The 56,609-nt window shown below is 71.1% G+C and carries 56 protein-coding genes, 3 pseudogenes and 1 CRISPR repeat array (1 of these 60 running past the window's edge); of the genes and pseudogenes, 47 read left to right on the top strand and 12 right to left on the bottom strand.

The features are described from left to right. On the top strand, positions 1–387 hold the final stretch of the coding sequence (locus IE326_RS19175; RefSeq protein WP_190042342.1) for an IS110 family RNA-guided transposase. It extends 834 nt beyond the left edge of the window; 387 of the gene's 1,221 nt are visible here — the last part of the coding sequence; its start codon lies off the left edge, out of view; its stop codon occupies positions 385–387. Here the strand turns inward: IE326_RS19175 and IE326_RS19170 are convergent. Continuing rightward, positions 374–849, bottom strand: a pseudogene (locus IE326_RS19170) (hypothetical protein). The gene IE326_RS19175 and the pseudogene IE326_RS19170 sit on opposite strands and share 14 nt — an antisense overlap. A gap of 274 nt (positions 850–1,123) precedes the next feature. On the opposite strand from IE326_RS19170, the pseudogene IE326_RS19165 reads away from it, so the two are divergent. Next, positions 1,124–1,559 (top strand): annotated as a pseudogene (locus IE326_RS19165) (transposase); the annotation flags it as partial. 32 nt (positions 1,560–1,591) lie between these two features. On the opposite strand, the gene IE326_RS19160 reads toward IE326_RS19165, so the two are convergent. Together IE326_RS19160 and IE326_RS19155 are read right to left on the bottom strand one after the other, a co-directional pair. Further along, on the bottom strand, positions 1,592–1,855 hold the full coding sequence (locus IE326_RS19160) for a hypothetical protein (protein WP_229915496.1): 264 nt from the start codon (positions 1,853–1,855) through the stop codon (positions 1,592–1,594). Positions 1,856–2,117: 262 nt separating this feature from the next. Then, a complete protein-coding gene (locus tag IE326_RS19155; protein WP_190042340.1) occupies positions 2,118–2,801 on the bottom strand; it encodes a phosphotransferase in 684 nt (227 codons plus the stop codon). A 1,457-nt stretch (positions 2,802–4,258) separates the two neighbouring features. On the opposite strand from IE326_RS19155, the gene IE326_RS19150 reads away from it, so the two are divergent. The 3 genes from IE326_RS19150 (at position 4,259) to IE326_RS19140 (ending at position 7,516) form a co-directional block, all read left to right on the top strand. Further along, positions 4,259–5,416: a bifunctional DNA primase/polymerase gene (locus tag IE326_RS19150; protein ID WP_308440325.1), complete on the top strand. Its 1,158-nt coding sequence runs from the start codon at positions 4,259–4,261 to the stop codon at positions 5,414–5,416. Next, entirely contained in the window at positions 5,413–6,960 is a 1,548-nt protein-coding gene (locus tag IE326_RS19145) for a DNA primase family protein (RefSeq protein ID WP_190042339.1), read from the top strand. Before IE326_RS19150 ends, IE326_RS19145 begins: the two co-directional genes overlap by 4 nt. A gap of 190 nt (positions 6,961–7,150) precedes the next feature. Beyond that, complete coding sequence (locus IE326_RS19140; protein ID WP_190042338.1) at positions 7,151–7,516, top strand: DUF6009 family protein; 366 nt, start codon at positions 7,151–7,153, stop codon at positions 7,514–7,516. 329 nt (positions 7,517–7,845) lie between these two features. Here IE326_RS19140 and IE326_RS19135 read toward each other — a convergent pair whose 3' ends face one another. Further along, positions 7,846–8,532: a hypothetical protein gene (locus tag IE326_RS19135; protein ID WP_229915495.1), complete on the bottom strand. Its 687-nt coding sequence runs from the start codon at positions 8,530–8,532 to the stop codon at positions 7,846–7,848. 749 nt (positions 8,533–9,281) lie between these two features. Further along, positions 9,282–9,773 (bottom strand): hypothetical protein, encoded by a 492-nt coding sequence (locus tag IE326_RS19130; protein WP_190042336.1) that lies wholly within the window; start codon positions 9,771–9,773, stop codon positions 9,282–9,284. Between the two features lie 503 nt (positions 9,774–10,276). On the opposite strand from IE326_RS19130, the gene IE326_RS19125 reads away from it, so the two are divergent. The 22 genes from IE326_RS19125 (at position 10,277) to IE326_RS41480 (ending at position 32,861) form a co-directional block, all read left to right on the top strand. Beyond that, the gene (locus IE326_RS19125; protein WP_190042335.1) at positions 10,277–10,714 is read left to right on the top strand and encodes a hypothetical protein; all 438 of its coding nucleotides are present in this window, start codon (positions 10,277–10,279) and stop codon (positions 10,712–10,714) included. A gap of 8 nt (positions 10,715–10,722) precedes the next feature. Then, positions 10,723–11,601: a hypothetical protein gene (locus tag IE326_RS19120; protein ID WP_190042334.1), complete on the top strand. Its 879-nt coding sequence runs from the start codon at positions 10,723–10,725 to the stop codon at positions 11,599–11,601. 203 nt (positions 11,602–11,804) lie between these two features. Continuing rightward, the gene (locus IE326_RS19115; protein WP_190042333.1) at positions 11,805–12,770 is read left to right on the top strand and encodes a conjugal transfer protein; all 966 of its coding nucleotides are present in this window, start codon (positions 11,805–11,807) and stop codon (positions 12,768–12,770) included. Positions 12,771–12,814: 44 nt separating this feature from the next. Further along, positions 12,815–13,111, top strand: a complete 297-nt coding sequence (locus IE326_RS19110) for a hypothetical protein (RefSeq protein ID WP_190042332.1) — start codon at positions 12,815–12,817, stop codon at positions 13,109–13,111. Between the two features lie 15 nt (positions 13,112–13,126). Further along, positions 13,127–13,726, top strand: coding sequence for a hypothetical protein (locus IE326_RS19105; RefSeq protein WP_190042331.1), 600 nt, complete (start codon positions 13,127–13,129; stop codon positions 13,724–13,726). Beyond that, entirely contained in the window at positions 13,723–16,386 is a 2,664-nt protein-coding gene (locus IE326_RS41490; RefSeq protein ID WP_190042330.1) for an ATP-binding protein, read from the top strand. The genes IE326_RS19105 and IE326_RS41490 overlap by 4 nt, the downstream gene beginning before the upstream one ends. Beyond that, positions 16,383–16,736, top strand: a complete 354-nt coding sequence (locus IE326_RS19095) for a hypothetical protein (RefSeq protein ID WP_190042329.1) — start codon at positions 16,383–16,385, stop codon at positions 16,734–16,736. Before IE326_RS41490 ends, IE326_RS19095 begins: the two co-directional genes overlap by 4 nt. Then, positions 16,733–19,309, top strand: a complete 2,577-nt coding sequence (locus tag IE326_RS19090) for a hypothetical protein (RefSeq protein ID WP_190042328.1) — start codon at positions 16,733–16,735, stop codon at positions 19,307–19,309. The genes IE326_RS19095 and IE326_RS19090 overlap by 4 nt, the downstream gene beginning before the upstream one ends. Next, positions 19,306–20,427, top strand: coding sequence for a C40 family peptidase (locus IE326_RS19085; protein ID WP_229915662.1), 1,122 nt, complete (start codon positions 19,306–19,308; stop codon positions 20,425–20,427). Before IE326_RS19090 ends, IE326_RS19085 begins: the two co-directional genes overlap by 4 nt. After that, the gene (locus IE326_RS19080; RefSeq protein WP_190042327.1) at positions 20,424–21,080 is read left to right on the top strand and encodes a hypothetical protein; all 657 of its coding nucleotides are present in this window, start codon (positions 20,424–20,426) and stop codon (positions 21,078–21,080) included. Before IE326_RS19085 ends, IE326_RS19080 begins: the two co-directional genes overlap by 4 nt. A 293-nt stretch (positions 21,081–21,373) precedes the next feature. Beyond that, the gene (locus IE326_RS19075; protein ID WP_229915494.1) at positions 21,374–21,910 is read left to right on the top strand and encodes a hypothetical protein; all 537 of its coding nucleotides are present in this window, start codon (positions 21,374–21,376) and stop codon (positions 21,908–21,910) included. A 350-nt stretch (positions 21,911–22,260) separates the two neighbouring features. Beyond that, on the top strand, positions 22,261–22,788 hold the full coding sequence (locus IE326_RS19070) for an ATP/GTP-binding protein (protein ID WP_190042325.1): 528 nt from the start codon (positions 22,261–22,263) through the stop codon (positions 22,786–22,788). 77 nt (positions 22,789–22,865) lie between these two features. Beyond that, the gene (locus tag IE326_RS19065) at positions 22,866–23,567 is read left to right on the top strand and encodes an SAF domain-containing protein (protein WP_229915493.1); all 702 of its coding nucleotides are present in this window, start codon (positions 22,866–22,868) and stop codon (positions 23,565–23,567) included. Next, the gene (locus tag IE326_RS19060) at positions 23,567–24,409 is read left to right on the top strand and encodes a CpaE/TadZ family protein (protein ID WP_190042324.1); all 843 of its coding nucleotides are present in this window, start codon (positions 23,567–23,569) and stop codon (positions 24,407–24,409) included. The genes IE326_RS19065 and IE326_RS19060 overlap by 1 nt, the downstream gene beginning before the upstream one ends. A 148-nt stretch (positions 24,410–24,557) precedes the next feature. Further along, positions 24,558–25,895 carry a TadA family conjugal transfer-associated ATPase gene (locus IE326_RS19055; RefSeq protein ID WP_229915492.1) on the top strand — a complete coding sequence of 446 codons (1,338 nt, stop codon included), beginning with the start codon at positions 24,558–24,560 and terminating at the stop codon, positions 25,893–25,895. After that, on the top strand, positions 25,895–26,806 hold the full coding sequence (locus IE326_RS19050; RefSeq protein WP_190042323.1) for a type II secretion system F family protein: 912 nt from the start codon (positions 25,895–25,897) through the stop codon (positions 26,804–26,806). The genes IE326_RS19055 and IE326_RS19050 overlap by 1 nt, the downstream gene beginning before the upstream one ends. Next, positions 26,803–27,684: a hypothetical protein gene (locus IE326_RS19045; protein ID WP_190042322.1), complete on the top strand. Its 882-nt coding sequence runs from the start codon at positions 26,803–26,805 to the stop codon at positions 27,682–27,684. Before IE326_RS19050 ends, IE326_RS19045 begins: the two co-directional genes overlap by 4 nt. Positions 27,685–27,737: 53 nt before the next feature. Continuing rightward, positions 27,738–27,974 carry a hypothetical protein gene (locus tag IE326_RS19040; protein ID WP_190042321.1) on the top strand — a complete coding sequence of 79 codons (237 nt, stop codon included), beginning with the start codon at positions 27,738–27,740 and terminating at the stop codon, positions 27,972–27,974. A gap of 24 nt (positions 27,975–27,998) precedes the next feature. Then, on the top strand, positions 27,999–28,418 hold the full coding sequence (locus IE326_RS19035) for a TadE family protein (protein WP_190042320.1): 420 nt from the start codon (positions 27,999–28,001) through the stop codon (positions 28,416–28,418). Beyond that, on the top strand, positions 28,415–28,897 hold the full coding sequence (locus IE326_RS41485) for a TadE/TadG family type IV pilus assembly protein (protein ID WP_190042319.1): 483 nt from the start codon (positions 28,415–28,417) through the stop codon (positions 28,895–28,897). Before IE326_RS19035 ends, IE326_RS41485 begins: the two co-directional genes overlap by 4 nt. Further along, positions 28,894–29,391, top strand: a complete 498-nt coding sequence (locus tag IE326_RS19025; protein WP_190042318.1) for a pilus assembly protein TadG-related protein — start codon at positions 28,894–28,896, stop codon at positions 29,389–29,391. The genes IE326_RS41485 and IE326_RS19025 overlap by 4 nt, the downstream gene beginning before the upstream one ends. A gap of 8 nt (positions 29,392–29,399) precedes the next feature. Continuing rightward, positions 29,400–32,861: a LysM peptidoglycan-binding domain-containing protein gene (locus tag IE326_RS41480; RefSeq protein WP_190042317.1), complete on the top strand. Its 3,462-nt coding sequence runs from the start codon at positions 29,400–29,402 to the stop codon at positions 32,859–32,861. A gap of 88 nt (positions 32,862–32,949) precedes the next feature. On the opposite strand, the gene IE326_RS19015 is transcribed toward IE326_RS41480, so the two are convergent. Both IE326_RS19015 and IE326_RS19005 read right to left on the bottom strand, forming a co-directional pair. Beyond that, entirely contained in the window at positions 32,950–33,564 is a 615-nt protein-coding gene (locus tag IE326_RS19015) for a hypothetical protein (RefSeq protein WP_190042316.1), read from the bottom strand. A gap of 163 nt (positions 33,565–33,727) precedes the next feature. Further along, positions 33,728–34,474: a hypothetical protein gene (locus IE326_RS19005; RefSeq protein WP_190043407.1), complete on the bottom strand. Its 747-nt coding sequence runs from the start codon at positions 34,472–34,474 to the stop codon at positions 33,728–33,730. A gap of 104 nt (positions 34,475–34,578) precedes the next feature. Here IE326_RS19005 and IE326_RS19000 point away from each other — a divergent pair, with 104 nt between their 5' ends. From IE326_RS19000 to IE326_RS18980, 5 genes are all read left to right on the top strand, one after another. Continuing rightward, positions 34,579–35,817 carry an IS701 family transposase gene (locus IE326_RS19000; RefSeq protein WP_190042315.1) on the top strand — a complete coding sequence of 413 codons (1,239 nt, stop codon included), beginning with the start codon at positions 34,579–34,581 and terminating at the stop codon, positions 35,815–35,817. Positions 35,818–36,097: 280 nt separating this feature from the next. Next, the gene (locus IE326_RS18995) at positions 36,098–36,325 is read left to right on the top strand and encodes a hypothetical protein (RefSeq protein ID WP_190042314.1); all 228 of its coding nucleotides are present in this window, start codon (positions 36,098–36,100) and stop codon (positions 36,323–36,325) included. A gap of 15 nt (positions 36,326–36,340) precedes the next feature. Then, positions 36,341–36,709 (top strand): fic family toxin-antitoxin system, toxin component, encoded by a 369-nt coding sequence (locus tag IE326_RS18990; protein ID WP_190042313.1) that lies wholly within the window; start codon positions 36,341–36,343, stop codon positions 36,707–36,709. 200 nt (positions 36,710–36,909) lie between these two features. After that, positions 36,910–38,667 (top strand): FtsK/SpoIIIE domain-containing protein, encoded by a 1,758-nt coding sequence (locus tag IE326_RS18985; RefSeq protein WP_190042312.1) that lies wholly within the window; start codon positions 36,910–36,912, stop codon positions 38,665–38,667. 340 nt (positions 38,668–39,007) lie between these two features. Beyond that, positions 39,008–39,235: a hypothetical protein gene (locus IE326_RS18980; RefSeq protein WP_190042311.1), complete on the top strand. Its 228-nt coding sequence runs from the start codon at positions 39,008–39,010 to the stop codon at positions 39,233–39,235. A gap of 86 nt (positions 39,236–39,321) precedes the next feature. On the opposite strand, the gene IE326_RS18975 is transcribed toward IE326_RS18980, so the two are convergent. Next, positions 39,322–39,861, bottom strand: a complete 540-nt coding sequence (locus IE326_RS18975) for a GNAT family N-acetyltransferase (RefSeq protein ID WP_190042310.1) — start codon at positions 39,859–39,861, stop codon at positions 39,322–39,324. Next, on the bottom strand, positions 39,858–41,141 hold the full coding sequence (locus IE326_RS18970) for an NsdA family TPR-like regulatory protein (protein WP_190042309.1): 1,284 nt from the start codon (positions 41,139–41,141) through the stop codon (positions 39,858–39,860). The genes IE326_RS18975 and IE326_RS18970 overlap by 4 nt, the downstream gene beginning before the upstream one ends. 91 nt (positions 41,142–41,232) lie before the next feature. Between IE326_RS18970 and IE326_RS18965 the strand changes: the two genes are divergently transcribed. The 8 genes and pseudogenes from IE326_RS18965 to IE326_RS18930 all read left to right on the top strand — a co-directional run. Next, entirely contained in the window at positions 41,233–41,784 is a 552-nt protein-coding gene (locus IE326_RS18965; RefSeq protein ID WP_190042308.1) for a DUF6415 family natural product biosynthesis protein, read from the top strand. After that, the gene (locus tag IE326_RS18960; protein ID WP_190042307.1) at positions 41,781–41,999 is read left to right on the top strand and encodes a hypothetical protein; all 219 of its coding nucleotides are present in this window, start codon (positions 41,781–41,783) and stop codon (positions 41,997–41,999) included. Before IE326_RS18965 ends, IE326_RS18960 begins: the two co-directional genes overlap by 4 nt. 204 nt (positions 42,000–42,203) lie before the next feature. After that, positions 42,204–42,668: direct repeats of the CRISPR family, unit length 29 nt; unit sequence GGGACCGTCCCTGCGCGCGAGGACCCCGG. A gap of 379 nt (positions 42,669–43,047) precedes the next feature. Next, positions 43,048–44,457: an RNA-guided endonuclease InsQ/TnpB family protein gene (locus IE326_RS18955; protein ID WP_190042306.1), complete on the top strand. Its 1,410-nt coding sequence runs from the start codon at positions 43,048–43,050 to the stop codon at positions 44,455–44,457. A gap of 86 nt (positions 44,458–44,543) precedes the next feature. After that, positions 44,544–44,903: a MazG nucleotide pyrophosphohydrolase domain-containing protein gene (locus tag IE326_RS18950; RefSeq protein WP_190042305.1), complete on the top strand. Its 360-nt coding sequence runs from the start codon at positions 44,544–44,546 to the stop codon at positions 44,901–44,903. 116 nt (positions 44,904–45,019) lie between these two features. Continuing rightward, entirely contained in the window at positions 45,020–45,406 is a 387-nt protein-coding gene (locus IE326_RS18945; protein ID WP_190042304.1) for a hypothetical protein, read from the top strand. After that, positions 45,403–45,744, top strand: a complete 342-nt coding sequence (locus IE326_RS18940) for a hypothetical protein (RefSeq protein WP_190042303.1) — start codon at positions 45,403–45,405, stop codon at positions 45,742–45,744. Before IE326_RS18945 ends, IE326_RS18940 begins: the two co-directional genes overlap by 4 nt. Before the next feature lie 169 nt (positions 45,745–45,913). Further along, positions 45,914–46,645, top strand: coding sequence for an HNH endonuclease family protein (locus IE326_RS18935; RefSeq protein WP_229915491.1), 732 nt, complete (start codon positions 45,914–45,916; stop codon positions 46,643–46,645). 635 nt (positions 46,646–47,280) lie between these two features. After that, positions 47,281–48,012, top strand: a pseudogene (locus IE326_RS18930) (bifunctional DNA primase/polymerase); the annotation flags it as partial. Positions 48,013–48,049: 37 nt separating this feature from the next. Here IE326_RS18930 and IE326_RS18925 read toward each other — a convergent pair. Then, entirely contained in the window at positions 48,050–48,481 is a 432-nt protein-coding gene (locus tag IE326_RS18925; protein ID WP_190042301.1) for a DUF4259 domain-containing protein, read from the bottom strand. A gap of 236 nt (positions 48,482–48,717) precedes the next feature. Between IE326_RS18925 and IE326_RS18915 the strand changes: the two genes are divergently transcribed. The 4 genes from IE326_RS18915 (at position 48,718) to IE326_RS18900 (ending at position 51,474) form a co-directional block, all read left to right on the top strand. Continuing rightward, a complete protein-coding gene (locus IE326_RS18915) occupies positions 48,718–48,972 on the top strand; it encodes a hypothetical protein (protein WP_190043535.1) in 255 nt (84 codons plus the stop codon). Between the two features lie 372 nt (positions 48,973–49,344). Next, a complete protein-coding gene (locus IE326_RS18910; RefSeq protein ID WP_190042300.1) occupies positions 49,345–49,836 on the top strand; it encodes a hypothetical protein in 492 nt (163 codons plus the stop codon). Between the two features lie 609 nt (positions 49,837–50,445). Next, a complete protein-coding gene (locus IE326_RS18905) occupies positions 50,446–50,964 on the top strand; it encodes a HEAT repeat domain-containing protein (protein ID WP_190042299.1) in 519 nt (172 codons plus the stop codon). A 291-nt stretch (positions 50,965–51,255) separates the two neighbouring features. After that, a complete protein-coding gene (locus IE326_RS18900; protein WP_190042298.1) occupies positions 51,256–51,474 on the top strand; it encodes a hypothetical protein in 219 nt (72 codons plus the stop codon). 661 nt (positions 51,475–52,135) lie between these two features. Here the strand turns inward: IE326_RS18900 and IE326_RS42080 are convergent. Next, positions 52,136–53,947, bottom strand: coding sequence for a peptidoglycan-binding protein (locus IE326_RS42080; RefSeq protein ID WP_506417384.1), 1,812 nt, complete (start codon positions 53,945–53,947; stop codon positions 52,136–52,138). A 237-nt stretch (positions 53,948–54,184) separates the two neighbouring features. Here IE326_RS42080 and IE326_RS18890 point away from each other — a divergent pair, with 237 nt between their 5' ends. The 3 genes from IE326_RS18890 (at position 54,185) to IE326_RS41870 (ending at position 56,234) form a co-directional block, all read left to right on the top strand. Continuing rightward, positions 54,185–55,240, top strand: coding sequence for a peptidoglycan-binding protein (locus IE326_RS18890; RefSeq protein WP_190042296.1), 1,056 nt, complete (start codon positions 54,185–54,187; stop codon positions 55,238–55,240). A 626-nt stretch (positions 55,241–55,866) separates the two neighbouring features. After that, a complete protein-coding gene (locus IE326_RS40705) occupies positions 55,867–56,016 on the top strand; it encodes a hypothetical protein (protein ID WP_229915490.1) in 150 nt (49 codons plus the stop codon). Further along, the gene (locus IE326_RS41870; protein WP_373310276.1) at positions 56,013–56,234 is read left to right on the top strand and encodes a peptidoglycan-binding domain-containing protein; all 222 of its coding nucleotides are present in this window, start codon (positions 56,013–56,015) and stop codon (positions 56,232–56,234) included. The genes IE326_RS40705 and IE326_RS41870 overlap by 4 nt, the downstream gene beginning before the upstream one ends. A gap of 192 nt (positions 56,235–56,426) precedes the next feature. Here the strand turns inward: IE326_RS41870 and IE326_RS40700 are convergent. Continuing rightward, on the bottom strand, positions 56,427–56,609 hold a 183-nt coding region (locus IE326_RS40700), incomplete at its 5' end, for a hypothetical protein (RefSeq protein WP_229915489.1).

The following is a 56,609-nucleotide window of genomic DNA, read 5'->3' as shown; positions in this document are numbered from 1 at the left end:
ATGCCGGGTGTCGGTGTCAGGACCGGAGCCCGGATCCTGATCGAGGTCGGCGACGGCAGCACCTTCCCGACCGCCAGCCACCTGGCCGCCTACGCCGGACTCGCCCCGGCTACCCGGAGCTCGGGCTCCTCGATCCGCGGCGAGCAGCCCTCCCGGAGAGGAAACAAGCAGCTCAAACGGGCTTTCTTCCTCTCCGCGTTCGCCGCCCTGGCCGACCCGGCGTCCCGGGCCTACTACGACAAGAAGATCACTCAGGGCAAGCACCACACCCAGGCTCTGCTCTGCCTCGCCCGACGCCGGGCCGACGTCCTCTTCGCCATGCTCCGCGACGGCACCTTCTACGAACCTCAGCAGTCGGGTTCAGCCGCCAGACCTACGGCTCCATGAGAAGGACGACTCGATCAGTCTCGACATCGAAGCCGAGGATCGGATGGCCATAGGCACCCTCCCCGTCCATCAGCACGGGTCTGCCCAACCGCTGCCCGATCTCCCGGAGAAAGCCGCACAACACATCGAGTCGTTCCTGCCCCTGCAACTCCCGCAGATCGACGTCGAAGTCAATGACCTCGTCGTCGAGGAAGCGGAAGATCGCCAGCACATCAGCAGTCGGCCAGACCCGCAGGTTCGGACACTCGGCATCCACCGGGCGGACAGCACGACCTCCGCCCGGGGCACGGGAAGCACCGTCTCTCCCTCGGAGTACTGGCACTTCCAGCCCTTCTCCGCGACAAGATCAAGGACCGACTGCCAGCCCTCCACCGAGACATCCGGGACACGCACGTCCGGCAGCGACCCCATCGAGTCCGGGTCGAAGAAAGAACTCACGTCATCCCACAGCAGATCAGCCACCCCGACATGCTGCCTGGCTCTCCGACCTAACGCACCCTCGTTTCCCTTGACCAAAGGGATAGGGCCCCCCCGAGTTTCGCGGTGATCACGGAGGCGCCGGGCTGCGCCGCTCTTGACAGAGGCCTCAGGGGCCGAGAGAAACGGAGGCATCAACCCGGCGCCCGCGTCATCACCGCGAGCCCCGCAACGGACAGCGATGCCGCTCTTTGAGGAGGCCTTGACGGCCAGGGGGGATCCAGGCATTCGCTGTCCAGCGCAAGCAGTCGTCCCGGTCCGTTGCATGGTCCCGGGCCGTCTGCTTACGCACTGGATTAGGGGGGACCACGTTGGACCCTCGCCCGTTGACCGCGCCCGCCCCGGCTTCAAGCACCGCCTGATCGTCGACCTCTACGGAACCCCGACGTCTGTATGCCGGCCGGGGCTATGACTTCGACAAGTACCGCCGCCTGCTGGGGAGGCGCGGCATCAAGCCGATGATCGCCCGACGCGGCGTCGCTCACGGTTCAGGACTGGGCAAGGTGCGCTGGGTGGTCGAGCGCACCTTCGCCTGGCTGCACCAGTTCAAACAGCTCCGCACCCGCTACGAGCAACGCGCCGATCTCCACCAGGGCCTTCTCGACCTTGACTGCAGCCTCATATACCTGCGCCGCCTCCGAACTCATTCTGAAAGATCAGTAAGGGGTGACACGCCGGAGTCGGTGGCAGGGTAGCGAAGACGATCTCCTGCCCTTACGAGCTGTCCTCAGGCGAGGTCGAAGGTGACGTTCCCAGAGCCGTCCCAGTCCGGCGCTTCCGTGAGCGTGAGGGTTCCATCCCCTGCCTCGACGACTCGCACCATGATCCCTCCGCGGTCCTCGCCGGGAAACGCAATGGAGAAGTGGGGATCCATCTCCATGAGAAAGTCCCAGCCCTCGCGCTGGATCGTGTCAAGAGCGTTGGTATGCCGCCCGGTTGCCCGCCACTGGCCGACCGCGTCGACAGCGACGGTGAAGTCGATGTCGTACATCTCAAGGCAAGTCGACTGGTTAGCCCACCATTCAAGGCGGCCCTGACCCACGAAACGATCCATGAGCACACTATGAGACTGCGCAGGCTGATCGGGCGAGCCTGCGCGGCTGCTGGCCGTCATGGTGCAGGCTCCGATACAGAACTACATGGGGCAGACCGGACAGGCCCTCGCCTCATCGCCTGATCCGCCGGGCTTGGTACACCCACCACTGGGACACCCGACCGACCAGCCCCCGCATCCGATAGCCCCAGCTCACCTGCTACTGGAGGACGCCGTCATGGGCATCGGCTCCTGCCGCCAGGATCAGGGCGACCGCCTCGTCGAGGGCAGCAATCTCCTCCTGGGTGAGGGTCGGATTGGCGGCCCGCCGGGCCCGGGCCTCAGGCAGCAGCATGCCGTCGGTGCCACCGAGTCGACGCACCAGGGAGGGGAGGACAGTCCGGGCGATCCCGGCAGCGGCCGGCATGGTGAGCGCTACCTGCGCGAGGATCAGCGCGGCCATCGCGGTGTCCAGGCCGGGAGGTCCCTCCTGGGCAGTGGCCCAGTCGATCACCACGGGGCCGTCGGGGGTGAGGAAGACGTTCTCCGGGTGCAGGTCGAGGTGGACGATGCGGTGGGCGGGGTCGGCCCCGGCCCGGGGCGGGATGGCGTGCAGTCGCAGCAGCAGATCGGCCAGCAACTCGCCGGCCTGCTCGCCGCTGAGCATGCCTGCAACCAGCGCCTCACGCATCGTCGGCCCCGACAGCCGCTGCATCACCAACTCATCGGCCGCCGCGCCCGGCCATACCGTCGGCACCGGATACCCGTGCTCGGCCAGGTACGCCATCACGACTGCTTCACCGGTGGCGTCCTCACCGTCGCGGTAGCGCCGCACGACCCGGTCGTCGTCGAGGACGAACACATCCGCTGTCCGCCCCGCCCCAATCAACTCCCCGATCTCCACCCGGCAGAACTTACACCGAGCACCGCCGGAGCTGCGTCGAGTTCTTCATCGCTCTGGCCACCGGCATCGTCACCGTCCGCAGCCTGGTACACCCACCGCTGGCGCACCCGACCCACAAGCCCTCACATCCGATGACCTACTGGCGGTCGCAGTTGTGTAGTGCCATGAACTTTGGCCGCCCGGGCCAGCCCGTATGCAGGCTGGTGGGAGCTGCTCAGGGTCTGGCCTCTCTGGGCGTGAAGGATTACTCGGACCCAGGCACTCAGGGATGTTGCTCTGTCTGAAGCCGTCATGCCGGTCCGGTGCCAGCTTGTCAGCCAAGCAAAGCACTGGGCCCCTGGATGCCGCGGCAAAACTGCGCCGGAGAGATGCAGAGCAGGGGCTCCCGCTGCCTCATGGTGAGGTTCATGCTGCGGTGCACGGCCGTCAGGCAGGGCGCAGTCCATCGGCAAGGAGGCAGTGACGGGCAGCAGCGCCAGGCGGCGTGTTCCTGCTGTGTCTCCGGTTTGTCTTCACCACTTCGTGAACGGATGCGGCCACAAGTCTGTGCATGCTTTGGCCTTATCAACTCAGTCTTCCGTGGCTCACCTATACAACGAAAATGTTCAGAAATAAGTGGATATGACTTCTTGGCCCGACCTGGGCTACTGAGGGCAGAGCGTTGGTAGCCCCGGGTCCGAGGTGCGCCAGGGACTGAAGGGACTGAACTTGGAAAGAGTCCGCACGTAGATGTTTCGCTGGTTGTTCTGGTCCCTTGCCGGGGGAGTGCTGGCATCGGTGAGTCCCTGAGAGCCCCTGGGGCTGCACCGAGGGACTGAAGGCATATGCCTCAACTGGAGAGTGCCAGCTCCCAATTGCCTGTTTGTTTACTCGGGGGCTGGCCTGTGTTTCAGTCCCTGCAGGTTCAGTCCCTGAGTAAAAGTGCTGGTCAGAGGGATGATCCTCTCAAGGGAGGGACTGAAGGGACTCAAGTTCGGTACTTCCGTGCTTAGTGCGTGCGCGTATGCGCGGGGGCGAGACAGCTGTATGTATCTGTGTAGCTCATAACTAGAAAATTGAGTCCCTTCAGTCCCTGGAGAACCGAAGAGGTGCCCCCCCCCCAGCAGGTTTGTGTAGTGACCGAAGCGAGAGGGACCGAAAGCTACGGAACGCTGCCCAGCCCCTAGCTAGGGGGAGAGGGGCTCGGGAGAGGGGGAGGGGTCCTGAGGAGGGACTGAGTGTTTGCGCGGGGAGGGCGGAGGGGCTGAAGGCGAGACCCAGTCAGGGGGTGAGGGGCGAACGGGGGACTCGAGCCTTCCCTGATAGGGGACGTTTGGGGTAAATCGCCACAGAACAACTGGACTGAGGGACCAAAGGGACTCAACTTGTAAAGAGAGCTCACGCAATGGGCGAGTCGTGCACGGTCTGCGCTAGTCTCCGGCATAGTAGATCTTCAGTCCCTTCAGTCCCTTGTGAAGATGCCAGGAAGCTCCCGGCTGAAGACCAAGAGCCCCACACTTACCCCGACCCATTGCCAAGGAAGACCAGTGCCCGTCCCACCCGCGGATCAGCCGTCGACGGCGATGACCGGAAGGACCTCACTGGAGGCTGCTTTGTGGCTGGCACGACAGGGGTACCCCGTCCATCCGCTGGTCCCCCAGGCCAAAACCCCCGCACCCAACTGCACCGAGTGCAGCCGAGTTCAGCACGCTCCACAGAACTGCCCCTGTCACTCCAGGGGAGGCTGGTGCCACGGATTCCACGCAGCAACCACCCACCCCGAGACCATCAGAAAGTGGTGGACGACCGAGCCCCGCTTCGGCACCGGCGTCGCCTGCGGCCCGGCTGGCCTCGTCGTCATAGACATCGACACTCACAGCTCTGAGATCCCCGGACGAGAGCGCCTCCTCCCAGGCATCTCCATTCACGAGGCGGTCGACCTGACAGGCCTGTGCAGCGGATTCGATACGCTCGCTCTGCTGGCCGCCTACCGCAAGCGCCTCAACCCTGCCGACGACACAGCCACCCTCCGCGTACGTACTCCCTCAGGAGGCATGCACATCTGGTACCGGACCCTGCGCAGCGGCCCTCAGTTCAGGTCCTCCAGCGGCTCCGGTACTAAAGCAGCGCTCGCCTGGCAGGTCGACATCCGCGCCGCCAGCGGTTACATCGTCGCCCCCGGCACACGGACGCGGGCCGGCCAGTACCAGGCCCTGCCCGGTGCCCGTAAACCAGCGCTCCTGCCTCTCTGGCTCGTCGCCGAACTCACTCGCACCGGCCACAGCCTTCACACCGCCGCCACGCCGCCGCAGCCACCCATGCCCTCCACACGGCCGCGGCCTTCCCTGCGATCAGCAGGCGACGGACGGCGCGTCCTCGACAAGCTGCTGGACGAAGTCCGTGCCTGCGGGACCAGCCCCGCTGGCATGGCATTCACCGAGAAGCTCAACCGGGCAGCCTTCACCGCAGGAGGACTGGCGCAGGCAGGCCACCTCGACCAGACCGAATGCAGAAACCTCCTCCTTGCGGCAGCCACCCAGGCAAGGCCACACCAAAACCGCAGGAACACCCGCATCGTTGACACCGGCCTGCGAGCCGGCACTGCCCGACCGATCCACCCCAAGGAACGCACATGAGCATCGCCGGAAGCTCCGGGTTCAACGCCCAAGCAGCAGCCGAACAGCTCGCCGCGTTCGCCCCCGAGGCTGCTGCACCTGCATCCCCCCTTCCCGCCCAGTCCAAGACCCTCCCTGCCACCGGAGCCATGGACTTCATCCAGGCCGGCCTTCTGAACAACCTCAGCGACCGCGGCAACGCAAAGCTCTTCGCCCACCTCCACCACGACCGCTTCCGCCACGTCGAAGGACTGGGCTGGTACGTGTGGGACGAGTACCGCTGGAAGAGGACAGGCGGAGAGAAGGCAGCCATCTGGGCAGCGGGAGACATGGCCGAGGAAATCCCCGCCCACGACCCCCGAGGCGTTTTCACCGACCGGGAGCTGGCCCAGCACCGCAAGCGCACCATGTCCACCTCCGGCGTAAAGGCCATGCTCACCCAGGCGAAGGCCTCACCCGAACTCGCCCTCGACCCCGACACCCTCGACGGCGACAAGTACGCCCTGTGCACCCCGGCGGGAGTCGTCGACCTGCGCACAGGACAGCTGCACAAGCCCGACCCCACGCGCGACCTCCACTCGCGTGCCACCTACCTCGCCCCCGAGGCGATGCCCACCCCGCGGTTCCAAAGCTTCCTCACCCAGACCTTCGGCGAGGACGACAAGGGCAAGGAGATGATCAACTTCCTTCATCTCCTTCTCGGCTACTCCATCACCGGCGACGTCGGCGGCCAGGTCCTTCCCTTCCTCTACGGAGTCGGTGCCAACGGAAAGTCCGCGCTGCTCGACGTCGTGATCAAGATCCTCGGCGACTACGCCGACGTCGCCCCGCCCGGCTTCCTCATGGAACGGGGCAAATTCAACGAACACTCGACCGAGCTGACCGAGCTTCACGGACGCCGGCTATTCGTCTGCAGTGAGCTCAAGCCCCACGACAAGTTCGACGAAGCCCGCGTGAAACTCCTGACCGGCGGAGACCGGCTCAAAGCCCGCCGCATGCGCCAGGACTTCTTCAGCTTCGAACCCACCCACAAGCTGTGGCTGCTGGGCAACCACCGCCCTGAGGTCGGCACCGGCGGCCACGCCTTCTGGCGCCGCATCCGCCTCATCCCGTTCGAGAAGGTCGTCCCCGACCACCGCAAGATCGACAACCTGGCAGAGATCCTCGTCCACGAAGAAGGCCCCGGCATCCTTCACTGGATGATCCAAGGAGCCACCGCCTACCTCACGACGAAACCACCGCTCACCGGTCCCAGCGTGGTCCGCAGCGCCACCCAGGCCTACGCCACCACCGAGGACCACATCGGCCGCTTCCTCGCCGAGTGCTGCACCACAGGCGCCGAACTCGACGAGCCCCGCGATCTCAGAGTCGAGCAGGGCGCCCTATACCGCGCCTACAGCGCCTGGTGCCAAGACGGCGAAGGCCTGCGCCCCGCCACGACCCGCGCCTTCGCAACCCGCATCCGCGCCGAGGTAGGCGTCGCATCGCCCAGCGAAATGCTCCGCTCGAACGGACAGAAGTTTTACCCCGGGCTCGCGCTGCTGGCCGAGGAGACAGTCTCATGACGAGAACCCTCCGGCGGGAGTCGCGACCGATGCCAGTACGCGTCGCCCCCACCCGACGACCGACCCGCCTACGATGGACAGCAAGTATGAGTCGAGTAAGCAAGCCGCAGCCTGTGACGGCCGGCCCGATACGGAGGCCGGACGTGGTACTGGGCCTGCTGATGAATGACATGAAGAAGGGACTGAAGCCATGAGTTCGCTACTGACACCAAGCGATCTCACCCACGAGGACAAAGTGGTGTGGCTGGAAGACCCCTCACAACTCGACTACGTACGCCAGGCCCTCGACAAAACACCGAGGCGCCGCGGAAAGCCCCGCTACCACCGTGACGGCCGCATGATCGGGTTCACCGAACTCAGCGACACCGCCGAAGCCGATCCTGACAGCGGACTGCAGAAGCGGCGCGTCTTCTACCTGCTCCCTCATGACCGGGATGCCGAACCAAACGGCCTCTACCGCGAAGGAGCACCCGGAGAAGCAGTAGACCCTCGCACCATCGAGCCCCGACAGGTCGGCAGAAAGACAGTCCGCTCCCAGGGCGGCGCTCTCGCCTGAGGCCGCCCCAGCGCATCCCCGTGTGTACACATCCGGCCCTGAGCAGACCTACGCCCAACCGCGACACCACACCCTCCGCGCCCGGCGGCCCGTCCAGGACGGTGACTCTGGCCACACCACGCCCGGCCCGGATCTCCACCCTGTGGTGATGTCACCGGCCCGTATGCGCGAAGCCGACTGGCTATATAGGCCGCTTGCAGGAACGGTTGCAGCCGAATTCCGGGAATGCTCACGGCTGGTTGTCGCGGGGGGACATCGGCGAGATCTAGGAACAGTGTCGACGGCTCGCAGCAGTGCGCGCCGGCCGGACCTGTCGTCCTTGGAGCGGATCAGGAGAGCACCCATTGGGGCGGGTGTCCCGGGTCGGCCGGGCAGGTGAAGACGTGCAGGTCTCGGTCACGGCCGAAGCGGAGCCGGGTGGGCTGGGCGACGGACTGGCCGCCCCGGATCGAGGCCATCCCCTGCAGCGACGGATCGCGGTCTTCCAGTGGCATCCAGCTGTGCGAGTCGGGGTCCATCTCGTCGCCCCCGGCCGTCAGCAGGAGCCGCATCGGGGCCGCGCAGGACGCGCAGGTGATGTCCATCGGGCCCGTGGACGCCCAGCTGGGAAAGCCGCCGACGCGCCAGCCCGGCGGGATCGACAGAGCGCCCTGGTAGCTCGGTGCGTCGCGGCCGCCTTCCGCCGTCTGCGCATCGTCCCAGGCGTCGATGCGGGCGATCAGAGCCGCGGGCAGCGTGTCGTCCTCCGCCCACGGATAGGTGTCCACCTCCTCGGGGTGCACGACACAGGGCTCGGGAAGTTCGTCCTCCCACCGCAGCAGCGGCACTTCGGGCGCGGCGTCGAGGAAGCGGTCTGCTCGCTCCGCCTGCGCGGCCAGCCTCCACCGCAGGAGGTACCGGCGCTCCAGGTACGGGCCGTGGGTGCGCGGGCAGCGCAAGAGCTGCACCAGGTCAGCGCCGCCGGGACCGGCGGCCAGACCGGGGACGTCCCGGCCGAAGAACTGGGCGAGCCCCACGAAAGGGGCCGGCCCTCCCTCCCCGGGGCTGCCGGCACCGGGCCACGGGCTGCTCCGAGGCCACGCGTTCGCGGCCCGGGCGGCGCGGATCTCCTTTGGTGCGTACCCCTCGGTCTCGGGCTCGTGCGGCTCGTGGCAGACCGGCCACGGCTCGTCGCCGGGCCACAACAGCGGCCCGCCGACATGGCTGTCGTGCCGCCCGGGCTGCCCCGGCCGCGGATGCAGGCGGGTCGTCCGCCCCCGGTATGCCGCCAGTTCCGGGAACACAGCCTCCACTGCGACCGGCCTGGCCGGCGTCGTCCTGGTCATAGGCGGAACGTACGCGGCCGGGAGCATGCCACGCGAACGGGTTAGCACGCCCCCTCCCGCGAGGACACCATGTCCGGCCAGATCAGCGCGCCCCGGGCCGAGCACAACCACGGTCCTGACACCAGCACGCAGGCGTTCCCGAATCTCGGCAACATCACTTCCAGGAGGAAAAGAGCGTTCCTGCCACTGAGCAACAGACGTTCTCGAAACCAAGGCTCTGGCATAACTTCTGTGGAGCTACGCCGGCCGGGCCTGTGTCTGTCGTCGGCCAAGCCGCTGACCTGCTGGTCCCAGACGAGCTCCGGCCTCAGCCATCCAGATTCGGCTCGCCACCACAGAAGTTGTGCCAGAACCGAAACCAACCAACAGAGCCAACCGTGACAAGTGCCAGCGTCTGACCTGGGCTGTCGGCGTACAGGTGAACGTGCCCGGCTGGGCCGTCAGGCGATCCGCCGGGGAGGTAGTCCCTCTTGGGCGCGCCAATGGTCGGCGTCGTGTGGATCGGCCAGCCAGCCGGTCAGACGTTCAGCGCCGGCACGGAATGCATTGGGCAACGAAGTCGTCTCGCCGACCGCGAGCCTGAGGGCGTCGACGTCATGCGTGGCGTGATCGGTCTCGCACCAGCAAGCCACGTTCACCGCCGCGTCAACCACAAGCTGGCCCGGGCCGGTCCTCACCACCTGCAACAAGAACTCCAGCTGGTCGCCCCCAGCAGCGTGCTCGATCACCACCAACCCAAGGACGACCGGCATCCCGGGCTGCGAGTCTGCGAAGGCAGCATGCTCCAGTACCCACTCCCAATCCGCCGTGGTTCTGCCTGCACGAGCCGCATCGACCGTGCTGGCTGTCTGGTTCAAGGAGTCCACATCCGCGGGCGTCAGGAAAGGAAAGAGCGCGGCCAGAGGGACGTCGTCGAAGGCACCTCGCATCATGAGGCGATCATCCCTGTCCCCAGCTCATGCCACTGCTCTCCCGCGAAGAAGACCCACGGCTGAATGGCTGTCCACCTGGGCACGTTCATCCGTACCTGGGTGCGTACTCCGACGTGCACACCGACATGGGCCCTGGGAGTGAAACCCTTCATCGCCGGACGCGGTGTTTCTCACCTATCCGGCCTCGGCACCGCCCGATGGGTTGTCGAGCGAACCTTCGCCCATCTCCACTGGGTCCGCCTGCTGCGGACCCACTGGGAAGTACGTGACGACATCCACGAAGCCGTCCTCAGCCTTGCTCGCTCACTCATCTACGCCGACCTCAAGGCCTGGGGCATCGCCCCCGCGGACCGACCGAAGAGAACCGCCATGACGCTCGCCACCATCGCCAGAATGACCGGCATTGACGAGGAGGCCGAAGCCCGCGTTCTTGAGGAGGTGAGAAGCACTACCTCCAGGAGCACCCCGACGGCACCGGCACTGGCATCGGCGCGGCGACGGACTTGTATCTCGCCGCATGCCTCACCGCCTACGCCTACAACACCCTCGCCACCACCCAGGTCGCCGAGCAGGCCGGCCGCCGGGACCGGGACCGGGCCCGGCACCTGGTGGAGGTCCGCTGGGAGGCGCTGAGCACGGCCACCGCCTGGCACGCTGCCCACCACGCCTACGTCGTCGCGGTCGACGCCGCCCGGACCGCGATCACCGCATGGTCCGAAGCCGCCCGTGCCGCCGCTCGCGTCGGCTGGTTCCCCATCGAGTCGATGGAACAGCTTTACCAGGAGCGGATCCTGACCGCCGGTCACCCGCCGGTCGAGCTGTACCAACTCGACGCGGACGCCGTCGACGCGGAGGCCGCCCGCCTGCGCGACGCCCTCGACCAGACCCACGAGCACCGCGCCCGCCTCGCCAGCCAGACCCCCACCACCGCCCCGGCCTGAGACGCGCGATGACGGTTTCCCCGCACCTGCACCGGTTCCCCGACCTGATGACCGCCACCGCCGACCTCCTGGACCACCTCGGCGACGCTCCGGGGCTGCGCGTCGGATTCCACCCCACCCTCACCCCGGGCGTCCGGCTCCTGGACCAGATCGGCCGCCCCTACGGCGAAGCCATCGGCCCGCTCGACCGGATCGGCGCCGCACTCGGCCAGCAGCTCGTACACACCAGCCACCACGGCATCCTCCAGGAGGTCACGGTGAGCGGGTCGTGGCTCGGCACGCAGCTCTACGCTAGCCACGCCTACACCGACGGCCCCAGCAGCGCGTACCCGGCCAAGCCGTGCACCCGCCCGGCCGACGACCTCGCCCGCCGTGTCCGCGACCTCATCGGGTGGGCCGGCCAGGACTGGACCCGGGACGCCGAGAGCCTCCACGTCTACGACGAGAACGGCTCGCCCTGCGTCCACGTCGCCCTGCGCACCGAGGCTGTGGTCGACGACGCTCTCGCCGCCCTCCTCGACAGCGCGGGCCCCCTTCAGTACCACCACCCGCGCACGCACCCGGACCTCGCGAACGGCTCCGTCCTCCTCGACGACGGCACCGTCGTCACCGCCTCCGCGTTCAACCCGGCTACCCCAGCACCACCCGCGGGTGACGCAGCGGACGTCCCGGAGTCAGGACTAGTGACTCCGGGACGCCCGCCGCCACCTTACGACCCTCCACAGGCAGAGAGCCGGCTCAGAAGAAGAGACCGGCCGCACAGGCATGATCGGTCCGAGGCATCAGGCTGCGCCGGCGGCAAGCTCCCGCTCTCGTCCGTAGCGCCTTGCCGTCGGCGCAGCCGTGTTCTGAGAAGGCCCCGCCCCGCCTTCCCCAGAGGGATCTGACCAGCCGTGGTAAGTGAGGAAACCCCAGGCCAGGTCGCTTACCACGCTGCTGACCACCAGGCCGACGGCCACTTACCACGGGGCTCACCATGCGGAGTTATGGCCTTGTGACGGCCCGGGGGGTCTGGTGGTCAGCGGGGTGGTGAGGTGGTCGTCGAAGAGTGAGGCATCAGCTTCGCCGACCTCTTCAAGGAGCCTCTCGGATGCCTCCGCCCTCCTGGCTTTGGGCCCCCCGCGACCCCCGCCCGGCAGACCGCCCTCGTGTCGCGCCGCTGCGCGGGCGCCGCGCCTTCCTCGTACGGGCCGGGGTGTGGGCGGCGCTCGCCGCCGGCCCCGCGGCCCTTCTGATCGCCTCCGCCCGCACCGCCCCGGTGGCGGTCAGCCAGGCCGCCGCCACCCGTCCCGCAGCCGTCCGGCCCGCCGACAGCGGCAGCGCCGACAGCGGGCCGGCGGGGTTCGCGGAGATGGTCCTCGGCCTGTGGCTGGAGTCCGGCACGGCCGCCGAGTCCTCCCCGGAGCTCACCCAGCTGCGGCTCCTGGCGCCCGGTGTGCAGACCCCCAGGTGGGGGAGCAGGCCCGTCGCGGTCATGCAGACCGCTACCGTCCGCACCACCCGGCAGAACAGCGGGGCGTGGGCGGTGACGGTCGCCGCCCGGCTCGCGGACACCGCCCCGGACGTACCCGACGAGGAGTCGGTGCGGGGCCTGCGGTACTTCACCGTCCCCGTCACCGAAACCGGCACCAATGCCGGCCGGGGGTACGTGGCCGGTGCGCCGCGGGAGACCGCCGGGCCGAAGCCGGGGCAGCCCCCGGCTTCGCCGTACACGGCCCGGATCGAGGACACCGCGCTCACCGACACCGTCGGCGGGTTCCTGGCCGCGTTCCTCGGTGCCGACAACGGCGTCGAGCGCTACCTCGCCCCGGGCACGCTCCTGGCCCGCCCCGGCAGCCCGTTCGCGGTCGTCGACATCGTCCAGGTCCTCTCCCAGGGCCGCACCCCGCCCGTGGGGCAGGCCGGGGCGAGTGCGCGGGTGCGCGCGGAGGTCAGTGCCACCGACTCCGCAGGCCGCATCTGGCCGATGGCGTACGCGCTCACGCTCACCGCCCGCGACGGCCGCTGGGAGATCGCCTCCCTCGACCCCGCCCCCGAGTCCGCGCCCCGCGCCTGACTCTCCCTTCCCCACCCACCCCTGTTTCCCGGAGGAACCCCGTCATGGACACCACCCCCGTCGTTCTCGCCGTCCCGATCGAGGAGATCGGCGACCACCTGCTCACCGTGGGCGGGACCTGGGCCGAGAAGGGCCTGATGGTCGCCATCCTCTTCGCCGTGCTGGTCGCCGTCTGCACCAAGATGAGCCTCAAGGCCGGCATCGGCGCTCTGATCGGCCTGGTCGTCTGCCTGGGCATCTACCAGTCCAAGGACGTGCTGGCCAACGCGTTCAAGGAGACGATCAGCAACGTCTCCACGCAGACGCCTGCGCCGTCGGCGCCGCCGGCGTCGGGCAGCTGACGCGGTCCCGCGGCGATGAGTGCGACTTCCGCCGGGCCCACGCCCCGGATCGGCCGCAACTACACCCGGGCCCGCACCTACCCGTGGGTCCTGGGCAAGCTCGGCGACTTCGTCCTGTGGTTCGGCCCCTACAACGCCGGCCAGCTCGTCATCGCGGCCCTCGGCGTCCTGGTCCTGGTCAAGACCTTCGCCTGGTGGTCCGGCCTCGGCCCGATCCCGCCGATCGCCCTGTGCGTTCTGGTGTGGGCGGCCCGCGCCCAGCGGATCGGCGGCCGCGCGCCTTTGTGGGTGCTCTACGGCCTGGCCCGGCGGGCGCTCCAGCCCAGACATGGCCGGATCGGCGGGAAGACCGCCCGCCCGCTCAAGGCCCGCCACCTGACCGGGACCGTCCTGATCGAGCACACCACCAGCTCCTCCCGCTCCGCTCCCCGTCCGGCGGCCGCTTCCCGGCGAACCGCCCGGCCTACGTCTTCGCGCCGTCCGAGCGGCGCGGCCTCCGTGTCCCGTCCGCTTCGCTCCCGCTCCGTCCCGGCTCCGGCCGGGGCGGGCGGGGGCCCGGCCCGGACTCCCTTGCAGCAGATGCTCCATGACCGATCGAAGGCAGCAGTCCGATGAAGCTCTCCCTGCGGCACATCGTCGACCACCTGGTGTGGTCGGCCAGCGGCACCGTCTGGGCCGTGTGGTCCCTGACCCCGGCAGGCTCGCGCTACATGCCCGACCGCACCCGCGAGCAGATCACCGCCCATGTCACCTCCCTGGTCCGCTCCCTGCCCGGCCGGGCCCGCCTGTTCGGGCTGTGTGCCCGCATCGACGCCGGCGAGGTGGTCCAGGCGACCCTCGACGGCGTCGACTACCGGCGGCACGGGGCGTGGGCGGAGGTCGCCGAGGCGCAGCTGCGGCTGCTGGCGGGTGAAGACCTCGACGAGCCCGTCGACATGTACCGCAGGACCCTGTGGCTGGCCGTGCCGCTCCCGGCGGTCGGCGGGCGCGGGCAGTGGCAGGCGACGGCCGGCACCGCCTGGTCGGAGCTCGCCGGCCTGCTCGGCCTGCCGCCGGCCCCGGTCGGCACCGGCGAGGTGGCTGAGTACCGTGAGCGGGCCGGGCAGGTCGAGGCCGAGCTCGGTGGCGGGGTCGGGCTGCGGCGGGCGACGCCGGCGGAGATCGTGTGGATGCACCAGCACGCCGTCGGCCGCGGTCTGGACGGCGAACTTCTCGGCGAGGCCGAACGCTCCCCGCTGCGCGGCAGCCGGATGACGGGCGGGAGGCTGCGGTCCCCGTCCCACGCCGACCTCGGCCAGGTCCGCCTCCTCGAAGGCGGCCGCCCCGAGACCGCCGCCGGTCCCAGCAGCGCCCGGCGCCCGGCCCGGACCGGTCAGGGCCGGGGGAGCGGCGGGGTGTGGGGGAGCGTGGCGGGACGGCGCTGGCTCCAGGTCGACTCCGAGGCCGGCACCTCCTACCAGGCGCACCTCGCGCTGGCGGAGATGCCCGCCCGGTTCACGGCCGTGGGCGGGGAGTTCTTCGCGGAGCTGGACCGGATGCCGTTCGCGGTCGACTGGACCGTCGACCTGACCACCATCGCGTCGGAGAAGGTCGTGGAGGCGGTGACGAAGAAGAAGCGGGACCTGGTCGACCAGGCCGACCAGTACGCCGCCCGCCGCGCGACCGGTCTGCCGGACGCCCTGCACGACGCCGCCGACGACCTCGGCGACCTCAGTGCCCGCGCCTCCAGGTCCAGCGTCGAGGTCGAGGTGCAGTCGGTGACCGCCCTCACCGTCTGGGGCGCCACCCCCGCCGAGTGCGACCAGCGCGCCGCCGCGGTCCAGGCCCGCCTCAAGGGTGCGAACTACCGCCTCGTGCGCCCCGTCGGCGGGCAGGAGGAACTCTTCACGCTCGGCCTGCCCGCCACGGTGACGCCGCCGGCGGTACGCCAGTACGTGCAGCACGAACTGGGGGAGGACTGGGCGATGCACGGCGCCCTGCACGGGCAGTCCTTCGGCGACCCTACGGGCGCGATGGTCGGCTACTCCCAGGACCTGGGGACGATCTCCCCGGTCCTTTTGAACATCGCTGACGCCCCCGCCCGCAACGCCTCCGCGTCGTTCGCGCTCGCCGGCGATCTCGGCGGCGGCAAGTCCACGCTCCTGAAGCTGATCACCTCCTCGGTCGTCGACCGCGGCGGCCGCGCCATCGCGATCGACCGCACCAAGTCCCGTGAGTGGGCCCGCTTCGCCCGCTCCGCCGCCCCGGGCCGCTGCCAGGTCGTCGACGCCGCCACCGCCGACATGTCCATCGACCCCCTCAGGGTGTTCGCCGACCCCGAGGCCGGCGCCCGCTACGCCCTGTCCTACCTGACCGTGCAGCTCGGCGTCGGCGCCATGACCGAGCACGGCGCCCTGCTGAAGACCGCGGTCAAGCGGGCCGCGGCCGCCCCCGGCCGATCGATGGCGCTCGTCCTGGACGCCCTGGAGGACATGGCTCGCGAGGACAGCGCCCGCGGACAGCGCGCCGCCGCGCTGGTGGAGTGGCTGCGGGTCGCGGCCGACGAACCGCTCGCCGCCGCCGTGTTCGACCCCGCCCTGCCCCCGCTGGACCTGGCCGGCGACCTGACCTCCGACTTCGTCGTCATCACCACCACCGGCCTGACCCTGCCCCCGCGCGAGGCCGCGACCAACCCCGAACTCCTGCGCGCCCAGCCCCTGGAGGCTCTCATCGGCCGCGCGGTCCTCTACCTGATCGCCGCGATCGCCCGCGAGACCGCGTTCACCGACCCCCGCTTCACCCTCCTCCCGCTGGACGAGGCGTACTGGCTGACCTCGTCCGCCGAAGGCCAGGCGCTGATCGACGAGATCGTCTACGACGGCCGCAAGCACGGCGCCGGCGTCGGACTGGGCTGCCACGACGTCCTCGAACTCGGCACCTCCACCACCCAGGGCTTGCTCGCCTACCGCTTCCTCGCCCGCACCGCCGACCCGGTCCTCGCCGCCCGCGGCCTGACCTGGCTCGGCCTGCCCGGCGACGACGAGGAACTCCTCCGCATGGTCACCACCGATCTCTCCCCCTACGGCCGGCCCGAACGCGCCGGCGAGTTCCTCGCCCGCGACCCCCGCATGAACACCGGCCGCTTCAAAGTCCTCGTCCCCGGCCTCACCCGTATCACCGACGGCATCTACACCACCCCCACCGGCCCGGACACCCAGACCGCCCCCGCCCCCTCCCGCTACGAACCCGCCGCCCCGGCCCTGACCGCGCCGGCCACCACCGGAGGCACCCGATGACCCCGCACGACACGTTCGCCCCGGCCTCCCGCACCGCCCGCGCCCGCCGCCTGCTCACCACCCTGCTGCTCACCGCCGTACTCTTCGCCGCGGTCGCCGCCGCCAACACCACCGCCACCGGCGCGTGGTGGCCCCGCACCGGCGACGCCTTCACCACCCCCGCCAGCGAGACCCACCGGGCCACCCCCGCCGACGCCGCCGGTTCCGGCCCGGGGCAGGGACCGGTGCCGGCCGGACCGGCCGCGCCGAGCGTGTGGACGACGGCGCTGCTCCTGCTCCCGGTCGCCGCCGGCCTGACCGTCGTCGCCCGCACCCGGACCGGTGCCCGGGCCCGGAAGGAGTACCGGTGAAGGCCAGCGGCCTGGGGCGCCTGGCGCGCCACCGTGGTCTCGTCACCGCTGCCCTCGTCCTGGTGCTGTGGGCGGCGGGGGAGGGGGTCGCCGCGGCCGCCGACACGCCTGACGGGGGTGGCGGGGTTCTCGGCCCGCTGAACGTCACCTCCTCCGAGGGCGTCCCCCTCGACCATTACGACCTCGACCCGATGGAACAGCAGCAGGCCGCCCAAGACGCCCCGGAGGACCAGGACCCCGCCTCCATGGGCGGCTACCTCGGTGTCGGCGACATCATCCGCAACTTCCTCGCCTCGGGCCTGTTCGCGCTCTCCCGCACGGTCACCGGGTTCTCCTGCTGGCTGATCGACCGGGTCTACCACTTCCCGATCATCGACAAGCTCACCAGCCCGGCCCAGCACGTCGCCGACGCCTACGAACGCGACATCATCGGCCCGCTCGGCATCGCCGGGATCACCCTGGCGTGGGCGTTCGTCTTCGGCCTCGTCATGATCATGCGCGGCCGGGTCGCCCGCGGCGCCGGTGAGCTGCTGCTGTCCCTGCTGATCTCCGCCGTCACCGCCACCACCCTGGTCCAGCCCGCGATCCTCCTCGGCTACGAAGGACCGGTCCAGCAGACCCAGCGCGTCGCGCTGGAAGCCGCGGTCATCACCACCAACGCCGGCAGCGCCGGCCCCCGGGTGGTGACCGGCCCCTGCGCGATGATGACCGGCGAGTTCCAGGAGTTCTGCCTGCGCCAGGAACGCGAGCGTGCCACCGCCGCCGACCAGAAGGCCCGGGCGGAGAAGTGCGAGCTGGTGATGGGCCAGGCCCGCGACATCTGCCTGAAGGGCGAGAAGCCAGTCAACCCCGCCGAGGTGTCCGTGCCGATCACCCAGACCCTCACCGACACCCTCGTCGTCCAGCCCTACATGCTCATCCAGTACGGCCGCGTGCTGAAGAAGGACGACCCTCTCTACAAGGCCCACACCACGCTCATCGGCTCCGCCTCCAAGCCCGGCCCCGAGACCGGCCCGTGCAGCAAGCTGGGAGAGATCGCCCGCAAGCACTGCGAGGACGCCTACAACTCCGTCAACAAGGGCCTCGCCGCACTGGAAGACGTCGGCCCGGAAGGCAAAGCGGCCGCGGACCGGATGATGACCCCCGACTGGGACAAGGTCCTCAGCGCGCTCCTGGTCCTCATCGCCGCCGTCATCATCGCGCTCGTCATCGTCGCGATGGCCCTGGCCCTGATCGCCGCCCAGTTCGGCTGCGTGATCGCCGCCGTCGGCGCCGTCGCCGTCTTCCCCCTCGCGATCCTGCCCGGCCCCGGCCGCGGCGTGCTGTGGAAGTGGCTGGGCTACTTCGCCGGCTGCATGCTCGTCCTCGTCGCCACCGCCGTCTTCATCCCCCTGTTCGGCATCGCCGCCAAGGCCGTCTTCACCGACAGCAGCAGCACCCTCCTCGAACGCCTCCTCATCCTCGACGGACTCGTCGTGACCGCCCTGGTCATGTACAAGCGGATCGTCCGCGGCAGCCGCGCCGCAGGCGCCCGCTTCGCCCGCCGCATGAGCCACGCCAAGATCGGCGGCAGCCACCTCATGGGCGGCCAGGCCGCCGAGACCGCCGCGGCGCTCTCCGCCCTCGGCGTCGGCCGCGCCGGCGGATCCCCCGCCCACGCCGCGCTCCTGGGCCGCACCGGCTTCGCAGCCGAAGCCACCGACGCCGCCCGCACCTCCCTCGTCCCCTTCCAGCTCGGCCTCAAGGCCGCACACACGGTCCTCATCGGCCCCCAGCGCCCCCGTACCAAGCCCGTCCCGGTCGGCCCGGACGGCAAGCCCCTCCCGCCCACCGACCCCAAAACTCCCGCTCTCGGTCCGGACGGCAAGCCCCTTCCGCCCGCCAAACGCACAGCTCCCGCCCTTGGTCCGGACGGCAAGCCGCTCCGGCCCACCACCCCTCCCATGCCTGGCACACCCGCCGCGCCGGGGGACCAGCCGGACGCCCCGGAGGACCAGGAGACTCCTGGGACACCGCAAGGTGTGGTTCCCGCCGGGGCACGGCTGGAGGCCGCGCTGCGCACCACCCGTGGCGGCCGTGCCCTGGTCTTCGCCTCGAAGGTCGCTTACCACTCCACGATCGGTCTGCCCGCCACCTGGAACCGCGCCGGCCATGCCGCCGGTACCCAGGCGGTGAACCTCGGAAGCGAACTCGGCCGCCAGCGCGACCACTACCTCGGCGCCGGACGCCGCTGGGCCGCCGACAGCCGCGCCGGCCTCGGCCTCGGCCGTCCCTCCGACCACACCCCCAGGACCACCGAACCGACCGGCCGCACCTACCCCGCCACCCACACCAACACCAACACCCCCTCCACGTCCCCCACCTCCTCCACGTCCCCCACCTCCTCCACGTCTCCCACCTCCTCCACGCCGCCCACCCCCTCTACGCCGCCCACTCCCTCTACGCCGCCCACGTCCCCCGTACCTGTGGTGCCGGGCCCGCCCCCCGCGGATCCGCCGCCGGCCAACCCCTTCCCGCCGGCCACCCCGCCCGTACCGCCGGCGCCGCCGGCTTCGCCTGGGGAGACGTCGTGAAGCGCGGTCTCGGGTGCGGCATGGTCCTGGTCGCGTTCTTCGGTGTCCTGCTGGTCGTGTTCGTTGCCGTCGCCGCCCGGTCCCTGCCCCGGGCGGCGGCCCCGCCGATCGAGACGGTCGGCGAAGTGTCGGGCATCCCGTCCCGGATGCTCGCCGCCTACCAGAACGCCGCCACCCGCCTCCCGGCAGAGGTCCCCGCCTGCCGGGGCCTGCGGTGGCCGGTCCTCGCGGGCATCGCCCGCATCGAGTCGAACCACGCCGAAGGCCGCACCGTCAGCGAGGCCGGCGACATCACCCCGCACATCCTCGGCCCCCGCCTCGACGGCTCCGGAGCGGGCGGCAACATCACGGCCTTCCCCGACACCGACAACGGCCGCTTCGACGGCGACCGCGTCTACGAACGCGCCGTCGGCCCCTTCCAGTTCCTGCCCTCCACCTGGAACGGCTCGGGCCGCGACGCCAACGACGACCGCGTCGCCGACCCCCACAACGCCGACGACGCCGCCCTCGGCGCCGCCGTCTACCTCTGCGGCAACGGCCGCAACCTCGCCGACCGCACCCAGCTCGAAGCCGCGATCTTCCAGTACAACCACTCCACCGCCTACGTCGAAGACGTCCTCGGCTGGATCGACCGCTACAGCCAGATGACCACCGGCACCATCCCCCTCGGCCAGCCCGCCACCGGCACCGCCCGCACCGTCATCGACGCCGCCCTCGCCCAGGAAGGCGTCCCCTACTCCTGGGGCGGCGGCAACGCCAACGGCCCCAGCACCGGCATCTGCTGTTCCCCCAGCGGCAAGAGCGGCGTCCACATCCGAGGCTTCGACTGCTCCGGCCTCGCCCTCTACGCCTACGCCCAGGTCGGCATCAACCTGCCCCGCACCGCCGCCGCCCAGGCCGGAGCCGGCCGCCGCATCCCCGCCTCCGCCGGCGTCGGCGCCCTCAAACCAGGCGACCTCGTCTTCTTCGCCTACAACCCCACCAATGACGCCACCATCCACCACGTCGGCATCTACCTCGGAAACGGAAAAATGATCAACGCCCCCCGCCCCGGCACCAACGTCCGCACCGAAGCCCTCTGGGACGACGGCTTCGCCGGAGGGACCCGCCTGCTGTGACCCGCCCCCACCCCTCCCACGCCCGCCCTCTCCTCCTCGGCCTCGCCCTCCTCCTCGCCGGCACCGCCGTCCTCCTGCACAGCGGCACGACCGCCCCCAGGCCCGGCTCCGCACGAGCAGGCGCCCCGTCCGCCGCCGCGCACCCTGCACCCCCGGCCGCCCCCGCCTCCCGCCCCGCCCCTCACGCGGACGGCCAGAGCACCGCGACACCGCGAGACCGGCCTACGCAGACAGGCCCCGCAGGCAGCCCGGCCGCGGACCTGGACCAGGTGCCGGGCGATCAGCCGGTCTCCGGCGACGGACCGGCCGGCGACTACGCCATCCAGCAGCTCCTCGACCGCACCACCCCCACCGACCTCCCGCCCGCCACCGCCCGCCGCCTCACCGAACTCGCCACCCGCATCTGGACCGCCGAGACCACCGGCACCGGCCGCACCCAGTGGCCCGGCTACTTCACCCCCGACCCCCTGCGCGCCCCCTACCACGACGTACGGGTCCAGGCCGCCGTCGCCCACCAGCACGGCCGAAGCGCCGGCTGCGCCGAAGTCCGCCTGGTGTGGGCGGGCGCGGACGCGGCGGGCGAGTTCCGCGACGGCCGCACCGCCCGTGTCCTGCTGGAGCTTCACCACAACGAGTGGAGGCCCATCCGATGACCCGAACCGCGCGGCCTCGTTATTCCACGAGTTTCCGTACCGATTCCCGCGGCCCCTTTCCGAAAGGATCCAGCCGCGATTGCCGAAAGTTTGTCAAGTCCCCTAACCAACTGTGTAGTTGGCCGTTCGTTTGCGTAATGTATGGCGCATATCCTGCGGCCGCATCGCTACCCTCGACCGGTCTTCGCGCAGGTGGGGGCAGGCAGCCGCATATGCCACGGGAGGCGAGAGTGACCCGCACGAACAACCGGAAGCAGTGGCGAAAAATCACATTGGCGTGCACGGTCGCCGTTATGGCGGTCGGCTGCACCAGCAATGAGCCGGCCTCCCCGAAGCCGCCCGCCACCACCCCCGCCCAGACCACCACCACGGCCCCCGAACCCACCCCGACCCCGACGCCTGCCGACCCGGCCGAGGCCGCGAAGAAGGAAGCGATCGCCACCTACCTCTCCCACTGGAGAGAAGTGGAGAAGCGCTACGCCGACAAGACCGACAAGGCTGGCGACCTGAAGAAGTACGCCGCCGCCGTTGCGCAGTACCAGGTCGAACGGGATGCCAAGGACTTCCACAAGAAGGGGCTGGTGACCACCGGCAACATCATCGTCGGCAACCCGACGGCGATCAGCGCGGACCTCGACCGGAAGGTTCCCAAGGTCGTGATCTCCAGCTGCATGGACATCACCCAGTGGCAGACCATCCACAGCGACACAGGCAAGCCCGCCACCCTGCCAGCCAACCGGCTCCTTCGGTACGTCATCAAGGCGACCGTCGAGAAGTGGGACAAGGGGTGGGTCGTCATCGCCGATGAGCCGCAGGGGAAGAAGTGCTGACCCGCAGAGCAGCGACAACCGCACTCCTCGTGCTGAGCACTGCTGCTCTCCCTTCCCTGACCGCTCGCGCGAGCGGTCCTGACGGGTCCGCCAATGGCAACTGCACCTTGTTCTCTTGCGGCGTGGAGGTGACCGTTCCCGGGTCGGGCGGTGGAAAAGGCGGCGGTAATGCCGGGGGAGGAGGCGGAGGCAAGGGGCCAAAGCCGAAACCGCCAGAGTGCACCCCAGCGGAGAAGGTCGATCCCCAGCCGGACGCCGGCAGCGACGTCTGGGAGGGCCAGGACCCCGCCAAGGGCGCCGTCCTCTACATCCGGACCTGCCGGTACTTCGATTCGAGCGGGGGCTCGACCATGCTCACCGAGACGTTCGTGGGCGGCGCCGCCGGCCCGGTGGTCCCGGCCGTCGATCCTGCCGTGTTGGCCCAGCGGGCCGTCGACCAGATGGTCCTGCGAGGCCCGCAGATCGGAATCGTCCCGAAGCCGGGCGGCCTGGGTCTGGTAGGGATGCCGGTCTACATGTGGACCGAGCGCGGTCCGGAGACCTACGGCCCGAACACGGCCTCGGCGTCCGCGGGCGGGATCACTGTCACGGCGACGGCGAAGGTGCGGAAGATCGTGTGGCAGATGGGTGACGGGAAGACCGTCACCTGCACCACTCCCGGCACCCCCTACAAGGCCGCCTACGGCAAGAAGCCGTCCCCCGACTGCGGCCACCGCTATGCCCAGCCGTCCCTCACCGGCCCGTACCACGTGGTGGCGACGTCGACGTGGAGCGTCGACTGGCAGGCGACGACCGGTCAGTCCGGGCAGATCACCCAGACCCGGCAGAGCACGGTCGATGTCCGTGTCGGTGAGCTCCAGGCCGTCGGCAGCAGCTGACCGAGCGCTCCCGCACCCCCCTTTTCTACTTCCTCGTTCCCGCGCGTTCTCGTTTCCTTCAGGAGAGGCGAAAGACCGTGAGCAAGACCGCTGTTCCCCCAGCCGCCGGGCAGGTGCCCGCCCAGCAGGGGCCCCCGCAGATCCCCGGCGCCGTGGTCGGGTTCAGGGCCCGCCGCCGGCGTCCCGGCATGTACGCGCTCGCGATCGCGCTGATCGCGGCCGGCGGCAGCGGCGGGTTCCTCGCGTTCCAGGCGACGGGGGAGCGGACCCCGGTCCTCGCGGTCGCCCGCCCGGTACAGGCCGGTGACGTCATCAAGGACGCCGATCTGATCGAGGCCCAGGTCCAGCTCGATGCCGCTCTCAAGCCGGTCCTCGCCGCCGAGCGTGACAAGGTCGTCGGCAAGCGCGCCGCGGTCGCTCTCACCCCGGGCTCGCTCCTCACCCAGGGGCAGGCCACCTCCCGGACGCTGGTGAAGGCGGGCGAGCGGCTCGTCGGTATCGGGCTGAAGGCGTCGCAGATGCCCGCGACCCGCCTGTCCCCGGGGGACAAGGTCCTCGTGGTCGCCACCCCCGCCGAGGGGCAGATCGCCGGTGAGGACGGCAAGCGGCCGGCGCCGGTGGAGATCGCTGCCCGGATCGTGAAGGTGGGGGAGAAGCAGGCCACCACCGGCGACACCGTCGTCGATGTCGCTGTGCCCTCCCAGTTCGGTGCCGTCCTCGCGGCGCAGGCCGCGACCGGCGACGTCGCTCTCGTCGTCGACTCTCCGGGAGGCTCGTGATGGCCGTCATCGCCCTGGCGGGCCTGCCCGGCGCCCCCGGCGCGACGACCACCGCGCTCGCGCTGCTGCGGACCTGGCCGCTGGAGGAGGGACGCCGGGTGGTGCTGGCCGAGTGCGACCCGGACGGCGGCGCCATCCTCGCCGGCGCGCTGCGCGGCGACGCTCCAGCCGACCGGGGCCTGCGCAACCTGACCCTGTCCTCGCGGACCCAGGACCTGGTCGACGCGTTCTGGCCCCAGCTGCTCGTCCTGGACGACGGCGGGAAGAACAGCGGCCGCAACCGGCTCCTGCTGCCCGGCCTGACCTCTCCCGATCAGGCCCCCGGGCTGGGACCGGTGTGGGGGCAGCTCGCCGACCTGTTCGCCGGGATCGAGAAGCACGGGCACGACGTCCTGGTCGACCTCGGCCGCTCCGGCGCCTACGGCCCCTCCGGCATCCTCGCCCTGCGCGCGGACGCCGTCCTGCTCGTCGTGCGCGGCACCCTGCGCGGCTTCCACGCCGCCGCCACCCGCATCAGGACGCTGCGCGCCCAGCTGGACGGCGAGTCCGGCCGCGGCGCCGGCGCCCTGGGCCTCATCCTCATCACCCAAGGCGCGTACGGGGTGCGGGAGGCCGAGGCCGAGCTTGGCGTCCGTGTCGTCGCCACCCTGCCGTACCGGCCCGAGGAGGCAGCTGTCCTGTCCGACGGCGCCCCGGAGAACAGCAAGTTCATGCGGTCGAAGCTGATGAGCGCCGCTCTCGACGCGACCACCCCGATCCGCCAGCACGTCGCCACCCGGCAGGCACGCCTGGCCTCCCCGCTTCAGCAGCGGCTGCTGAACGGAGGCATCCGTGCGAGCTGAACCGATCCACCCCGCCCCTGTTCCCCAGCCCTTGGCCCCCGCCCGGCCTGCTGCCACGGCCCCTTACGGGGTGGCGCTTTCCGCTCACAGGCTGCCTGCGCCCGGCACTGCACCGGCCGGGGACCCCCGGCTCGCGCCGCGGGTACGGGTGGATGCGAAGGCCGCCGGCGAGATGAAGCGGCGGGTCAACGACCAGCTGCTCGCCGAGGCGAAGGCGAACCCGGCGCTGGCCGGGAAGGTGCGGGAGCAGCGGGCCCGGGCGCTGATCAGCGAGCTGGTCGCGGTGTGGGGTGACGCGGCCCGTCAGGTCCGCCCGGTGACGCAGGCGGAGGAGGAGCAGCTCGCCGCTCTCGTCTTCGACATGCTCTTCCGTTCGGGCCGTCTCCAGCGCTACCTGGACGATCCCGGGGTCGAGGACATCTGGATCAACGGCCACGACCGGGTCCACCTGAAGTACTCCGGTGACGGTGAGCCGGTGGAGGCCGATCCGGTCGCGGAGTCCGAGGAGGAACTCCAGGAGCTGGTGCGGGACCTGATCCGCAACAGCGGGCAGTCCGGCCGGACGTTCTCCACCGCGAGCCCGGACGTCGCGCTGCGCCTGCCGGACGGCTCCCGTCTCCAGGCTCTGCACCCGGAGATCACCGGCGAGCGGACGTTCGTCACGATCCGCCGCCACCGCCTGCAGAACGCCACCCTCGACGACCTCGTCACGGCCGGCGCCATGGACACCACGATCGCGGGCCTGCTGCGCGCCTGTGTCCGGGCCCGCCGCAACGTGATCGTCGTCGGCGAGCAGAGCAGCGGGAAGACGACGCTGATGCGGGCGCTGCTGCGGGAGATCCCGCAGCACGAGCGGTTCGGCACGATCGAGACCGAGTTCGAGCTGTGGGCGCACCAGAACGGCTACCACACGCAGGTGGTGCCGATGGAGGCGAGGGAGTCCAACGGCGAGCGGGTCGACGGCCGGCCGGTCGGCGAGATCACCTTGCTGGATCTGATGTACCGGGCGAAGCGCATGTCGCTCAAGCGCGTCGTGGTCGGTGAGGTCCGCGGGCCGGAGATCACCGCGATGATGCAGGCGCTGACCAGCGACCGGCCCGGCTCGATGTGCACGATGCACGCCTCCGAGCCGCACGTCGTCTTCGACCGCATCGCCGAGCTCTACCTCCTGGCCCGCGGGAACTTCTCCGAGCAGCTCGCCTACCGGCAGATCGCCAACGGCCTGCACTTCGTCGTCTTCATGTCCGTCGACGAGTCCGGGCCCGTCCCGCGCCGCCTGGTCTCCCACATCTGGGAGATCACCGGCATCGGGGAGAACGGCCGTCCCGCCTACAACGAGATCTTCCGCCCCGCTTCCGAAGCCGACCTGCGTGCCGTTCCCGCGGCCCCGCTCTCCCCGCGCTCGCGGCGCCGCCTGGAGCTGGCTGGCTTCGCCTCCCATCTCCTCGACCAGCCGGGCGTTCACGCCTGGGCGGGGGGTGTGTGATGGGAGCTTTGTGGTGGACCCTGTGCGGTGCGCTGCTGGCCGGCGGCGTGCTGGCCGCGGTCGTCGCGACCATCGGCACGACCGCCCCCAAGATCCCCGGCACTGGCCCGGTCTCCCGGCTGCGCACCGCGTGGACCGGCGGCCCTGGCGGGCAGCGGGAGGCGGCCCGCCGCCGCGCCCTGCTCACCGCCGCCGGAGCGACGTTCCTGGTGGTGTGGTTCGTCTCCGGCGTGTTCGTCGCCGCTCTGCTCCTGGGCGCTGGTGTGGTCGGTGTCCCGTGGCTTCTTGACGCCGGGTCGGGTGGTAAGGCCCGGATCGTGAAGCTGGAGGCGCTCGCCGAGTGGACCCAGCGTCTGTCTGAGATCCTCCGTTTGGGCCCGGCCCTGGGGAACGCGTTGGTCACCAGCCGGAAGAACCCGCCGGCCGTGCTCACCGAGGAGATCGCCGAACTCGCCGACAAGATCAAAGCCGGATGGTCCCCCGAGGAAGCGCTGCGCGACTTCGCCGGCCGTCTCGACGACGTCATCGCCGACAAGGTCTGCGCCGCGCTCATCCTGTCCGCGGTCGACCAAGGGCCCGGCCTCGCGCAGGTCCTGGAGGACACCTCCGCCCAGCTGCGTGAGGAGGTCGCCACTCGCCGCAAGATCGAGGCCGACCGCGCCAAGTCCCGGACTGCCATGCGCTCCATGACCCTGATCTGCGCCGCCCTGGTCCTGGCCGGCTTCCTCATCCCCTACACCGCCCCCTACGCCACCGCCCTCGGGCAGCTCGTCCTCGCCCTGCTGGGTGCGGCGTTCGCCGCGGTGCTGTGGTGGACCCGGAAACTCGCCAGCCACACCCCCGTCCCGCGGTTCCTGGTCAACGACCCCCGCAGCCGCGTCAAGCAGCCCCAGCCGGTGGAGGGCCCGTGAGCCAGACCGTCCTCGTCACCTGCGGCGCCGCCGTCGGCGGCGGCATCGCCCTCCTCGTCCGCGAGATCATCCCCTCCGCACCCCGCCTGGGCCCCGCCCTGCGCCGCCTCGACCCGCCCCCGCTGCGCCCCGGCCAGCAGCCGGCCCCCACCTCGGCCTCTTTGCTGGGCGGGGCGTGGGCCGGGCGGCTCGCCGAACGCCTCCGGCTCCCGCGGGCCGACCTCGACCTGCTCGCGCAGTCCCCGGAACAGTTCGTCACCAACAAGGTCGCCCTCGCCCTGCTCGGGCTGCTCGTCCCGCTCGTCCCCGCGATCGGCTGGGTCCTGATGGGCCTGTCCGTGCCCCTGTTCATCCCCGGCATCGCCGGCATCCTGCTCGCCCCCGTCTTGTGGCTCGTCCCGGACTGGGCAGTCAGGGCCGAAGCGGCCAAGGCCCGCACCGAGTTCGCGCACGCGGCCGCCGCGTGGATGGAACTGGTCGCCAACCGGGTGATGTGCAACCGCGCTCCCGACCAGGCCCTCGAAGACGCCGCCCGCATTGGCCAGGGGTGGGCGTTCGCCCGGATCCAGGAAGCCCTCCTGCGCGCCCGCACCGAGAAGTCCTCACCCTGGGCCGCACTCGACGAACTCGGCACCCAGCTCAAGCTGCCGGTCCTGACCGAGACCGCCGACATCATGCGCCTGTCCTCCGACGACGGCGCCGCCGTCTACGCCACCCTGCGCAACCGTTCCAAGGCCCTCACCACCGAGCTGCTCACCGCGGACGCGGCCCGCGCGAACGCCGACAGCGAGAAGCTCCACACCCCCGCGGCGCTGCTGGCGGTCATCGTCATGATCGCCATGGCGTTCCCGGCCGTCCTCAACATCTTCTCCATCTGACCCCGCCCCAGGCCCCGCCCGACGGGGCCGCCCGAACCGGAAGGACCACCACCGTGAAGAGCCCGCTCCTCTACGCCCAGGCCGCCCTCACCGTCACCGCCGGCGCGCTCCGCTCCCGCCTGCAGACCCTCCAGCAGGAAGTCAGGGACGGTGACGACCGCGGCGACAGCCCCATCTCCACCGTCGTCATCATCGTCGCGGCGGTCGCCGGAGCGCTCCTCATCGCCGGCGGCCTCGCCGCCGCCTACGGCCGCGCCAACGGCAAGCTCTCCGGCATCCTCGGCGGCTGACCCGAGAGGGATCGAGACGCCATCATGTCCCTCCGCAGCCTCCTGCCCGCCCAGCACGACCTCGACCGCGGATCCGCCCCCATCCAGGTGGCGATCATCTTCCCGGTCGTCATCCTCATCATCTTCGGCATCGTGCAGGGCTTCACCATCGCCTGGGCCCACAACGCCGTCGCCACCGCCGCCCGCGAAGGCGTCTCCGCGGGCCGCATGTACGGGGCCGGGCCCGGCGACGGCGCCGCCAAGGCCCGCAAAGCCACCGCCGACCTCGGCGGCAACCTCCTCACCAGCGTGTCCGTCTCCACCGCCGGCACCACCCGCGACCGCATGAGCATCCGCGTCGAGGGCCAGGCCGTCTCCCTCGTCCCCGGCCTGAAAAGCATCTCCGTCAGCTCCGCCGCGTCCGGGCCGATCGAGCAGTGGACCACCGCGGGAGACGACCGATGACCAGACACCCCGGCCCGCACCCGCGCCCGTGTCGGCGTCCGGCCCTGGCCGGCCGGCTGCGGGGAGACCGGGGCGACGCCGCGATCGAGGCGGTCGTCGTCGTACCCCTGCTCCTCGCGCTCGCCCTCGTCGTCCTCGCCGGCGCCCGTCTGTCCCTGGCCGGGCAGACCGTGGACGCCGCCGCCCAGGCCGCCGCCCGCGCCGCCTCCCTCGAACGCACCCCCGCCGCCGGGCAGTCCGCCGCCCAGCAGGCGGCCGCCGCCGTCCTCGCGCAGGACGACCAGCCCTGCACCTCCAGCAGCGTCCGCGCCTCCACCAGCGGACTCGCCGCCACCCAGGGGGAGACGTCCACCGTCACCGTCACCGTCTCGTGCCGCGTCCCGATCGGCGACCTCCTCATCCTGGGCGGCGGCCCCGGCGTGCGGACCATGACCGCCTCCTTCACCTCCGTCGTCGACACCTACCGAGGACGCGGATGACCACCACCCACCCCCACACCCGACGCCGCCCCTGCCCTCAAGCCAGTCTGTGCGCCGGGCCTTGCAGGCGCCGGGGCCAGCGGTTCACGGACGACCGAGGGGCGGTCTCCCCGTTCGTCGCCATCGTCACCGTCCCGCTGCTCCTGCTCGGCGGCCTGTTCGCTGTCGACGCCTTCGGGGTCTCCCGCGCGCACGAGCGCACCGACGCCGTCGCCACCGAAGCCGCCCGCGCCGCCGCGCAGGCCATCGACCCAGCGAAGGCCGCCACCGGCGAAGCCGTCGTCGCCGACCCCCACGCCGCCTCCGCCGCCGCCCGCGCCTACCTCGCCCGCGCCGGAGTCCGCGGCACCGTCGCCGTCACCGACGGCGGCCGGCGCATCGAGATCCACGCCACCGGAAGCTACCGCGGCCGGTTCGTCCCCAAGACCTGGACCGTCACCGCCACCAGCACCGCCACCCTCCTGCACGGCACCACCCAACCCCAGAAGGACTAGAGCCGCCGATGCCCGCCACCCGCTCCCGCGCCAGACGCCTCCCGCGCGCCCTGGCCTGCCTGGCCGCCCTGGCCGCGGTCACCGCCGGCCTGCCCTGGATCCTCGCCCAGGCCACCGCCTCCCTCTGGGGACCGGGCACCGACGCCTTCTCCCACCTGCTCACCCGCACCGACACCGGCGCCGCATTCCTCCTCGCCCTCGTCGCGGTCGGCTGGACCGCATGGGCCATGTTCGTGCTGTCGCTGCTGGTGGAACTCCCCGCCCAGCTCCGCGGCCGCACCGCCCCCCGCCTGCCCGGCCTGCGCCTGTCCCAGCGCGCCGCAGGCACCCTCGTCAGCGGCATCCTCGTCGCCTTCGCCTCCAGCACCCTCGCCTCCGCCGCCCCCGCCCTCGCCTCCACCCCCGCCGCCCCCGCCGCGGTCTCGGCACCAGCCACCGCGGACGGCCAGACTCCCGCCGCCCCGCAGACCGCGGCCGCGGAGAAGAAGACCGAGCAGACCTACACCGTCCGCGCCGTCCGCCCGGCCGAGAGCCTGTGGTCGATCGCGGAGCTCCTGTACGGCGACGGCGCGCTGTACACGAAGATCGCCGACGCCAACGAGGGCCGCACCATGACCGACGGCACGGTCTTCCACGCCGATGCCCCCATCCGGCCCGGCTGGACCCTGAGCCTGCCCGACACCCCCCATGTCGACGCCGTCCCGGCCCCGGCCCCGCAGACCGACACCTACACGGTGAGCGCCGGCGACAGCCTCTGGGAGGTCGCCGAAACCCAGCTCGGCGACGGCGACCGCTACACCGAAATCTTCGCCGCCAACAAGAACAAGCCCCAGGCCGACGGCGGAACCCTGACCGACCCCGACGACATCCACACCGGCTGGAAACTCACCATCCCCGCCGCCACCCCGCCGGGCGACACCACCACGCCCCCAGCCCCGGCGAAGCCGGCGGACACCGCGAAGCCGGCTCCGGTGAAGCCTGCTCAGACCGTGCCGGCGCCGACACCATCCGCCAAGCCGACCGGGTCCCCGGCTCCCGCCCGCACAACAACCCCCGCTCCCGCCCGCACCGCCCCTGCGGTCGAGAAGCCGGCCCCAGCCGCGCCTACCACCCGCCCGGACACCGCGACCACGACGCCTTCGGCCGTTCCTTCCCCGGCAGCCGAACCGGTGGCCCCGGCCGTGAAGGACGAAGACACCGACGGCGCGCTGCTCTCCGAGACAGCGGGGATCGGGATGCTCGCCGCCGGCGGTTTCCTCGCCGTCCTCGGCACCCTGCGCCTGCTCCAGCGCCGCCGCCGCAAGCCCGGCCAGCTGCCCGCCCCCGTCGACAACGAAGCCGCCGAGCAGGCCCTCCACGCGACCGCCGAACCCGGCAGCCTCCAGCTCCTCGACCTCGCCCTGCGGACCCTCGCCCACCACGCCGCCCAGCAAGGCGTCCCCCTGCCCGCCGCGACCGGCGCGAGGATCACCGCCCGCACCGTCGAACTCCTCCTCCCCGCCGACACCGACCCGCTCGCTCTCCCTCCCGCACAAGAACAGAACGACGGCAGCGATGACGACGAGCTGCTCCCGCCCGGCGAAGAGCCTGCGGCCAGGGACGAGGCTCTGGCGCCTTTCCTCTCCGAGGACCCGGGCCGCTGGGCCCTGGACCGCACCCAGGACCTCCTCGACCCCGACACCACCGCAGACATCCCCGCCCCCTACCCGGGCCTGGTCACCCTCGGCACCGACCCCGACGGAAACCACCTCCTGATCAACCTCAACACCTCCCGCGTCCTCCTCCTCGACGGCAGCCCCACCGCCGTCCGCGACACCGCCCGCGTCCTCGCCCTCGAAGCCGCGACCAGCACCTGGAGCGACCACGCCGAGATCATCACCGTCGGCCTCGGCGACGAACTGCCCCACCTCCTCCCCCAGAACCGGCTCCGCACCGCCCCGCACCTCGCCGCCGCCCGCGCCGACCTCGCCGAACTCCTCCTGGAACAGCGCCAGGAAGCCGACGGCGACGCCGCCCCGCCCCGCATGCCCTGGACCCTGGTCTGCGCCGCCGCCATAGAGGAGGACGAGGCCCGGCTCCTGGCCGACACCCTCACCGCCGCCCGCGAACTGCCCGTCGCCCTCGTCCTCCCAGCCCAGGGAACCGCCGGCGCGTTCGGCGCCTTCGACGACGCCGTCCAGCTCGCCGTCGGCACCACCAACCCTCAGCACGTCGAAACCCTCGGCGCCGACCTGATCGTCCAGTCCCTCCCCGAAGCCGACTACCAGGCGTTCGCCGACCTCCTGCGCCAGGCCGAACAACCCGCCCAGCCCGCCGAAGAACCCTGGACCCACGTCCCGCCCGCCCCCATCGAAGTGACCATCACCGCCCACGGCGACACCGACCCCGCCGACGTCCCCCTCACTCCCTTCGCCGCCTTCACCACCACCCGCCCCCTCGCCCCCGTCCCCCCGCTCCCCACCGAGCAGGATGACGAGGAGCCTGAGCAGGCCGACGACCAGGAGCCCAAGCCGGAAGCGGCCGAGGGCAGCACTGAAGCCGCCGCGGCCCGCCCAGGAGGCGAGGACCCGGCCGCCGCTGGCGGGGGAGAGGAAGAGAACAAGCAGGACGGCGAGGATGGCGCCGCGCCGCAGAAGACGAGTTCAGCCGCAGCCCCCGAGCCGGCGGCCCCTCCCGCCGGCGCCGCAGCCCCCACTGACTCCCCGGCGCCGATCCCCGCCGGGGACGCTCCGGACACCGCGGTCGATCTGCATGCCCCCGAGGTCCAGATCCTCGGTCCGGTCGCGGTCACCGGCATCCAGGCGTCCGGCCACGGCCCCAAGCTCGCCCAGCTCGCCGCCTACCTCTACTTCAAGCCCGGCCAGCCCGACACCGTCCGCGAGGCGATGGACCCCCGCAAGCCCTGGGGCACGGCCACCCTTCAGACCAGGATCTCCCAGCTCCGCAACAGCCTGGGCGCCGACGCCGACGGCGCGCTCTACCTCCCGCGCGACCGCACCGGCATCTACCGGCTCTCCCCGAAGGTCCGCTGCGACTGGCACCGCTTCACCCACCTCGCCGAACGCGGCCTGAAGAAGGGCCCCTCCACCGGCATCGCCGACCTCGAAGCCGCCCTCGCACTCGTCCGCGGCGTCCCCTTCGGCGGCACCCCGCCCGCCTGGGCCGCCGTCCACCACCAGGAGATCCTCGTCCGCATCACCGACACCGCCCACACCCTCGCCACCTGGCACCGCGCCGGCCCCCGCCCCGACCTCGACGCCGCCCGCCGCGCCGTCCGCCACGGCCTCAGCATCGACGACAGCGCCGAACTCCTCTACCAGGACTGGATGCGCATCGAGGACCAGGCCGGCAACCGCGAAGCCGTCCACACCGCCTACACCACCCTCCTCACCATCAACCGCCGCCTCGACGTCAGCACCGAACCCGAGACCGAAGCCATCTACGAACAGATCGTCCGCCGCACCGCCTGACCCGGTCCGCCGTCGACACGCCAAGCGCCGGCCCCCGTACAGGGGCCGGCGCTTTTCTGTCCGCGACGGTGGGCCGCAGCGAAGGAGATCAGCTGGTCTTGCGGTTGGTCAGATGGGGCCCGATGTAGCCGCCCACGATCTTCCCCGTGATTCCCCGGCTGTCGTCGTAGAAGTAGATCCGGGGCGAGACCGATCCCTTCGACCCGAGCTTGAGGTGCGCCTCCATCTGCATCCGGCCCCGCGGGTCGAGCTTGCTGGGGGCAGGGAAGATCCGCTCGTCCCCCCAGGTGGTTTTCGTCGCCTCGGTCTCGCCCATCGCGATCTGCTTCACGGGGAAGATCCGGGCGCTGGCCACCGGGGTGGTCAGGCAGAACTGGAAGTACCCGCCGTTGACCAGCCCGTCCTTCTGCGCCTCCGCGTACGAGTCGAGCGAGCGCAGGCCCTGCCACGCCTTCGCAGCCCAGGTCCGCGCGAGCTCGTGGTCGTCAAGGGACTGGGTGAGGGCGAGGTCGGCGGTCACCAGGACGTGCTCCAGCTCGCCGAGCCGCTGCACCAGTTCCTCGAAGGAGACCGGCTGGGCCTGCGTCTGCTCCAGTACGACCGTCTCATCGTGCCGGCCCTGCGCGTGCAGCCGCCGGCGCAGGATCCGGGCCTCGGCCTGAGCGCGCTCGACGTCCTCCAGAGTCAGCAGGTGGGCTTCCATCTCCTCCTCGTAACGCCCGCTGGCCGTACGCAGGTGTCGAGCGGTGCATCAACCGCTTGAAGCAGTGGCGTGGCATAGCCACCCGCTACGACAAGACCGCAACCATCTACCTGGCCGGACTCTACGTCGCCGGCATCTTTCTGTGGTCTGCCAGGCCCACGGCTCAGGAGCAGGAGCGAGCCGCATCGTCCCAGGCGCCGGGGCTGCGGTAGTGGTTCTTGTGCCCGGCGGCGAGTACGTGGCGCAGTTGGGCAAGGTGCTGGGTGTTCGGGGGGAGATCCAGCTGGTCAAGGATGGCCAGTGCGGCAGCCGGTTCCAGGTCACCGTAGACGTCCTGGAAGCTCGTCAGGAGGCCGCGGAAGACGGCCGCGTGCAGGGCGGGAAGCCGCATGGCGGTGCGGTACGTCGGCTCCTTCACCGTCCAGCACACCGGGCCTGAACATTCCAGAACGCTACGGGCTCGGCGGAGCAGGGCTTCCGATCGCTCGGCCACCACGCGGTCGATGTCGTTGCCGAGGACCTCGGCGAAGGCCGTCGCGGAAGTGGTGTGGTCCTCGAACCAGTCCACCCACAGCGAGTAGGTGACGGCCTCGGCGTCCCGGTCCGCCTCCAGCCGCTGACGGTAGCCGTCCCACAGCGCGTCGGCCGGCAGGGGGCACTCCGCGTCGTCGTTCGCGAACCGGATCTCGCACGTGACCCAGTAGTCGTCGAGGAGGTCCAGCAGCCCGAAGGCCAACCGCAGCTGGTCAGCTGCATCCAGGTCTTCGGCGAACACATCGCCGGCCCAGGACTGCGCCACCTGGTTGGCGGTGAGCAACACGTCCGGCTTCTCGTCGCTCACCCACCCGTCGCCCATCTGGCGGATGCCCTGATCAGCCAGCCAACGCCGCGCTGCTTCCTCGGCTTGCATCTCCACTCGGGAAGTATGACAAGCCTCGCAAGATCCGAACGAAATGGCCTAGTAGTGCTTCGTTACGTTGGGTGATCTTGGCTGGTGGTGGGCATCTTCTGGTCATGAGGTTGGGGGAGGTGGAACGGCTCCGGGGTGAGATATCGGAGTTCGTTGCCGATGTGTTCGCCTCGTTGCCGCGGCGGGATCAGCGGCGGTGGGGCGGGTGTTATCTGCGGGGCCTGATGCTGGACGGGCGGCGCAAGTCGGTCCAGCCGATGGCCGAGCGGCTGCCGGACGGGAACATGCAGGCCCTGCAGCAGTTCGTGAACCAGTCGCCGTGGGATCCGCTGCCGGTGCGGCGCCGGATCGCCGAACGGCTGAGCCGGGCGATCCGCCCGGAGGTGTGGGTGATCGACGATGTGTCGTTCCCCAAGTGCGGCACCGCTTCGGTCGGGGTGGCCCGGCAGTACTGCGGAGCGCTAGGGAAACGGGCGAACTGCCAGGTCGCGGTCAGTGTCCACGCCGCCACCGACACCGCGTCCTGCCCGCTGGACTGGCAGCTGTATCTGCCGCGGGAGTGGACGGAGGAGCCGGACCGCTGCCACAGGGCCGGGGTGCCGGACGAAGCCATGGCCCACCAGGAGAAGTGGCGCCTGGCGCTCGGCATGCTCGACACGCTCGCCGGTTGGGAGGTGGAGGTGCCGGTGGTGGTCGCCGACGCGGGCTACGGCGTCAGCACCCCGTTCCGGACCGGTCTGGAGGAACGCGGGCTGTCCTATGTCCTCGCGCTGACCGGCAAGGAAGTCGCTCATGCCGAAGAGGCCGAGCCGCACCGGCCCGCCTACGGCGGGCTCGGACCGCCGACCCTGCCCCGCTACCGCACCCCGCCCCGAGCCGTCAGTGTTCTCGCGGAGGAAACCGGTGCGGGACAGTTCACCGAGGTCACCTGGCGGCAGGGCAGCAAAGGCCCGATGACCTCGCGGTTCGCCGTCCTGACCGTCCGGCCGGCGGGCAAGCAGTCCCTGGCCGCGGCCCAACAGGCGGGCGGCGGCCGCACCCGGTGGGACGGTGTCCTGCCCGCCCGGACCCTCCTGGTCGAGTGGCCTGACGGTCAGGACGCGCCGACGGGCTATTGGATCTCGAACTTGCCCGCCACCACCCCGGTCGCCGACCTGGTCCGCTGGGCGAAGATGCGCTGGCGGATCGAGCACGACTACCGCGAGCTCAAGCACGGCCTCGGGCTGGACCACTTCGAGGGCCGCTCCTGGCGCGGCTGGCACCACCACGTCACCCTCGTCACCGCCGCCCAGGCCTTCCTCACCCTGCGGCGGCTCGCCCCAAAAGCCCACACGCCGGCCTGACCCTCTACCAGGTCCTCGACACCCTCCAGGACCTGCTGCAGTGCTGGACCGGCACCTGCACCACCTGCGGCCAACCCCTGCCCCGCAACAGAACCAGACGAAGAACCTAACGAAGCACTACTAGGGGCGAAGAGGAGCGAGGGGCCTCCGCCCGAAGGGTCGCCATCGACGGTCAGCGGGCGGGAGGACCATCCTGCCGAACCGGCGTTCATGCCGCTGGGCTGCCGGAAAACTCGCGGGGGACTGCCCCGGGGGGCCGCGGCCCGCTACCGTGGTCGTCATGGCACGGGAACTCCGCATCGAGATCAGCGACGAGGCGTACGAAGCGCTCCAGCACGCAGCCGCCGCCAAGCACGTGGCCGCCGAGGACTACGCGGGCCAGGTCCTGCACGCCGATCTCACCCGGGCCCGCTTCCTCGACGGCGCCCGCCTGGCCGTCGCCGAGCACGCCGACGCCTTCGCCGCCCGCTACGGCCGTCCCGCTGCCGGCGGCACCGAAGCCGCCTGACCCGGAGACCCGCACGTGATCCTTCAGGTCGACCTGACCTGGCTCCTCGACATCGCCCACAACGAGATCCCCGGCGACCCGGAGATCACCGACTGGGGCGCCCTCGAAGCCGCCCGCGCCCGCCACGCCTTCCGCGTCATGGACACCCCCGTCTACGACCGCCCCCACCACCGCGCCGCGGCCCTCCTCCACCAGCTCGTCCGCGTCCCCGCTCTGGAGCACTCCAACGAGCTGTTCGCCCTGGCCGTCGCCACCGGCTACCTCCACGCCTCCGGCCACGCGCTCACCCTCAGCAGCCAGGACGCCATCAATCTCGTCGACCAGGTTCGCGCCGGCACCATCGACGTCCGGCAGATCGCCGCCACGCTGAAGACGCGTCCCTGACCCCGCCCAGACGGCTCAGCAGCCGGTTCACCTGCTGACGGCACGCCGTAGACCGCAGAGAGCGCCGCTTACCACCCCACTCACCACGAGGTGTTGTGAGGCTGTGATGCGGCCGGCGCACTGGTGGTAAGCGTGGTGGTGAGGTCGGTGGCGAAGGGTGAGGCGCACGCACGCCGCCTACCCCTTCCGTGGAGCTGCTGATGCCCTCCCCGTCTTCTCGTGGTCTCGACGAGGCCCTCGACAACCTCGCCACGATGGCCGGCCGGTTCTTCGTCGGTGAGGACCTCGACGGGATCCGCCGCACCGACGCGACTTTCCTGCGCCCGGGCCGCCGGGTCATCGCGAAGAACCTCGACGTCCCGGTCCGCCGTTCGTCGTACCGGGCGGGCTGGCACCGGCTCACTGTCCGTACCGCCGCCCTGGCCGCGGCCGCCGGCAGCGCGTACGCCTACCTCACCCACCCCGCCGGGGTCACCCAGACCCTCACCTACGGCGCCCCGGCCGCGATGCTCGCCACGGCCGCGGGCGGGGTGGTCTACAGGGTCAAGGGGAGGGAGCGGCGTGAGTTGCTGGAGGAGTGGGTCGAGCCGCTGCATCAGGCGCTCGCCGACCCGCTCGGGGTCTCCGAGCACACCGACCCGGCCTCCTACCTGCACGTGCCGGTCGACTTCTCCGACGACGACGCCGAGATCCGTATCGACCTGCCCCTGCACCTGAAGTTCAACCACGACCAGGTCGCCGAGCTCGTCATGCAGAAACTCGCCCTGCAGAACGCCTCCTTCTCCTGGCGCCTGGCCGGCCGCGACCCGCACCTGATCGTGAAGAAGAAGGACCGCCCCCCGGCCTCCCTCGGCCTCGACGACCACGGCGTGCGCGACCTGCTCGCCTCCGTCCCGGAGTCCGCGCCGCTGATCGGCCTGGGCGCGGGAAAGAAGAAGGTGTCGGTCGACCTCGACCACGAATCCCCCCACGTCCTGATCTCCGCCGGCACCGGCGGCGGCAAGTCCACCATCCTGCGCACCATCGCCTGCCAGTTCCTCCACAACGGCGCCCAGGCCCACATCCTCGACTTCAAGCGGATCTCCCACACCTGGGCCCGCGGCATCCCCGGCGTCCACTACTGCCGCGACATCTCCGACATCCACGACGCCCTCATCGCCCTCGGCGCCGAAGGCCACCGCCGCATCCGCCTCGCCGAAGAGCTCGGCGACGACGTCCTCGCGAGCGACCCCAGCCTCGTCGGCCCCCGCAACGTGATCCTCCTCGAAGAGATCAACGCGACCATGGCCCAACTGCGCCGCTACTGGGAGAAGAACCGCACCAGCGACGACCCGAAGACCTCCCCCGCGATCGACGCGCTCGCCGAGATCCTCTTCATGGGCCGTCAGGTACGCCTCCACGTCCTGCTCGTCGCCCAGTCCGCCACCGCCCGCGCCCTCGGCGGTCCCGAGATGCGCGAGAACTTCTCCACCCGCATCCTGGTGCGCTACACGATGAACGCCTGGAAGATGCTCGTCCCCGAGGTCACCCCCGCCCCGAAACCCACCCGGCACCCCGGCCGCGTCCAGGTCGTCCTCGGCGGCACCGCCCGCGAGACCCAGGTCCTCAACCTCTCCGAAGCCGAAGCCCGCGCATGGGCCATGGCCGGCGTCCCCGGCCAGCACCAGCCGCTCACCCTCCGCAAAACCCCCGCCCCTGCTGCGGCGCCGGGTGACCCTTCTCCGGTTGTTCCGGCCGGCCTTGCGGCGGGCGAGGCGCTGACGGCCGTTGTGCCGGTGCCGGGGGAGGAGGAGCTGATCGGGCTGCGGGTTGCCCAGCGTGAGCTGGAGGGGGTGAGCCTCGCGGGTCTGCGGTGGGCCCGGATCAACGACCCCGAGTTCCCCGACGTGGCCGGCCGGAATGGTCAGGAGTACCTCTACCGCCGCGGCGACCTCCACCGATGGGCCCGAAACCGGTAAGCCGGGTGGGTGCGCAGGCGGACGGAACTGCCCGCCCCGCATGCGTGTGCGGGGGTGGGGAGAGACGGCCCAGCTGCTACGCGGTGTAACCAAAAATCTGGAGGACCACAAGACCTAGGAGCATCGACACAACATCTAGTGGGTTAGCGCGCCTTGGCGACTACATTTAGTGGTCCCCGGTCCGACGGGACGTCGATGATCCGCTAATGTGGTCGTCACGCCTCGAAGCAGCGATGCCGGAGAGGCCCCGCTGGCCCATGCCCTAGGAAGCTGGCCGCGGGGCTCTCCGTCGTGACGTCTTCGAGGTGGTCCAACCCCTGAGAAGAGAGGCACCCCTTCGATGACGTCCGTCTTCGACATTACCCGAACGTTCGCCAGCCCCGGAACCTTCCCGGCTTCCACGCCGCGTCGGCCGCTGCCCGGTCTCCCGGTCGCGATCCCGGTCGAGAACCTCCCCGCCACCATTATCCTGCTGCTGTTCGCGGCGGCCGTGGCCGCCGGGATGTACGACCTGGCGGCGGCCCTGGCCGCGCTGCTCGCGGCCCCGATGTTCCACCCCAAGAAGTAGCCCCCTGACCGGTAGCCGGCCCTTCCCGCACGGCTCCCGGAGAACCACACCTTCCCCGTAGGCCCCGGACTCCTGTCGTCCGGGGCCTACGCCTCTTCCTCTGCTGCGGGCGGCAGGCCGCGGAGCATGACGGCATACAGCGGGGAGTCGGGGAAGGGGCGGCGTTCGCCGATCTTGCGGTAGCCCCAGGTTTCGTAGAGGGCCTGGACGCGGGGGTGGGTGGTGTCGACGAGGAGGGTGGCCAGGGGTTCGGGCCGGGCGTCGAGGAGGGTGTCGTGGAGGCGCTGGGCGAGTCCGGTCTTGCGCCAGGCGGGGCGGACCATGAGCTCGGACAGGGCGAAGGTGCCGTTCGGGACGGGGGCGGGGGAGAGGTGGCCGCGCCAGGTCTCGCGGCCGAGGGCGGCGGTGGCGCCGTAGGCGAAGCCGGCGGGATGGCCGTCGTCGTGGGCGATGACGCAGTCGAAGGAGGGCCGTGCGCCCCAGTGGTCGACGAACCAGGCGAACTTCTCGGTCTGGTGGAAGGGGTCGTCCCTCTCGGCGGCGTAGGCGTCGGCGTGGATGTCGAGGAGTATCTGGCGGATCGCGGGCAGGTCGGTGTGTCCGTGGCGGGTGAGGGTGGGGGTCATGTGCGGCTCCATTCGGTGCGGTAGCGGTCGGCCCACTGGCGGGTGACGGCTGCGTCGGGGGCGGTGGCGATCAGGCCGCGGTAGAAGTCGCCGAGCAGGGTCCGCAGCCGGCCCGGGAGCGCGGCGCCGCCGAGGAGGGGGAAGACGCCGGCGGTGGTGGCGGCCGCTTGGTCGACGTCGCCCTGGTGGAGCTGGGCGAGCGCGAGGCGGGCGGTGGCGAAGGCCCGGTTGCGGGCGAACTCCTCGGGCAGGGCCGCGAGCGCGTGGTGGGAGGCGGCTTCGGCGGCGGGGGAGTGCCCCAGGCGGTCGTGGACGATCGAGGTGATCGCGTGGAGCTCGGCCTGCCCGTAGAACGCGACCCAGCTCGGCCGCGGGCGCCCGGGGTCGGCCTGGGCGAGTGTCTTCTGCGCGGATTCGAGGGCCCGCAGGGCGGGCCGGTGGTCACCGAGGTGTGCGTGGGCGATGGCGGTCCGTGCGTGCGCGAGGCTCGCGAACAGCGGATCGCGCCGGGCCGCGCCCGTGTTCCGGGCGGCCTGCCCGGCCGCGAGGGCCTCCGCATACGCGCCGCGCTGGTGGGCCAGGATCGCCACCGAGTTCCACACCCGCATGGTGGCGACCGGGTCCTGGGCCAGCCCGGCCAGTTGCAGGGCCCGCTCGTGCAGCGGCTGGGCGCGGGCGCTGGCGCGGGCGTCCACGCACGACCAGGCCGCGGTCGCGGTGTAGTCGGCCGCGAGGGAGAACAGCCGCTGCCGGGTGCGCTGGGTGGCCGGCTTCTCCTGGAGCGCGACCGCCTCCCGCGCGCCGGCGAGCGCGGCCCGCTCCAGGGCGTCGTGACCGCCTCGGGAGTCGTCCAGCGCCATCAGGGTGTCGAGCTGCTGCCGCAGCCGCAGCACATCACCCCCGCCCGCCCCCGCCACGGCGGATGCCGGCGGGCCGAGCACGGCTGCACCCGCAGCCCCGGCCGCCAGCACGGCGAAGGAACGACGGCGCACGGGATCCTCCACGGGTGCACGGTTCTTGCGGCGGTCGGGCGCTGCGAACCCTAAGACGCCGACCGGCAGCCCGCTGACCTGCTCCAGCGCGATCCGGTACTTCTCCTGCGGCCAGGACGTCTCCCCGGAACGCCACTTGTGGACCGTGATCTCCGACAGCTCCCGTCCCGGACCGGCCCGCTGCGTCAGCCGCCGCACGACCGCGTCCAGCTCCTTCGCGAGCGCCGGGGCCGACCACCCTTCGCGCTCCATCCATCCGACGAACGCCTCGTTCCGTGCCCGTGCCATCCCCTCACCGTAGGACCTGAAGGCACCCCACCGAGGGTCAACAAAAGGTCAAGTCGCTAGGGAACAGGCGGACAGGTTCCGTGACTTCGCTATGCACCCCACACCGGCCTGCACGGTTGTCTGGAAGCAGGACATCAACCGCCCGCCCCAGGGGAGGCCACCCCGTGCCCGACACCCAGCAACAGCCAGCCGGCCGCACCCCGGCACGCGGCACGGCGCCGCGCGCCCGCACCGTCTACGACCCGACCGGCACCCTCGACACCCGCCTCCCGCTCGACCGCGCCCCCCCCACGAACACCTGGCCGCCAAGGTCCTGAGCTGGAAGCACGGGGGCGGCACACCGCCCCCGCAGGCGGACATCGACCAAGCCGCGCTGACCCTCGCCGGATACGCCCGCCTCCTCATCGACGAACTCCACCGCACCACCGCCGCCCTGCTCCCCACCGCCCCGGCCAGGCAACGGGCCAGAGCACTGTGCGCAAACGCCGCCACCCTGCTCGCCACCCCGGCCCTCAGCCCCACCGGCACCCTGGACCCCGCCCTGGCCCGCGCCCAGCTCGTCGCCGACCTCCACACGGAACTCGACAGCCTCCACCCCGCAGACCCAAGCGGCCCGCACCCCGCGGGAGACGAGACCCCATGACCCTGCTGCACCGTCATCACCGCTGGCTCGGCCGCGACGTCGAGGACACCACCACCGGCCGCCGAGGCATCCTGCGCGCCATCGCCCCCGAAGGCGACGCCCCTGGCCTGCGAGCGTGGCTGCTACCAGTTGGCGGCGGCACGGAGTGGACCACCGAGATTTCAGCCCTCGCCAACCCCGCCCCGATCTCCCCCACCACCCGCCCCGCCCCATGAGCGCCCATCGCCGCCGAAGGCGACGCCGGTGTCCCCCGCCCTGGTGGACCTGGTGGCAGACCTGGACGCTGGCCGCCGCCCTCACCCTCCTGCTCCTCGTGCTCGTGTAAGCGTCCTAGAGTCTTCACCCCCGACCGAAGCCGCGCCGCAGGTCCCGATCGGGCCTCTCGGTCCGTTCTGCGCCGACAACCGCCGGCCGCTGGTGGAACCGTCCCTGCGCGCGAGGACCCCGGACCTGGTCGGGCGGGCACAGCTCCGGAGGAAGGGGACCGTCCCTGCGCGCGAGGACCCCGAGGCTGCGTCAGCCACGCGTCGACGACGTCGCCCACGTCCGGGGGACCGTCCCTGCGCGCGAGGACCCCGGCCGATGGCGAGGCCGGCGGTGTGCATGGCGGTGGGACCGTCCCTGCGCGCGAGGACCCCGGGATCCTGTGTCGGATCGTATCGAGCACGTCCGGGGACCGTCCCTGCGCGCGAGGACCCCGGTCGGTGGGGGTGTCGGTCTGGGACACGAGAGAGGGACCGTCCCTGCGCGCGAGGACCCCGGGCGGATGGCACGCCAGCCGATGGGCGAAGGACGGGACCGTCCCTGCGCGCGAGGACCCCGGGCGAACCTCCAGAAGAACAAGCGCGTGCGCATGGGACCGTCCCTGCGCGCGAGGACCCCGGACTTGTTGACCTGGGTGTTTCTTCCAGGGAGTGCGTGTGGGCGACCACTTTTGGGGTTTCCGGCAAAAGCCGTATTCCGCGTGTTTTTCTCGGGTGCGTTGGGACGGGCGGCTCGGTTACCCGGCCGCGCCGGGCAGTTGGTTGCCCAACTGTCCTGCCCGCTTCTTCCCCGTTCGCCGTGGGCGGCCGGGTGTCTCCTGCCCTTGCCTTGCGGCTGGTGCAGTCCACGGGCGCTCTACTCCCCCGTCCGGGGGACGATTCCCTCTCCTGTGGGGAGGGACAGCCCTGACTGTAGTTTCTCGCAGCGTCAAAGCTTGGCATTTGAGTATGCATTCACCCTTATGCTCTGTTTGTCAGTGGTGCCTGCGAGAGTGCACGCATGAGCGAAACAGTCACGATCGTGGTCAAAGAGGCCCTGGACCCCACCCCTGCTCAGGTAGTGATCCTGCAGCGCTACGCCGATGCCTCCCGGTGCAGCTTCAACTACGCCCTCGGTCTCAAGCGCGGCGCGCAGCAGACGTGGAGCCAGGGGCGTGACCGGCTTGTCGCCCAGGGACAGACGCCGGCGGAGGCCGCGAGGAACGCGCCGAAGGTGCGGATCCCCGGGCAGTTCGACATCCAGAAGATCTTCCTCGCGAAGCGTGACGAGCCGCTGCCCGGGCCCCTGTTGCCCGGGCAGGAGCCGCGGCTGCTGTATCCGTGGTGGAAGGGCGTGAACGCGATCGTGTGCCAGCAGGCGTTCCGGGACGCGGACGCCGCCTTCGCGAACTGGAAGAGCTCGGCGCGCCGGAAGGGTGGGCCGGTCGGGTTCCCGCGGTTCAAGCGCCGGGGCCGGTGCCGGGACTCGTTCCGGATGTTCAGTATCCGGCTGGTCGAAGAGGATCTGCGGCATGTGCGGATCGGCGGTGAGCGCGGCGGGCAGCCGGCGTTCACCGTGAGGCTGCACCGTCCCGCGCGCCGCCTGGCCAGACTGCTGGCCGAGGGCGGGGAGACGAAGTCGGTGACGGTCGCCCGCGAGGGGCACCGGTGGTTCGTGGCCTTCAACGTCCGCGTTCCGGCCGGTCCGCCGCCGCGGCCGACCCGCCGGCAGCGCGGGGCGGGAACGGTGGGGGTGGACCTGGGCGTGAAGGTGTTCGCCGCCACCTCCGACCCCCTGCTGATCAACGGGACCGGACTCCAGCTGTTCGAGAACCCGCGGCTGCTGGACAACGCCCGGCGGCAGCTGCGCAAGTGGCAGCGGCGCATGGCCCGCCGGCACGTCCGCGGTCTGCGGGCCGATGAACAGTCGAGCGGATGGAAGGAGGCGCGGGACCAGGTGGCCCGCCTGCACGCGCTGGTGGCCGCGCGCCGCTCCTCCACGCAGCATCTGCTGACCAAGCGGATCGTGACCCAGTACGAGCACGTGGCCCTGGAGGACCTGCGGGTGAAGAACATGACCGCCTCCGCCCGCGGCACCGCGCAGAGCCCCGGCCGCAACGTGAAGGCGAAGGCGGGCTTGAACCGGGCCATCCTCGATGTCGGCTTCGGCGAGATCCGCCGGCAGATCGAGTACAAGGCCCTTCTGTACGGGACCACGGTCACCGTCGTCGACCCGGCCTACACCTCGCAGACCTGCAACCGTTGCGGACACGTCGACGCCAAGAGCCGGCGTACCCGTGACCTGTTCACCTGCACCCGCTGCGGCCACGCCACCCACGCCGACATCGGCGCCGCCATCAACATCAAAGCCCGGGCACAACACTCCCACCCTGCCCAGGAGCGTCCCGAAGGGACAACCGACGTTCCCTGATCCCGTTCACCGGCGGGTCGCGCACCGCCCGGTGCTGGAAGGATCGGCCGGGCCGGACATCCCGGGCAGCAAAGGCAGGGGGCACCGTGAGTCTTGACGAACTGAGCCGGCAGGCGATGCGCATCCACGCGCTCTACGACCGGATGAACCTGCACGAGCGCGGTCGGACCTGGACCCGGGAGGAGTTCATGCTCGGGTTCATGGGCGACGTCGGCGACCTCGCGAAACTCGTCATGGGCGCGGAAGGCGCCCGGACGATGCGCGGGGGAAAAGCCGCCCTGGAGCACGAGCTCGCCGACTGCCTGTGGTCCGTGCTCGTCCTGGCCCGCCTGTACGAGATCGACCTGGAAGAGGCGTTCGCGCGCACCATGACGGAGCTGGAACAGACGATCACCGCCAAACTCCCCGGTGAGAACGAGGAACTGCCCGGTCCGGGCAGCTCCTGAGGGCGGTCACCCGCGCAGGAAGGAGGCCAGGCACACTGCTGGTCCCGAAGCCGCCCGGCACCGAGGCATGCTCCGGAAACCTCCCGAACGAGGGACGCTGCGGCAGGATGAGGGGCATGACCACCACCGTCGCGGTACCGAAGCCGGGCCAACTTCTTGCTGCACTGCGCCCGGGCAGCCGTGCGGTCGTCCGTGTGACCGGCCGGAGTGAGGACGGCGGCCTGGCGGTGGTCGATGCCGTCACCCTGGGCCGGCCCAGGACGATCCGTCTGTCCGCCCTCCACGCCCCCGAGGTCTCCTACCGGCGCCCGGCCGTCAAGTCGGGTTACACCCCGCTGGCTGAAGGCGACTTCGTCCGCCAGCTGCTGGACACGGCGATCTGCGCGACGCTCGGCGAGGACGGCCCGGACGCGGTCACCTTCGTCCGCGCCCACGCCGACTGGGCGTCGGGGGCTTGGCCCGTCTCGCCCATGAGGACGAGCGGATCACCGCCACCTGCGTGAAGACGCTGGCCCGGGCCGGGTACGCCGCGCTGCCGACCCCGGAGCACGTGTCCGGTTGCGGGACCGCGCTGCGCTTCCGCCGCCAGGACCACGGGCATCTGTGCCCCGCCCTGGAGCAGGCCTCGCGGAGTCTGGAGGACTGGGAGCCGTGGTCCTGCGATCTGGACCTCTGCCACGCCGGGCCTCACCACCACCTCGCGCTCGACTACCGCTGGTCCGACAACACCAGCACCGCATTCTGCGGTGACTGGGCCGCCCGGGGTCCTGGCCGGGCCCCGGGCGCCTGCGTCCTCCCGGCCGGCCATCCGCCCACTCAGCACCACCGCGCCTTCCTCTGACCGGTCTTCCTGCCGGGCGACTCCGCCCGCGCCCTCACGAGCCGGGCCGGTAAGGCGTCAACCAGCAGGTTCCCAGAATCGTTTCGGCGGTGAATCCGTCCCCCGGACGCCGGAGCGAACCCCGTGTTCCCGCCCGCCGGCAGCTGCAGGTCCAGCAGCGTCGGTACCCGTGATCAAGAACATGCTGCGCGGGTCAGCCGCGCTCCTCCTCGCCCTCACCCCTCTCACCGTTCCCTCCGCGGCTGTCGCCGCCCCTGAAGCCACCGGCGCCCTCACCGCCCGTACGCTCCCCGTGCCCGCCCCCGCCGGCGTCCGCGCGGCCGCGGCGGTGCTGCCGCTGGCCGACGCCGTCGACCAGCTCCCGATCGCCGACGAGTCCCGCACCGGCTACACCCGCGACAAGTTCAAACACTGGAACGCCGGCCTCGACCTGGGAGACGGCTGCAACACCCGCGCCGAGGTCCTGCTCGACGAAGCTATCGAAGCCCCCTCGGTCGCCGCCGGCTGCAAGCTCTCCGGTGGCCTGTGGATCAGCTACTACGACGCGGCCGAGGTCAACGACCCCGCCAAGCTCGACATCGACCACATGGTGCCCCTGGCCGAATCCTGGGACTCCGGCGCGAGCGAGTGGGACGCGCAGCGCCGGGAGGCGTACGCCAACGACCAGGACGCCGCCACCTCGCTGGTCGCGGTCACCGCGCGCACCAACCGGGCGAAGGCCGACAAGGACCCGGCCGAGTGGATGCCGCCGCTCCCGGACGCGCACTGCCGGTACGTGGGCGAGTGGACGGCCACGAAACTGCGCTGGGGCCTGTCCGCCGACCAGGCCGAGGCGGACGCGCTGAAGGTATACGCGGAGGCGTGCGAGACCACGATCGTCCACTACACCCCCGCCACGTAACCCCCAGACCCGAACCGCCCGGCAGCCGCTGCGCCCGGGGCGACCCACACCCGGCGCGCAGCGGTTCGCTTGCTCGCGGACGGTTCGGTGACCCGACGGCCACGAGAGGACCACAGGTTCTCCCCGGGCCGCTACGCGCAACACTCCCAGTCCCGGCAGAAGAGGCCCGCGCCTCCGCAAATCCTCCGGGGGCGTGGCGAAGCTTCAGTCGCTTCAATCGCTCTGGTCTCTGAAGTGACGGCCTTGGAGCGAGGAGCGACTGAAGCCCAGTGACCCTGGAAACCTTCAGTCGCTGGAGCAAAAGCACAGGTCAGAAGCCTGCCAGTGTTGTGGGTAGCGACTGAAGCGACTGAAGTCCTACATATCGGCGCTGCAGATCGCGCGTGTGCGTGTCATATATAGGAGTCTTGAGTCGCTTCAGTCGCTGATTAGTCCTGGACGATGCTCCTGACCTGCGGGTTTATGGGAGCGGCCGAGAGCGTCCCTCAGCAGGCGAGTCGCTTGTGTCAGTCGCTCGGTCGCTGGTCGGGGGCCGGGAAGCGGCGCGCCCAGACGGGAAGGTTGTCCACCCGAACAAACGTTTTCGCTAGTCTGTCTCCGTCGTTGAGTCGCTTCAGTCGCTATTGGGAGATCGAATGCCTGCTGACCTGCGGGTTTTCTCCAGCGACTCAACCAGCACTGCCGCTCCAGCGGTCTCGCTCAGTCCGCTGGCCCTGGCTCGCTGGTGCGCTAGCCATGGCTGGCCGGTTCACCCCCTTGCGCCGGGCAGGAAGACCCCCGCCGCCAACTGTCCCGCCTGCCGTGACCCCTGCCACGACCGCAAGACATGCTCGTGCCGAACAGCAGGCCGATGGTGTCACGGCTTCCATGCCGCCACCCTGGACAGCACCCGCATCCAGGAATGGTGGGGGACCAGGCCGCAGATGGGTGTGGGCGTGGCCTGCGGGCCGGCGAATCTCGTGGTCATCGACATCGACGCCCACCCCGCACCGCCGCCGGCACGCAACCGGCTCCTGCCCGGTATCGACATCGCCGAGGACATCGACGTGTCTGCGATGACCACGGGCTTCCACACGCTGGCCGTTCTTGCCGCACTCCGTGACCAACCCAGTCCGGCCGACGACACCACCACCCTGCGGGTCCGCACCCCTTCCGGCGGCCTGCACGTCTGGTACCGCCGCCCCGACTTCCGCAACTGGCAGTGCTCCTCCGGCTCCAGCACCACCCGCGCCCTGGCCTGGCAGGTCGACGTCCGGGCCGACGGCGGCTACATCATCGCGCCCGGTACCACAACCGACGCCGGCACCTACACCCCCCTCGGCACCGTACGGACCCCCGCGCCGCTCCCGGCCTGGCTCGCCCAGGAACGGTTCTGGCTCAGCTTTCGTGCTGAGTGACGCTCCGTTACGGCTGGACGTCGAAGAGAGCAATGGACGGGGGTGGCGGGGCAAGCACTGCACGAAGGCGCGTCAGTATGGCTCGCCATTGCTTCCAGTCCTCCGGGTCGACCCAGTTTGAGGCTGGCCCATCCTCGTCGTCGACGATGCGGGCGAGGGCTTCGTCGGCGAGTACCCGAAGGTCGGAAGGGAACGCGGGCATCGGTGTTTCCGGTCCGTAGGACATGTCGACAGGTTCGCCTCCCGGGCATTGCGCTGCGATCAAAGCGGCGGCGGCCACAGCTTCGTCCGCTTCCGCGAGGTAGCCGGTGGCGTCGATCGTCCGGACGAGGACGCCTCGGATCAGGGCTTCACGCGCCTCGGGCTCGGCTTCGTCGAGCGCGTTGGCGAAGTCCGCGGCTGTGTCGTTGTCGAAGGGGCCGGTATCCCAGGTGCCCATGCTGATCTCCTTGCGTATGGTCGCCCGGATCCTCGCATCAGGTACTGACAACACGACTACGGGGCGAGCAGGACCCGTTTGCGCAGGAGGCTGAAGCCTGCGCGGCCGAACATCTGACGCTTGAGCATTTTGATCCGGTTGCCGTGCCCCTCAACGACTCCGGAGTTCCAGGGCAGGGTCAGGCCGGCGATGACGGCGTCGCGGTCCCGGTCGATGCCGCCTGCGAGAGTTGGGAGATGGGTGACGGCACCACCGTCACCTGCGCGGGCCCCGGCACCCCCTACACCCACGACCGGGGCAAGAGCATGTCCCCGGACTGCGGGCACCGCTACACGCGCGTCTCCGACGTCGGCAAGGGGAAGGGCACCTCGGCCTGGACGGTCGGGTGGGAGGTGCCGGTCCTCGGTGACTCGGGCACCCTCACCGAGACCCGCGAGACCCCGTTCACCGTCCGCGTGGTCGAGGTCCAGGTCGTCAACGTCGCCCCCTGACCAAGCCCCGCAAGGGAAGCGGGCCGTTTGCACAATTGGGCAAAAATGATCTTGGTCGCGCTTACCACCGTGCTTACCACCGCACTCACCAAGCCGTGACCCGCACCGCTGTGACCTGCGAGGGTCAGTCTTTGGGTCACTCCTCCCCCCACCCCCGGCCGGTCCGCCCCTGCTTCGTGCTGCCTGTCCGGGGCGCGAAGCGCAGGCGGGTGCCTCCCGTTCTCGTGAACAGCCCGGGGTCCCGCGTGTCGGCGTCCACGTCGGAGTACGCACCCAGGTACGGATGAACGTGCCCAGGTGGACAGCCATTCAGCCGTGGGTCTTCTTCGCGGGAGAGCAGTGGCATGAGCTGGGGACAGGGATGATCACCTCATGATGCGAGGTGCCTTCGACGACGTCCCTCTGGCCGCGCTCTTTCCTTTCCTGACGCCCGCGGATGTGGACTCCTTGAACCAGACAGCCAGCACGGTCGATGCGGCTCGTGCAGGCAGAACCACGGCGGATTGGGAGTGGGTACTGGAGCATGCTGCCTTCGCAGACTCGCAGCCCGGGACGCCGATCGTCCTTGGGTTGGTGGTGATCGAGCACGCTGCTGGGGGTGACCAGCTGGAGTTCTTGTTGCAGGTGGTGAGGACCGGCCCGGGCCAGCTTGTGGTTGACGCGGCGGTGAACGTGGCTTGCTGGTGCGAGACCGATCACGCCACGCATGACGTCGACGCCCTCAGGCTCGCGGTCGGCGAGACGACTTCGTTGCCCGATGCATTCCGTGCTGGCGCTGAACGTCTGACCGGCTGGCTGGCCGATCCACACGACGCCGACCATTGGCGCGCCCAAGAGGGACTACCTCCCCGGCGGATCGCCTGACGGCCCAGCCGGGCACGTTCGTCTGTGCCTGACTGGGTACGTTCACCTGTACGCCGACACCGCCGAGGTTGCGTCACCGGTTGCGTCACCGGTTGCGCAGTAGGTTGCGCCACCAGTTGCGCCATAGGTTGCGTCACCGGTTGCGGACCCCTTCAGCCACCCCCCGTGTTCGGGCTGGTCAGGGCCTGTGGGTCAGTCGATTCCCGCGCCGACACCTCTTCTGGATACCAGAAGAGGTCCTTCTCTCCCCCTTCTCCCGGCGGGCGGGCGGCGGGCGCCGGCGGTACGGGGCGGTGGCCCGGTAGCTCTGTTCGCGAGAACGGGCTCTGGCACAACTTCCGTGAAACCACGCCGGCTGGACTCGTTCCTGCCTCTGGGCTCTCCGTCGACCTGCCGGTTCCCCGAAGCTGCCGGCCCCGGAGACCGAGGATCTGCCCGACTGCACGGAAGTTGCGCCAGAGCCCGAGAACGGGAGTCGTTTGTCGATGGGTTCAGAAGGCGCTCTGCTGGCGGTCAGGCCGATGTTCACGAGTCCGGGAGGCACCCGCCGGGAATGATCTTGTTAGGGTCCGGTCAAAGGGCGTTCAACGCATGGGAGGTGGTCAAGCGATGACCCCCGAGGAGCAGGAACTGATCATGGGCCTGGCGGTCGGACTGGGTAATGGTCCGACGCGCACGCTCGACGAGGTGCTCGCCCACTTCGGCGAGTCCGACGGCGAGGCCCTGGCGCTGAGGCTGCTCCGGGACGCCATGGAGCGCCAGGACGCCGACGACGTCGAGATGGCGCTGATCCTCCATGCCGCCGCCGGCGCCTCGGTCGAGGAGTTCCTGGAGCCGTTGACCGAGTTGTTCCCCGCCGACTGGCACAGGGACCACGAGGACATCGTCAGGATGCTGGGCCGCCTCCGCTCGCCCCGTACGGTGCCGACGCTGGCCCTGGCGACCCACTGGGTTCCCGAGCACCTGGAGTGGGACGAGAACCGGGCGCTCGCGGTGAAGGCGATCTGGGCTCTCGGCGCCATTCCCGGCCCGGAGGCCCAGGAATCCCTCGAAGCCCTGCGCGACGACGAGAACGAGATCATCCGTGAGAATGCGCTGAAGCAGCTCGCACGCCGCGGCGAACTCTGACCGCGGAGTCGTAGCCGCTCACCCAGAACGCCCGGCCGCGTTTCCTTGGCCAGCCGTTCCGACCAAGATCAATCTCGCCAGGATTTCCCGTACCTCAACCACTCACGGGGTGTCGCACAAACCACCCGCCGGGCCGGGAGTGACTCCCAAACTCATCGACATTGATCAAGGAACCGGCCCACGCGGTGACTCCCGAAGCCGTCGACAGGCGACTTCCGTTCTTGTGTACAAAGCCAGCCCAGTCACCAGGAAGTGCCGGCGTCCCGTCAGGGGCGGGGGAGACTGTGCGGGGTGAGCACCGCACCGCACCGTCGTCCTCTCGGTCCCGGTCCCGACGTCCCCGACCGCCCCGTGCGCGACCCGTGGGCGCGCACGGCCGCCGGCCTCGCTGCCGCGGGAGAGTGGACCGCCACCCCCGACACCACCACCCCGCCCGCGCCGCGCGCCGGCCGCAGCCCGCTCGGGGACGGGCCCGCCGACCCCGGCACCGCCCCCGCCACGCCCGGGTAGGGTCGGGCGCAGCCCGTGCCGATATGGCGTGCGCGGGTGAGGCCCGGCGCCCAGGGCACACCCCCCGGGGGCAGTACCGCCGGGCCGTCCCACCCCCCAGCCCCCAACCGCCCGCCACCGCGGTTGCCGGTTACCGGTTACAGGCCGCCGGGAGCGCCGGTCCGTGCTGTTCAGGGCGGTGTCCGGGCAGTACCGAACCGGTAACCCGTAACCGGTAACCCGTAACCCGTAACCGGTAACCGGTAACCGGGGTCCCGGCCCGGTCTCCTCGGCGGCCCGGCCCTGCGCCTGGTCTTCCTCGCCGTCGTCGCCCAGCTTGTCCTCCGCGCCCGCTCGGGGACGGTCCTGCGGATCCCGGTACCGCACCCGCCGCCCCTCTCGGCCCTACGCCCGGCCGCCGGTGGGGTCGGGTGCAGCCCGTGCCGGTATGGCGTGTGCGGGTGAGGCCTGGTGCCCATGGCACACCCCCCCCGGGGGGCAGTACCGCCGGGTCGTCCGTACACGGCAGCGGGGCATTCTCAGATTCGAGAATGCCCCGCTGCCGTGTGCGTTTCTCGGCTTCCGGGGGCTCGTCCTGACAGGCGCCCCGGTCGCCCCATCGGCGTCCGGGGCGCCTGTACGTCTCTGGGCGGCCCGAGAAGACGCTGCTGGCCCGCCCGGGTCAGGGGGTGCAGGCGGGTTTGGGGTAGTCGAGGTATTTCCAGGTGTCGGGTCCGACTTTGCCGTCGGCGGTGATGCCGGAGCAGCGCTGGATCGCTTTCACGCCGGCGGTGGTCGCGGGGCCGAAGACGCCGTCTTCGTCCAGGGAGTAGCCGTAGTTGTGGTTGAGGAGGCACTGGACCTGGGCGACGTTGGTGCCGACCATGCCCTCGGCGAGGATGACGCGGCGGTTGGGCCGGTAGTGGGCGCACGCGGTGCGCCCTTCCTCGCCGAGCGGGGCGGCTGTGGTCGGGGCCGGGGTGGTGGGTGCCGGAGCGGTTGTCCGGGTTTCCGCCGGCGGGGTGGTGGCGGCCGGTGGGGTGGTGGCGGGGTTCTCGTCCTGGGGTGCGGGGCCGGGCCGGGGGGTGGTCTTGCCGCCGCCGGCCGGGGTGTCGGGTGCGGGGGAGTCGTCGCCGAGGGGGCTGTCGGAGGCGTCCTGCGGCTTGTTGTCGCTTCCTCCTGCTGCCGGGCCGTCTCCTTCCGGAGCGTCTTGTCCGCCGCTCTTTGTGCTGCCGCCGGCGTTTTCGTCTTCCGTGTTCTCGCCGGTGCTGTTCTCGCCGGTGTTCCCGGTGTCCGGGTTCCCGCTGCTCTCGCTGTTCTCGCCGGTGTTCCCGGTGTCGGTGGGCAGGGTCTCGCCCTGCGCACCGGGCGTCGCGGTGTTGTTCGTGTCGCCGTCGGGCATGGCGGCCCAGCGGCCGATGAGGAGCACCACCGTGAGCGCGAGGAGGGCGATCAGCAGCTTGGCCGCCCGGCCGGTCTTCACGGCCGGCGCCGATGCCGGTGCTGGGATCGGTCGGACGACTCCGAGTTCGGTGCCGGCCGCGTCCGGACCGGGCCCGGTCGTTTTCCGTTCCCCATCCGCCGCGGCCTGTCCGGCAGCCGCTGTGGTGTCCGCGGCTGAGCCCGGCGAGGAGGCGCCCGGCGCCGGCCTGCCAGAGCCGGTCTTCGTACTCGCGTCCGCAGCGGCCGGCGCAGACCCGGCCGCTCCCCCGGCCGCGGCCACCCCGGCGGCTGCCGGGAGGACCCGCCCGGCGGGCTCGGGTGCCTCGCCCCTGGGAGCCGTACCGCTCGGCCCGGCGCCCCCGGCCCCGGCTTCACCTCCGGTCTTGGCGGGGTTGCCCGCCGGTGCCGGGACGGTGTCCGCCCCGGCCGGAGTGCCCACCCGGACGCCGCCGGCCGTCCCCGGCACCCCACCGTCCCCGTCCGCATCCGCGCCCATGCCTGTGCCCGCGTTCGTGCCCGCGTTCGTGCCCGCGTCCGCGCCTGTGCCCGTGGCCGGGAGCGCGTCCGCGGAGGACGCTTCCTGGAGTGCCAGGGAGGTGGCCTGCGCCTCGGCCTGATCCCCGGCGCCGGTCGCGCTCCCGGCCTCCTCCGCGGAAACGGGAGCGGGGACATGGTCCGGCGTGCCCCCGGCAGGGGCCGCACCGGACGCTGCCGCAAAGACCGCACCGGCATCATCCGCACTCGCAGACCCGCCGCCCGGCGCGGCGCCGGCGGCCTTGGCCTGCTTGATGGCCGCGTCGGCGGCCTCCCACAACCCCACCAGGTGCGGTGCCTTCACCGAGGGCCGCCTGCTGAGGCGTTCGATGTCCTTGCGGGGTGGGAACGACTCGCCCTTCAGCACCCGGTTCCAGGTCGACCGAGAGATCTCGCTGTCATGGGCGAGCGCGTCCAGGGAGAGCTTCTTCTTTTCCTTGATCCGTACCAGCTCGGCCCGTAGGGCCTCGACCTCCGGGAGATTCCCGTTTCGGCGCCCCTCGTCCTCGGACTGCACGCGTCCCCCTCGACACGATCATGGAAACCGGCGTTCCAATTTCCCTTGTTTCCGCAGCTCAACGGCCAAACGGAACGGCTGGAACACACGGAACGACTGGAACAGTGGATCAGGCTACCGATGGAACGCCGGGCCCTTGAACCTTCACCTCGTCAGCGCCGCCCTCCAGGGTGGCGACACCGCTCCCACGCCGCCCCGCACCAGCGGGAACGTGGGTCACGCGATCGAGGGATGAAGATGCGCAAGAACGTCAGGAACCTCCTCCTCCAGGCCCTCGCCGGCGTCCTGCTCGCCGGCGGCGCGCTCGGCGCGGTCAACGCCGGCGGGGATGAAGCCAACGCCTCTGCCCAGCCGCGCGGCGGCGCCTACGGCACTCCCGGCGCACCGGGAGGCTTCCGGGGCGTGTGGCCGGTGCTGAAGACCGGCTCCCGCGGTACGGACGTGAGGACCGTCCAGTACCTGCTCGCCGCCCGCGGACACGCGGTGAAGGCCGACGGCGCCTACGGCAGGAACACCGCGGCCGCGGTCGCGAAGTTCCAGAAGCGCGCCGGCCTGAAGGCCGACGGAACGGTCGGGCCGAAGACCTGGGTCAAGCTGACCGCCCTCACCCTGCGCACCGGTAGCCGCGGTCCCGCGGTCAGGGCCGTCCAGGTCCAGCTCGGCATCCACCCCGACGGCATCTACGGCCCGAACACCACCACCGCCGTCGCGAAGTTCCAGACCAGGAAGAACCTGGCCGGCACCGGCACCGTCGACACCAGGACGTGGGACGCCCTGGTCACCGGCTCCTCCGCCAAGCCCGCCCCCCGCGGCTACTCCCTGCACTTCAAGAAGAACTGGAAGCACCCCAGCTACTCCAAGCTCTCCCTCGTCCGCGACGGCAAGACCCTCAAGTCCTGGCGCGCCGGCTCCGGCAAGAACAAGGACGAGTGCGCCTCGGACGCCGGCTGGCTGCCCAGCGGCACCTACCGGGTCCAGGCGCACTTCACCAACCGCGACGCCGACGCCATCGACGGCTACGCCATCCAGCTCCCCAGCAAGCCCTGCCGCCCGAAGGCCGGCACCAAGCAGAAGCGCGTCACGCGGACCGGCCTGTTCATCCACAGCGAGATGACCCGCTACGGCACCCAGGGCAAGGACAACCCGGGTCGCGACGACGCCGACCGCTGGGAGAACACCAACGACTACAAGTCCCTCGGCTGCATCAAGCTCACCCCCACCGACATCAAGGACCTCTTCAAGCGCCTCGACCAGGCCCGCTGGCCCAACAACCTGACCCTCTACGTCAACTGACCCCACCCCACCCCCGCCCCGACCGCCCCCGGCAGCACCTGCCGGGGGCGGTCGGCGTTTCCCGCCGTCCGCCGTCCGCCGTCCGCCGTCCGCCGTCCGCCGTCCGCCGTCCGCCGTCCGCCGTCCGCCGTCCGCCGTCCGCCGCCCCGGCCCGCCGGTGGCGCGCGCGTTCGCCGTCCCCGGTCCGCAGGTGCCAGCCAGGATCTGGCTGCCGCCCGCCTCTCATCCGGACGCACGCGGCCTCGCTTCTGCGCCGCGTACCGACTGTTCCCGCTGATCGCCGTTTCACCAGCGCTCAACGGCCTGCGCACACGCCACCAGCACACGGAACGGCCGGAACGCGCGGAACGCGAGCCGGGCTTCCGAGGAACGCCGGCCCGCGAACTCTTCACCTCACGGCGCCGCCCAGCCTGCGGCCCGCCCCGCCTCCGCAGCCGCGGCCAGGCCCCCACCACACGATGAGGACACACCCCATGCGCAAGAACACCAGGAACCTCTGCTCCAGGCCCTCGCGGCGTCCTTCTCGCCGCGGCGCGCTCGCGCCGTGAACGCCACCGGCGACCAGGCCAACGCCTCGACGAAGCCGACGGCCCGCACCGGCTCCACGCGACCCCCTGAAGCGCCGCGTGGCCGTGCTGAAGACCGGCGCCAGGGGCAACGACGTCCTGACCGTCCAGCACCTGCTCGCCGCCCACGGTCACACGGTGAAGACCGACAAGGTCTTCGGCAGGAACACGCGCGGCCGCGGTCGCGAAGTTCGAAGCGCGCCGGCCTGAAGGCCGACGGGACTGTCGGCCGAAGACTGGGCCAAGCTGACCGCCCTCACCCTGCGCACCGGCAGCCCGCGCCCCGCGGTCAAGGCCGTCCAGGTCCAGCTCGCCTCCACCCCGACGGCATCTACGGCACCAAGACCTACAACGCAGTCCGCGCCTTCCAGACCCGGGCCGGTCTCAAGAACGACGGCTCGCCGCCCCCAAGACCTGGACCGCCCTGATCACCGGCCCTCGGCCACCACCCCCGGCACCAAGCCGCCCCCCGGCTACTCCCTCGCTTCAAGAAGAACGCCACCCCACCAACTCCCGCTCATCCTCCTGCGCGACGCAAGGAGATCGACAGCTACCGCGCCGGCTCCGGCCTGGGCAGCACCGACGAATGCGCCAAGGCCGCGGATGGCTGCCCACGGCACCTACCCGATCACCACCCACTCCACGACCTGGAACGGCTCCGTCATCAGGGCTACGCCATCCAGCTCGCCGACAAGACCTGCAAGCCCAAGCCGGCCACAAGCGGTCAAGCGCACCGAGCTGTTCATCCACAGCGAGATGACCGCACCGGAGGCCAGTGCAAGGACACCCCCGCGCGCGACGAC

The sequence above is a fragment of the Streptomyces filamentosus genome (assembly GCF_014654895.1).
GTDB classification, from domain to species: Bacteria; Actinomycetota; Actinomycetes; order Streptomycetales; family Streptomycetaceae; genus Streptomyces; species Streptomyces filamentosus.
The sequence above is the reverse complement of the archived record's forward strand: the minus strand, read 5'-3'. Positions and strand labels throughout refer to the sequence as shown.

Coding starts and splice junctions, on each gene's coding strand:
- IE326_RS18975 (WP_190042310.1), bottom strand. CDS start 39,861: ATGACCCCCACCCTCACCCGCCACGGACACACCGACCTGCCCGCGATC.
- IE326_RS19105 (WP_190042331.1), top strand. CDS start 13,127: ATGAGTGCGACTTCCGCCGGGCCCACGCCCCGGATCGGCCGCAACTAC.
- IE326_RS19070 (WP_190042325.1), top strand. CDS start 22,261: ATGCTCACCGAGACGTTCGTGGGCGGCGCCGCCGGCCCGGTGGTCCCG.
- IE326_RS18970 (WP_190042309.1), bottom strand. CDS start 41,141: ATGGCACGGGCACGGAACGAGGCGTTCGTCGGATGGATGGAGCGCGAA.
- IE326_RS18905 (WP_190042299.1), top strand. CDS start 50,446: ATGACCCCCGAGGAGCAGGAACTGATCATGGGCCTGGCGGTCGGACTG.
- IE326_RS19140 (WP_190042338.1), top strand. CDS start 7,151: ATGAGTTCGCTACTGACACCAAGCGATCTCACCCACGAGGACAAAGTG.
- IE326_RS18960 (WP_190042307.1), top strand. CDS start 41,781: ATGACCCTGCTGCACCGTCATCACCGCTGGCTCGGCCGCGACGTCGAG.
- IE326_RS19095 (WP_190042329.1), top strand. CDS start 16,383: ATGACCCCGCACGACACGTTCGCCCCGGCCTCCCGCACCGCCCGCGCC.
- IE326_RS19120 (WP_190042334.1), top strand. CDS start 10,723: ATGACGGTTTCCCCGCACCTGCACCGGTTCCCCGACCTGATGACCGCC.
- IE326_RS18955 (WP_190042306.1), top strand. CDS start 43,048: ATGAGCGAAACAGTCACGATCGTGGTCAAAGAGGCCCTGGACCCCACC.
- IE326_RS41485 (WP_190042319.1), top strand. CDS start 28,415: ATGACCAGACACCCCGGCCCGCACCCGCGCCCGTGTCGGCGTCCGGCC.
- IE326_RS19005 (WP_190043407.1), bottom strand. CDS start 34,474: ATGCAAGCCGAGGAAGCAGCGCGGCGTTGGCTGGCTGATCAGGGCATC.
- IE326_RS19035 (WP_190042320.1), top strand. CDS start 27,999: ATGTCCCTCCGCAGCCTCCTGCCCGCCCAGCACGACCTCGACCGCGGA.
- IE326_RS41490 (WP_190042330.1), top strand. CDS start 13,723: ATGAAGCTCTCCCTGCGGCACATCGTCGACCACCTGGTGTGGTCGGCC.
- IE326_RS18980 (WP_190042311.1), top strand. CDS start 39,008: ATGACGTCCGTCTTCGACATTACCCGAACGTTCGCCAGCCCCGGAACC.
- IE326_RS19015 (WP_190042316.1), bottom strand. CDS start 33,564: ATGGAAGCCCACCTGCTGACTCTGGAGGACGTCGAGCGCGCTCAGGCC.
- IE326_RS19075 (WP_229915494.1), top strand. CDS start 21,374: ATGGCGGTCGGCTGCACCAGCAATGAGCCGGCCTCCCCGAAGCCGCCC.
- IE326_RS19130 (WP_190042336.1), bottom strand. CDS start 9,773: ATGATGCGAGGTGCCTTCGACGACGTCCCTCTGGCCGCGCTCTTTCCT.
- IE326_RS19160 (WP_229915496.1), bottom strand. CDS start 1,855: ATGTACGACATCGACTTCACCGTCGCTGTCGACGCGGTCGGCCAGTGG.
- IE326_RS18995 (WP_190042314.1), top strand. CDS start 36,098: ATGGCACGGGAACTCCGCATCGAGATCAGCGACGAGGCGTACGAAGCG.
- IE326_RS18910 (WP_190042300.1), top strand. CDS start 49,345: ATGATGCGAGGTGCCTTCGACGACGTCCCTCTGGCCGCGCTCTTTCCT.
- IE326_RS19150 (WP_308440325.1), top strand. CDS start 4,259: ATGCCAGGAAGCTCCCGGCTGAAGACCAAGAGCCCCACACTTACCCCG.
- IE326_RS18890 (WP_190042296.1), top strand. CDS start 54,185: ATGCGCAAGAACGTCAGGAACCTCCTCCTCCAGGCCCTCGCCGGCGTC.
- IE326_RS19060 (WP_190042324.1), top strand. CDS start 23,567: ATGGCCGTCATCGCCCTGGCGGGCCTGCCCGGCGCCCCCGGCGCGACG.
- IE326_RS19025 (WP_190042318.1), top strand. CDS start 28,894: ATGACCACCACCCACCCCCACACCCGACGCCGCCCCTGCCCTCAAGCC.
- IE326_RS19000 (WP_190042315.1), top strand. CDS start 34,579: ATGAGGTTGGGGGAGGTGGAACGGCTCCGGGGTGAGATATCGGAGTTC.
- IE326_RS19115 (WP_190042333.1), top strand. CDS start 11,805: ATGCCTCCGCCCTCCTGGCTTTGGGCCCCCCGCGACCCCCGCCCGGCA.
- IE326_RS18965 (WP_190042308.1), top strand. CDS start 41,233: ATGCACCCCACACCGGCCTGCACGGTTGTCTGGAAGCAGGACATCAAC.
- IE326_RS19145 (WP_190042339.1), top strand. CDS start 5,413: ATGAGCATCGCCGGAAGCTCCGGGTTCAACGCCCAAGCAGCAGCCGAA.
- IE326_RS18925 (WP_190042301.1), bottom strand. CDS start 48,481: ATGGGCACCTGGGATACCGGCCCCTTCGACAACGACACAGCCGCGGAC.
- IE326_RS19050 (WP_190042323.1), top strand. CDS start 25,895: ATGGGAGCTTTGTGGTGGACCCTGTGCGGTGCGCTGCTGGCCGGCGGC.
- IE326_RS18985 (WP_190042312.1), top strand. CDS start 36,910: ATGCCCTCCCCGTCTTCTCGTGGTCTCGACGAGGCCCTCGACAACCTC.
- IE326_RS41480 (WP_190042317.1), top strand. CDS start 29,400: ATGCCCGCCACCCGCTCCCGCGCCAGACGCCTCCCGCGCGCCCTGGCC.
- IE326_RS19110 (WP_190042332.1), top strand. CDS start 12,815: ATGGACACCACCCCCGTCGTTCTCGCCGTCCCGATCGAGGAGATCGGC.
- IE326_RS18945 (WP_190042304.1), top strand. CDS start 45,020: ATGACCACCACCGTCGCGGTACCGAAGCCGGGCCAACTTCTTGCTGCA.
- IE326_RS18915 (WP_190043535.1), top strand. CDS start 48,718: ATGGGTGACGGCACCACCGTCACCTGCGCGGGCCCCGGCACCCCCTAC.